The 55,407-nt window shown below is 70.0% G+C and carries 53 protein-coding genes (1 of these 53 only partly in view); 16 read left to right on the top strand and 37 right to left on the bottom strand.

Going from position 1 to position 55,407, the window contains the following annotated elements; all coding sequences use genetic code 11:
• The 5 genes from IM787_RS19865 to IM787_RS19845 form a co-directional block, all read left to right on the top strand.
• On the top strand, positions 1-905 hold the 3' portion of the coding sequence (locus tag IM787_RS19865; RefSeq protein ID WP_193678463.1) for an alpha-ketoacid dehydrogenase subunit beta. The gene continues 52 nt to the left of window position 1, outside the view; 905 of the gene's 957 nt are visible here — the last part of the coding sequence; the start codon falls outside the window, past its left edge; it ends in the stop codon at positions 903-905.
• A gap of 4 nt (positions 906-909) precedes the next feature.
• Positions 910-1,431 carry a TRAP transporter small permease gene (locus IM787_RS19860; RefSeq protein WP_193678462.1) on the top strand — a complete coding sequence of 174 codons (522 nt, stop codon included), beginning with the start codon at positions 910-912 and terminating at the stop codon, positions 1,429-1,431.
• On the top strand, positions 1,428-2,726 hold the full coding sequence (locus IM787_RS19855; protein ID WP_193678461.1) for a TRAP transporter large permease: 1,299 nt from the start codon (positions 1,428-1,430) through the stop codon (positions 2,724-2,726). Before IM787_RS19860 ends, IM787_RS19855 begins: the two co-directional genes overlap by 4 nt.
• A 40-nt stretch (positions 2,727-2,766) precedes the next feature.
• Positions 2,767-3,801, top strand: a complete 1,035-nt coding sequence (locus IM787_RS19850) for a DctP family TRAP transporter solute-binding subunit (protein WP_193678460.1) — start codon at positions 2,767-2,769, stop codon at positions 3,799-3,801.
• A 148-nt stretch (positions 3,802-3,949) separates the two neighbouring features.
• Positions 3,950-4,156 carry a DUF3606 domain-containing protein gene (locus IM787_RS19845; RefSeq protein WP_193678459.1) on the top strand — a complete coding sequence of 69 codons (207 nt, stop codon included), beginning with the start codon at positions 3,950-3,952 and terminating at the stop codon, positions 4,154-4,156.
• Positions 4,157-4,186: 30 nt separating this feature from the next.
• Here the strand turns inward: IM787_RS19845 and pncB are convergent, their stop codons facing one another.
• Both pncB and IM787_RS19835 read right to left on the bottom strand, forming a co-directional pair.
• Positions 4,187-5,377 carry a nicotinate phosphoribosyltransferase gene (pncB, locus tag IM787_RS19840; RefSeq protein ID WP_193678458.1) on the bottom strand — a complete coding sequence of 397 codons (1,191 nt, stop codon included), beginning with the start codon at positions 5,375-5,377 and terminating at the stop codon, positions 4,187-4,189.
• A 64-nt stretch (positions 5,378-5,441) separates the two neighbouring features.
• Positions 5,442-6,299 carry a mechanosensitive ion channel family protein gene (locus IM787_RS19835; RefSeq protein ID WP_193678457.1) on the bottom strand — a complete coding sequence of 286 codons (858 nt, stop codon included), beginning with the start codon at positions 6,297-6,299 and terminating at the stop codon, positions 5,442-5,444.
• Positions 6,300-6,503: 204 nt separating this feature from the next.
• On the opposite strand from IM787_RS19835, the gene alaS reads away from it, so the two are divergent.
• The 3 genes from alaS to IM787_RS19820 are packed head-to-tail and all read left to right on the top strand — an operon-like array spanning position 6,504 to position 10,770.
• Positions 6,504-9,128: an alanine--tRNA ligase gene (alaS, locus tag IM787_RS19830; protein WP_193678456.1), complete on the top strand. Its 2,625-nt coding sequence runs from the start codon at positions 6,504-6,506 to the stop codon at positions 9,126-9,128.
• The gene (locus IM787_RS19825; RefSeq protein WP_193678455.1) at positions 9,125-9,652 is read left to right on the top strand and encodes a TlpA family protein disulfide reductase; all 528 of its coding nucleotides are present in this window, start codon (positions 9,125-9,127) and stop codon (positions 9,650-9,652) included. Before alaS ends, IM787_RS19825 begins: the two co-directional genes overlap by 4 nt.
• A gap of 17 nt (positions 9,653-9,669) precedes the next feature.
• Positions 9,670-10,770 carry a transglutaminase-like domain-containing protein gene (locus IM787_RS19820; protein WP_193678454.1) on the top strand — a complete coding sequence of 367 codons (1,101 nt, stop codon included), beginning with the start codon at positions 9,670-9,672 and terminating at the stop codon, positions 10,768-10,770.
• Here the strand turns inward: IM787_RS19820 and trmB are convergent.
• From trmB to IM787_RS19805, 3 genes are read right to left on the bottom strand one after another with little or no spacing between them, the layout of a single operon-like run.
• A complete protein-coding gene (trmB, locus tag IM787_RS19815) occupies positions 10,757-11,458 on the bottom strand; it encodes a tRNA (guanosine(46)-N7)-methyltransferase TrmB (protein WP_227494530.1) in 702 nt (233 codons plus the stop codon). The genes IM787_RS19820 and trmB overlap by 14 nt on opposite strands.
• Positions 11,455-12,327, bottom strand: a complete 873-nt coding sequence (gene gluQRS / locus IM787_RS19810; protein ID WP_193678750.1) for a tRNA glutamyl-Q(34) synthetase GluQRS — start codon at positions 12,325-12,327, stop codon at positions 11,455-11,457. The genes trmB and gluQRS overlap by 4 nt, the downstream gene beginning before the upstream one ends.
• The gene (locus tag IM787_RS19805) at positions 12,327-13,274 is read right to left on the bottom strand and encodes a LysR family transcriptional regulator (protein WP_193678452.1); all 948 of its coding nucleotides are present in this window, start codon (positions 13,272-13,274) and stop codon (positions 12,327-12,329) included. Before IM787_RS19805 ends, gluQRS begins: the two co-directional genes overlap by 1 nt.
• Positions 13,275-13,377: 103 nt before the next feature.
• Here IM787_RS19805 and IM787_RS19800 point away from each other — a divergent pair, with 103 nt between their 5' ends.
• From IM787_RS19800 to IM787_RS19780, 5 genes are all read left to right on the top strand, one after another.
• The gene (locus IM787_RS19800) at positions 13,378-14,082 is read left to right on the top strand and encodes a pirin family protein (protein ID WP_193678451.1); all 705 of its coding nucleotides are present in this window, start codon (positions 13,378-13,380) and stop codon (positions 14,080-14,082) included.
• Positions 14,083-14,117: 35 nt separating this feature from the next.
• The gene (locus tag IM787_RS19795) at positions 14,118-14,561 is read left to right on the top strand and encodes a DoxX family protein (RefSeq protein WP_193678450.1); all 444 of its coding nucleotides are present in this window, start codon (positions 14,118-14,120) and stop codon (positions 14,559-14,561) included.
• A gap of 13 nt (positions 14,562-14,574) precedes the next feature.
• Complete coding sequence (locus IM787_RS19790) at positions 14,575-15,129, top strand: flavodoxin family protein (RefSeq protein ID WP_193678449.1); 555 nt, start codon at positions 14,575-14,577, stop codon at positions 15,127-15,129.
• Between the two features lie 62 nt (positions 15,130-15,191).
• Positions 15,192-15,794, top strand: a complete 603-nt coding sequence (gene wrbA / locus IM787_RS19785; RefSeq protein ID WP_193678448.1) for an NAD(P)H:quinone oxidoreductase — start codon at positions 15,192-15,194, stop codon at positions 15,792-15,794.
• A gap of 47 nt (positions 15,795-15,841) precedes the next feature.
• Entirely contained in the window at positions 15,842-16,738 is an 897-nt protein-coding gene (locus tag IM787_RS19780; RefSeq protein WP_193678447.1) for a pirin family protein, read from the top strand.
• 7 nt (positions 16,739-16,745) lie between these two features.
• Here IM787_RS19780 and IM787_RS19775 read toward each other — a convergent pair whose 3' ends face one another.
• A complete protein-coding gene (locus tag IM787_RS19775; RefSeq protein WP_193678446.1) occupies positions 16,746-19,808 on the bottom strand; it encodes a spermine/spermidine synthase domain-containing protein in 3,063 nt (1,020 codons plus the stop codon).
• A gap of 9 nt (positions 19,809-19,817) precedes the next feature.
• Entirely contained in the window at positions 19,818-20,576 is a 759-nt protein-coding gene (locus tag IM787_RS19770; RefSeq protein WP_435531176.1) for a sulfurtransferase, read from the bottom strand.
• A 64-nt stretch (positions 20,577-20,640) separates the two neighbouring features.
• Between IM787_RS19770 and dnaE the strand changes: the two genes are divergently transcribed.
• Positions 20,641-24,105: a DNA polymerase III subunit alpha gene (dnaE, locus tag IM787_RS19765; RefSeq protein WP_193678444.1), complete on the top strand. Its 3,465-nt coding sequence runs from the start codon at positions 20,641-20,643 to the stop codon at positions 24,103-24,105.
• A gap of 5 nt (positions 24,106-24,110) precedes the next feature.
• Here dnaE and IM787_RS19760 read toward each other — a convergent pair whose 3' ends face one another.
• The 21 genes from IM787_RS19760 to pilV all read right to left on the bottom strand — a co-directional run bounded on the left by IM787_RS19760 (position 24,111) and on the right by pilV (position 43,810).
• A complete protein-coding gene (locus IM787_RS19760; protein ID WP_193678443.1) occupies positions 24,111-24,413 on the bottom strand; it encodes a WYL domain-containing protein in 303 nt (100 codons plus the stop codon).
• 2 nt (positions 24,414-24,415) lie between these two features.
• Positions 24,416-25,624, bottom strand: a complete 1,209-nt coding sequence (locus tag IM787_RS19755; RefSeq protein WP_193678442.1) for a rhodanese-like domain-containing protein — start codon at positions 25,622-25,624, stop codon at positions 24,416-24,418.
• A 153-nt stretch (positions 25,625-25,777) separates the two neighbouring features.
• Positions 25,778-26,785, bottom strand: coding sequence for a Bug family tripartite tricarboxylate transporter substrate binding protein (locus tag IM787_RS19750; RefSeq protein ID WP_193678441.1), 1,008 nt, complete (start codon positions 26,783-26,785; stop codon positions 25,778-25,780).
• Entirely contained in the window at positions 26,782-27,660 is an 879-nt protein-coding gene (locus IM787_RS19745) for a TauD/TfdA dioxygenase family protein (RefSeq protein ID WP_193678440.1), read from the bottom strand. Before IM787_RS19745 ends, IM787_RS19750 begins: the two co-directional genes overlap by 4 nt.
• Before the next feature lie 9 nt (positions 27,661-27,669).
• Entirely contained in the window at positions 27,670-28,797 is a 1,128-nt protein-coding gene (locus tag IM787_RS19740; protein ID WP_193678439.1) for an ABC transporter substrate-binding protein, read from the bottom strand.
• A 269-nt stretch (positions 28,798-29,066) separates the two neighbouring features.
• Positions 29,067-29,951 carry a cell envelope integrity protein TolA gene (gene tolA, locus IM787_RS19735; RefSeq protein ID WP_193678438.1) on the bottom strand — a complete coding sequence of 295 codons (885 nt, stop codon included), beginning with the start codon at positions 29,949-29,951 and terminating at the stop codon, positions 29,067-29,069.
• Positions 29,952-29,953: 2 nt separating this feature from the next.
• Positions 29,954-30,379, bottom strand: coding sequence for an ExbD/TolR family protein (locus tag IM787_RS19730; RefSeq protein WP_193678437.1), 426 nt, complete (start codon positions 30,377-30,379; stop codon positions 29,954-29,956).
• Between the two features lie 2 nt (positions 30,380-30,381).
• Positions 30,382-31,074, bottom strand: coding sequence for a protein TolQ (gene tolQ / locus IM787_RS19725; RefSeq protein ID WP_193678436.1), 693 nt, complete (start codon positions 31,072-31,074; stop codon positions 30,382-30,384).
• Positions 31,071-31,490, bottom strand: a complete 420-nt coding sequence (gene ybgC / locus IM787_RS19720; protein ID WP_193678435.1) for a tol-pal system-associated acyl-CoA thioesterase — start codon at positions 31,488-31,490, stop codon at positions 31,071-31,073. Before ybgC ends, tolQ begins: the two co-directional genes overlap by 4 nt.
• Complete coding sequence (locus IM787_RS19715) at positions 31,487-32,671, bottom strand: pyridoxal phosphate-dependent aminotransferase (protein WP_193678434.1); 1,185 nt, start codon at positions 32,669-32,671, stop codon at positions 31,487-31,489. The genes ybgC and IM787_RS19715 overlap by 4 nt, the downstream gene beginning before the upstream one ends.
• Positions 32,668-33,147, bottom strand: coding sequence for a transcription antitermination factor NusB (gene nusB / locus IM787_RS19710; protein WP_193678433.1), 480 nt, complete (start codon positions 33,145-33,147; stop codon positions 32,668-32,670). The genes IM787_RS19715 and nusB overlap by 4 nt, the downstream gene beginning before the upstream one ends.
• Positions 33,144-33,608, bottom strand: a complete 465-nt coding sequence (gene ribH / locus IM787_RS19705; protein ID WP_193678432.1) for a 6,7-dimethyl-8-ribityllumazine synthase — start codon at positions 33,606-33,608, stop codon at positions 33,144-33,146. Before ribH ends, nusB begins: the two co-directional genes overlap by 4 nt.
• 9 nt (positions 33,609-33,617) lie before the next feature.
• Positions 33,618-34,760, bottom strand: a complete 1,143-nt coding sequence (gene ribBA / locus IM787_RS19700; protein ID WP_193678431.1) for a bifunctional 3,4-dihydroxy-2-butanone-4-phosphate synthase/GTP cyclohydrolase II — start codon at positions 34,758-34,760, stop codon at positions 33,618-33,620.
• Positions 34,757-35,386 carry a riboflavin synthase gene (locus tag IM787_RS19695; RefSeq protein WP_193678430.1) on the bottom strand — a complete coding sequence of 210 codons (630 nt, stop codon included), beginning with the start codon at positions 35,384-35,386 and terminating at the stop codon, positions 34,757-34,759. The genes ribBA and IM787_RS19695 overlap by 4 nt, the downstream gene beginning before the upstream one ends.
• Positions 35,387-35,439: 53 nt before the next feature.
• Entirely contained in the window at positions 35,440-36,528 is a 1,089-nt protein-coding gene (gene ribD / locus IM787_RS19690; RefSeq protein WP_193678429.1) for a bifunctional diaminohydroxyphosphoribosylaminopyrimidine deaminase/5-amino-6-(5-phosphoribosylamino)uracil reductase RibD, read from the bottom strand.
• 2 nt (positions 36,529-36,530) lie between these two features.
• On the bottom strand, positions 36,531-37,064 hold the full coding sequence (locus IM787_RS19685; RefSeq protein WP_193678428.1) for a GspH/FimT family pseudopilin: 534 nt from the start codon (positions 37,062-37,064) through the stop codon (positions 36,531-36,533).
• A 14-nt stretch (positions 37,065-37,078) separates the two neighbouring features.
• Positions 37,079-37,531 (bottom strand): type IV pilin protein, encoded by a 453-nt coding sequence (locus tag IM787_RS19680; protein WP_193678427.1) that lies wholly within the window; start codon positions 37,529-37,531, stop codon positions 37,079-37,081.
• A 14-nt stretch (positions 37,532-37,545) separates the two neighbouring features.
• The gene (locus IM787_RS19675; protein WP_193678426.1) at positions 37,546-41,583 is read right to left on the bottom strand and encodes a pilus assembly protein; all 4,038 of its coding nucleotides are present in this window, start codon (positions 41,581-41,583) and stop codon (positions 37,546-37,548) included.
• A gap of 6 nt (positions 41,584-41,589) precedes the next feature.
• Positions 41,590-42,198, bottom strand: a complete 609-nt coding sequence (locus tag IM787_RS19670; protein WP_193678425.1) for a pilus assembly PilX family protein — start codon at positions 42,196-42,198, stop codon at positions 41,590-41,592.
• Positions 42,195-43,199, bottom strand: coding sequence for a PilW family protein (locus IM787_RS19665; protein ID WP_193678424.1), 1,005 nt, complete (start codon positions 43,197-43,199; stop codon positions 42,195-42,197). Before IM787_RS19665 ends, IM787_RS19670 begins: the two co-directional genes overlap by 4 nt.
• Entirely contained in the window at positions 43,196-43,810 is a 615-nt protein-coding gene (gene pilV / locus IM787_RS19660) for a type IV pilus modification protein PilV (RefSeq protein ID WP_193678423.1), read from the bottom strand. The genes IM787_RS19665 and pilV overlap by 4 nt, the downstream gene beginning before the upstream one ends.
• Before the next feature lie 244 nt (positions 43,811-44,054).
• Here pilV and IM787_RS19655 point away from each other — a divergent pair, with 244 nt between their 5' ends.
• Positions 44,055-44,597, top strand: a complete 543-nt coding sequence (locus tag IM787_RS19655; RefSeq protein ID WP_193678749.1) for a GspH/FimT family protein — start codon at positions 44,055-44,057, stop codon at positions 44,595-44,597.
• 18 nt (positions 44,598-44,615) lie between these two features.
• On the opposite strand, the gene nrdR is transcribed toward IM787_RS19655, so the two are convergent.
• From nrdR to IM787_RS19640, 3 genes are all read right to left on the bottom strand, one after another.
• Positions 44,616-45,065: a transcriptional regulator NrdR gene (gene nrdR / locus IM787_RS19650; RefSeq protein WP_193678422.1), complete on the bottom strand. Its 450-nt coding sequence runs from the start codon at positions 45,063-45,065 to the stop codon at positions 44,616-44,618.
• 4 nt (positions 45,066-45,069) lie between these two features.
• Positions 45,070-46,314, bottom strand: a complete 1,245-nt coding sequence (glyA, locus tag IM787_RS19645) for a serine hydroxymethyltransferase (RefSeq protein ID WP_193678421.1) — start codon at positions 46,312-46,314, stop codon at positions 45,070-45,072.
• Between the two features lie 173 nt (positions 46,315-46,487).
• A complete protein-coding gene (locus IM787_RS19640) occupies positions 46,488-47,312 on the bottom strand; it encodes a lytic transglycosylase domain-containing protein (RefSeq protein ID WP_193678420.1) in 825 nt (274 codons plus the stop codon).
• A gap of 860 nt (positions 47,313-48,172) precedes the next feature.
• On the opposite strand from IM787_RS19640, the gene IM787_RS19635 reads away from it, so the two are divergent.
• Positions 48,173-51,022 (top strand): DUF349 domain-containing protein, encoded by a 2,850-nt coding sequence (locus IM787_RS19635; RefSeq protein ID WP_354004453.1) that lies wholly within the window; start codon positions 48,173-48,175, stop codon positions 51,020-51,022.
• 30 nt (positions 51,023-51,052) lie between these two features.
• Here IM787_RS19635 and IM787_RS19630 read toward each other — a convergent pair whose 3' ends face one another.
• From IM787_RS19630 to IM787_RS19605, 6 genes are all read right to left on the bottom strand, one after another.
• Positions 51,053-51,805 (bottom strand): M90 family metallopeptidase, encoded by a 753-nt coding sequence (locus IM787_RS19630; protein WP_193678418.1) that lies wholly within the window; start codon positions 51,803-51,805, stop codon positions 51,053-51,055.
• On the bottom strand, positions 51,805-52,572 hold the full coding sequence (locus tag IM787_RS19625) for a UDP-2,3-diacylglucosamine diphosphatase (protein WP_193678417.1): 768 nt from the start codon (positions 52,570-52,572) through the stop codon (positions 51,805-51,807). Before IM787_RS19625 ends, IM787_RS19630 begins: the two co-directional genes overlap by 1 nt.
• Positions 52,573-52,577: 5 nt before the next feature.
• Positions 52,578-53,084, bottom strand: a complete 507-nt coding sequence (locus IM787_RS19620) for a peptidylprolyl isomerase (protein WP_193678416.1) — start codon at positions 53,082-53,084, stop codon at positions 52,578-52,580.
• Positions 53,085-53,101: 17 nt separating this feature from the next.
• Positions 53,102-53,689 carry a peptidylprolyl isomerase gene (locus IM787_RS19615; protein ID WP_193678415.1) on the bottom strand — a complete coding sequence of 196 codons (588 nt, stop codon included), beginning with the start codon at positions 53,687-53,689 and terminating at the stop codon, positions 53,102-53,104.
• The gene (locus IM787_RS19610) at positions 53,689-54,939 is read right to left on the bottom strand and encodes a L,D-transpeptidase family protein (protein ID WP_435531175.1); all 1,251 of its coding nucleotides are present in this window, start codon (positions 54,937-54,939) and stop codon (positions 53,689-53,691) included. The genes IM787_RS19615 and IM787_RS19610 overlap by 1 nt, the downstream gene beginning before the upstream one ends.
• 34 nt (positions 54,940-54,973) lie before the next feature.
• Positions 54,974-55,407, bottom strand: a 434-nt coding sequence (locus tag IM787_RS19605; RefSeq protein ID WP_193678413.1) for a YybH family protein, incomplete at its 5' end; no start/stop codon positions are given.

Here is a 55,407-nt window from a genome sequence, read left to right as displayed (position 1 = left end):
TGGAAGCCGACCCGCGCGTCGTCGTGATCGGCGAGGACGTCGGGCGCGGCGGCATCTTCGGCCAGTACAAGGGCTTGCAGGCGCGCTTCGGCGCCCAGCGCGTGATCGACACGCCGATCAGCGAAGCCGCGATCGTCGGCGCGGGCGTCGGCATGGCGCTCGCCGGCATGCGCCCCGTCGCCGAGATGCGCGTGGTCGATTTCGCGCTGTGCGGCATGGACGAGATCGTCAACCAGGCCGCCAAGAACCGCTTCATGTTCGGCGGCCAGGGCCGCGTTCCGCTGGTGCTGCGCATGCCCATCGGCATCTGGGACGCGTCCGCCGCGCAGCACTCGCAGTCGCTGGAAAGCTGGTTCGCGCACCTGCCGGGCCTGGTGGTCGCGTGTCCGGCGACGCCGCAGGACAACTACTCGCTGCTGCGCGCGGCGCTCGCCAGCGGCGACCCCGTCGTCTACATGGAGCACAAGACCCTGTGGGGCATGACGGGCGAGGTGGACCCGTCGCTCGCTACGCAACTCGGTTCCGCCCGCATCGTGCGCCCCGGCCAGGACCTCACCGTCGTCAGCTGGAGCCGCCAGCTGCAGGCCTGCGAACAGGCGTGCGACGCGCTGGCCGCGCAAGGCATCGCCGCCGAACTGGTCGACCTGCGCAGCATCTGGCCCTGGGACCGCGCGACGGTGCTCGGCTCCTGCGCGCGCACGCGCCACCTGCTCGTGGTGCACGAAGCCGTGCAGGCCGGCGGTTTCGGAGCGGAGATCGCGGCCACCGTGGCGGAGACCGTCGGGTGCAAGGTGCGCCGGCTGGGCGCGCCGCGCATCCCGGTGGGCTACGCGCCGGTGCTGGAGGCGCAGTCGCGCATCGACGCAGAAGACATCGCCGCCGCCGCCCGCGGCCTGCTGGCCTGACGCCATGTCGCTGCCCGAACTGCCCGATCCCATCCCCGGCGAACCCGAAGTGCATCCCGACGAGGTCACGCGCGTGCCGCTGGCCATCGAGGACTGGCTGACGGTCGTCGTCATGGCGCTGCTGGCGCTGATCACCTTCGCGAACGTGCTGGTGCGCTACTTCACCAGCCAGTCCTTCGCCTGGACGGAAGAGATATCGGTCTTCCTGATGATCGTGCTGGCACTGGTGGCCGGGTCGGCGGCGGTCGCCCGCAACCGGCACATCCGCATCGAGTTCTTCGCCGACAACGGGCCGGAAGCACGGCAGCGTGCGCTGGCGCGCTTCGGCGCGTTCATGATGTTCCTGTTCTTCGCGGTGCTGGCCGTGCTGAGCGCGCGCGTGGTCTACGACGACATCCGCTTCGGCGAGACCTCGCCCGGCATCGGCGTGCCGGTCTGGTGGTACACGATGTGGATGCCGGTGATGTCGGTGGCGATCGCCGGCCGCGCGCTGGGACTCTTCATCCGCAGGGGCCGCCGGCCATGATCGCCACGCTGCTGTTCGTCGCCTTCCTGGCGCTGCTCATGGTCGGCGTGCCGATCGGCGCGGCCCTGGGCCTGGCGGGCGCCGTCTGCATCGCACTGGCCAACCAGGACGTGCAGTGGTTCGGCCTGCTGGCCGTGCCGCAGAACTTCTATGCCGGCCTCGCCAAGTACCCGCTGCTGGCCGTGCCCATGTTCGTGCTGGTCGGGTCGATCTTCGACCGCTCGGGTGTCGCGCTGCGCCTGGTGAACTTCGCCGTGGCGATCGTGGGCCGCGGCCCGGGCATGCTGCCGCTGGTCGCGATCGCGGTGGCGATGTTCCTGGGCGGCATCTCCGGATCGGGCCCGGCCAACGCCGCCGCGGTGGGCGCGGTGATGATCGCCGCGATGAGCCGCGCCGGTTATCCGCCGGCCTTCTCGGCCAGCGTGGTCGGCGCGGCTGCCGCCACCGACATCCTGATCCCGCCCTCGGTCGCCTTCATCATCTATTCGGTGCTCGTCACCGGCGCGTCCGTGCCCGCGCTGTTCGCGGCCGGGATGATCCCCGGCGTGCTGGCGGGCCTGGCGCTGATGATCCCCGCCGTGTGGATGGCGCGGCACCACAAGATGGGACAGCTGGAGGCGCAGCTGCCGCGGCCGCCCTTCTGGCGCAGCCTGCGCGAGGCGCTGTGGGGCCTGGCGGCGCCGGTGCTGATCCTCGGCGGCATGCGTGCCGGCTGGTTCACGCCGACCGAGGCGGCCGTGGTCGCCGTGTTCTACGGCCTGTTCGTCGGCATGGTGGTCCACCGCACGATCAAGGTGCGCGACCTGTTCACGATCCTGCGCGAATCGGGCGAGCTGTCCGCCGTGATCCTGCTGGTGGTGTCGCTGGCCGGCATCTTCGCGTACTCGCTCTCCACGCTGGGCGTGATCGACCCCGTGACGCGCGCGATCGTGAACTCGGGGCTGGGCGAGTACGGCGTGCTGGGCCTGCTGATCGTGCTGCTCGTCACCGTCGGCATGTTCCTCGACGGCGTGTCCATCTTCCTGATCTTCGTGCCGCTGCTGGTGCCGATCATGCGGCACTACAACTGGGACCCGGTGTGGTTCGGCGTGATCCTCACGCTGAAGGTGGCGCTGGGCCAGTTCACGCCGCCGCTCGCGGTCAACCTGATGGTGTCGTGCCGCATCGCCAAGGTGCCGATGGAGAGCACCATCCGCTGGGTCGGGTGGATGCTGCTGTCGATGGCCCTGGTGATGGTGCTCGTCATCGCCTTCCCGCAACTCGCCCTGTGGCTGCCGCGCAAGCTCGGCTACTGATCCCGTTCCTTCCCGTCGAACCATCCCTAGGAGACAAACCATGAACTTCCGCCGCACCCTCGTCGGCCTCGCCATGGCCGCCACCGCGCTGGCCTTCACGCAGGGCGCCGTCGCCCAGTCGAACTACAAGGCCGAATACAAGATGTCGCTGGTGCTGGGCCCGCCGACCCCCTGGGGCATGGCCGGCCAGATCTGGGCCGACCTGGTGAAGGAGCGCACGCAGGGCCGCATCAACATCAAGCTCTATCCCGGCGTGTCGCTGGTGCAGGGCGACCAGACGCGCGAGTTCAGCTCGCTGCGCCAGGGCGTGATCGACATGGCGGTGGGCTCCACCATCAACTGGTCGCCGCAGATCAAGGAACTGAACCTGTTCTCGCTGCCCTTCCTGATGCCCGACTACGCCGCGGTCGACGCGCTGACCCAAGGCGAGGTCGGCAAGCGCATCTTCGCCACGGTGGACCGTGCGGGCGCCGTGCCGCTGGCCTGGGGCGAGAACGGCTTCCGCGAGCTGACCAACAGCAAGAAGCCGATCAAGTCCCCCGAGGACCTCAAGGGCATGAAGATCCGCGTGGTCGGCTCGCCGCTGTTCTCCGACACCTTCAACGCGCTGGGCGCGAACCCGACGCAGATGAGCTGGGCCGACGCCCAGCCGGCGCTCTCCAGCGGCGCGGTGGACGGCCAGGAGAACCCGATGTTCCTGTTCACGGTGCTGAAGATGCACACCGTGGGCCAGAAGTTCGTGACGACCTGGGGCTACGTCGCCGACCCGCTGATCTTCGTCGTGAACAAGGACGTCTGGAACAGCTGGAGCCCGGCCGACCGCGAGATCGTGCGCCAGGCCGCCATCGAGGCCGGCAAGCAGGAGATCGCGCTGGCGCGCAAGGGCCTGGTGGAAGCCGACAAGCCGCTGCTGAAGGACGTGGCCGGCATGGGCGTGACCGTCACCACGCTGTCGCCCGCCGAACGCGACGCCTTCGTGAAGGCCACCCGTCCGGTGTACGAGAAGTGGAAGGCCACCATCGGCGCCGACCTGGTGAATCAGGCCGAGAAGGACATCGCCGCGCGCAAGAAGTAAGTTCGCACCGGCGAACGGAGAGGCCTCCCGCGGGAGGCCTTTTCCTTTCCGGAGGACGCGCGCCCCACGGTCCGGCAGGCGGCATCCGCGCCGTCCTACACCGCGTTGCCGCGGGGCTGCCTAGCATCCGGGTTTTCGGAGACAACCCATGGTCCAGACCAGCGCAAAGCAGCCAGCGGCCCGCAAGGAGCGGATCGACGTCAGCTACGACTACGCCGTCTGCGCCTGGGCGCGGCACTTCAACGTGAGCGAGAAGCGCGTGAAGGAAGCCGTCGCCGCGGTGGGCGACGAGGCGGACAGGGTGCGCGAGCACCTGCAGCGCAGCCGCTCCCCGGAGCGCCCTTCCAGCCATTGAGGGCCGGAAGGCGCGGCGCAGCCGCGCACCCTAGGTGACCTCGAACACCTGGCGCAGGTAAGCGAGGAAGGTCGGATCGGTCGCCAGGGTCTTGCCGGGCGCATCCGAGAGCTTGGCCACCGGCTGGCCATTGGCTTCCACCAGCTTCATCACGATGTTCAGCGGCACCAGGCCGACGTCGTTGGTGAGGTTCGTGCCGATGCCGAACCCCAGCTGCACGCGGTCGGCGAAGTGGCGGTACAGCGCGATCGCCTTCGGGACGTCGAGGCCGTCCGAGAACACGAGCCGCTTGGCATGCGCGTCGATCCGCAGCCGGGCGTAGTGCGCCAGTGCCTTCTCGCCCCAGGCCACCGGATCGCCGGAGTCGTGGCGCAGGCCGTCGAACAGCTTGGCGAAGTACAGGTCGAAGTCGCGCAGGAACGCGTCCATGCCCACCGTGTCCGTGAGCGCGATGCCCAGGTCGCCGCGGTACTCCTGCACCCACTGCTCCAGCGCGGCGCGCTGGAAGTCGCGCAGCCGCACGCCCAGCCCCTGGAAGGTCTGCAGGTACTCGTGGCCCATGGTGCCGATCGGCGTGATCCCGAGATCGCGCGCCAGCAGCACATTGGAACTGCCCTTGAAGCCTTGCGGCAGCTCGCGCGCCAGCGTGGTGACCACCTCCCGCTGCCAGGCGCGGCCGTAGCGCCGCCGCACGCCGAAGTCGAAGAACTCGAAAGGGTGCGCCAGCGCCGGCTCGGCGAGGAAGGCGCGCACCTGGTCCATCTTGGCGGCCAGGCGCCGGCGGCCTTCCGCCCGTGCCGCTTCTCCGTCGAAGCGACGGAAGTACAGCTCGTTCACCGTGGCCAGCACGAAGATCTCGAAGCCCATCACGTGCACCTGCGGCCCGCGCGCCTCGATGCACAGCGCGTCGCCCTCGGCCCATGCACGGATGAACTCGCGCTGGAAGCGGAAGATGCGCAGGAAGTCGACGAAGTCCGGCTTGATGAAGCGCAGGCCTGCCAGGTAGTCCAGCTCGTCGCGACGGAAGCAGAGCGTGCACAGGTGGTCCAGCTGCGCATCCACCTCCTGCAGCAACTCGGCCAGCGGGTAGTGCGGCGCGTTGCGGCAGATGAAGCGATAGACCGCCTGCGTCTGCGTCTGCCGGTGCAGCATCGGCTGCCACATGGTGAACTTGTACAGGTCGGTGTCCAGCAGGCTCTGGATGACGGGGTCGAACGGCATGCGCGCAGTCTGCCCCAAAAAAAACGGGGCCCAGAGGGCCCCGAAGAAAGGGATCGGTTGCGTCTCAGCCGCCCTCGGCATCGTGGCGCCGGTCGGCGGGCATCGGGGTGCCGCCACCCTGCGTGCCGCCGCCCTGCGGATAACCTCCCGTGGGCCATTGGCCCGGACCGTGCGCGGGATCCTCGCGCCGCGCCGCGTCGCCCAGGTTCTCGGCGAGCTGCTTCATCTCGCCCGACTTCTCCTGTGCCTTCGCGTACCACTTGCGCAGGATCTCGGCCGCCGTCTCGCGCCCGCCCAGGCCGAATGCCAGGCCCAGGCCCAGCGCCAGGGCGCCGACGATCGCCATGAACAGCGTGTTGACCAGCTCCGTGGCGATGCCCAGCTGGTTGACGGCCACCACGATCGCGAAGGCCCACACCACCACGGTGGCGGCCTTGGCCAGGAAGTTGGCATTGGTCAGGCCGGCCTCGCTGGCCGCGCCGCGCACGACGTTGCTGAGCGCCCGGGCCGCCAGTCCGCCGATCACCAGCACCACCAGCGCGACCACCACGTTCGGCAGCCACAGCAGCAGCTGGCGCAGCACCTCGGACACCGCCGGCAGGCCGAGCGCGTCGAAGGCCACCACCAGCGCGATCAGCCGCACGAACCACTTGACGACCAGGCCGATCATCCCGGCCGCGTCGGTGTTCATCCCCATCTTGCGGATGAAGTCGCTCAGCCCGGCCCGTTCGGCGAGGTCGTTGAAGCGGATGGAACGCAGCACGGCGGCGAGGCCCCGCTCGATCAGCGAGGCGATGAACCAGCCGGCGACGATGATCAGCACGAAACCGATGATCTTGGGGATGGCGGAGAAGAACAGCGCCAGCGCGGCGGCGAGCGAGGTGAACATCGCGTCGCTCCATTCGGTGACTTGGGTGGGCATGGGGTCTCCAGGGGGGAAGTCGTCAACTTCCTCACACTCTCCGCCTGCGCCAAGCACGGCCGCGTCGTCCCCTTGGGGTGCCGTCTGTAGGAAGCGGCTTTGGTCGGGCTGGGGCTGCCTCATGTGCAAGGCGGTGAATCGCCGGCCCTGCGGAAGGGCGGGCATGCCCCGAAACCTATAATCAAAGGTTCAGTTGGACACACCATGAGCACCCCCCAATTCACCGTTGCCGACATCCGCCAGACCTTCCTGGATTTCTTCAAGGAGCGCGGGCACTCGGTGGTCGCCTCCAGCCCGCTGGTGCCGGGCAACGACCCGACGCTGATGTTCACCAACTCGGGCATGGTGCAGTTCAAGGACGTGTTCCTCGGCACCGACAAGCGCCCCTACGTGCGCGCGGCCTCGGTGCAGGCTTGCCTGCGCGCCGGCGGCAAGCACAACGACCTGGAGAACGTGGGGTACACGGCCCGCCACCACACCTTCTTCGAGATGCTGGGCAACTGGAGCTTCGGCGACTACTTCAAGCGCGATTCGCTCAAGTGGGGCTGGGAACTGCTGACGCAGGTCTACCGGCTGCCGGCGGAGAAGCTCTGGGCCACGGTCTACATCGACGACGACGAGGCCTACGACATCTGGACCAAGGACATCGGCCTGCCGCCCGAGCGCGTGGTGCGCATCGGCGACAACAAGGGCGCGAAGTACGCCTCCGACAACTTCTGGATGATGGCCGACACCGGCCCCTGCGGCCCGTGCTCGGAGATCTTCTACGACCACGGCCCGCACATCCCCGGCGGCCCCCCGGGCAGCCCGGAGGCGGACGGCGACCGCTACATCGAGATCTGGAACCACGTGTTCATGCAGTTCGACATGCAGCCGGACGGGTCGGTCAAGCCGCTGCCGGCGCCCTGCGTGGACACCGGCATGGGGCTGGAGCGCCTGGCCGCGATCCTGCAGCACGTGCACAGCAACTACGAGATCGACATCTTCCAGGCGCTCATCGCCGCCGCCGGCCGCGAGACGGGCGTGCAGGACCTGTCGAACCCGTCGCTGCGCGTGATCGCCGACCACGTGCGCGCCACCTCCTTCCTGGTGGCCGACGGCGTGATCCCGTCGAACGAAGGCCGCGGCTACGTGCAGCGCCGCATCATCCGCCGCGCCATCCGCCACGGCTACAAGCTCGGTCGCAAGACGCCGTTCTTCCACAAGCTGGTGCCCGACCTGGTGCGGTTGATGGGCGACGCCTACCCGAACCTCAAGGCGAGCGAGACGCGCGTGATGGAGGTGCTGAAGGCCGAGGAAGAGCGTTTCTACGAGACGCTCGCCAACGGCATGGAGATCCTCGATGCCGCCCTGGGCGGCGGCCAGAAGGTGCTGCCGGGCGACGTCGCCTTCAAGCTGCACGACACCTACGGCTTCCCGCTGGACCTGTCGGCCGACGTCTGCCGCGAGCGCGGCGTCACCGTGGACGAAGCCGGCTTCAACGCCGCGATGGAAAAGCAGAAGGCCGCGGGCCGCGCCGCGGGCAAGTTCAAGATGGACCGCGCGCTGGAATACGGCGGTGCCTCCAACAAGTTCACCGGCTACGAACGCCTGGAGGAGCAGGCGCGCGTGGTCGCCGTGTACAAGGACGGCACGCCGGTGCAGCAGCTCGCCGAAGGCGAGGCCGGCGTCGTGGTGCTGGACACCACGCCTTTCTATGCCGAGAGCGGCGGCCAGGTCGGCGACAGCGGCGTGCTGGTCGCCGAGGGCGTGCAGTTCGGCGTGGAGGACACGCAGAAGATCAAGGCGGACGTGTTCGGCCACCACGGCACGCAGACGCAGGGCACGTTGAAGGTCGGCGACACCGTGAAGGCGCAGGTCGACATGGCCCGCCGCCAGGCGACGGTGCGCAACCACAGCGCCACCCATCTGATGCACAAGGCCCTGCGCGAGGTGCTGGGCGCGCACGTGCAGCAGAAGGGATCGCTGGTCGACGCCGACAAGACGCGCTTCGACTTCACGCACAACGCGCCGCTCACGGACGACCAAGTGCGCGAGATCGAAAAGCGCGTGAACGCCGAGATCCTGGACAACCACGCCACGCAGGCGCGCGTGATGGAGATCGAGGCCGCCAAGGCCACCGGCGCCGTCATGCTGTTCGGCGAGAAGTACGGCGATTCGGTGCGCGTGCTGGACATCGGATCGAGCCGCGAGCTGTGCGGCGGCACGCATGTGCAGCGCACGGGCGACATCGGCCTGTTCAAGATCGTCGGCGAAAGCGGCGTGGCCGCGGGCGTGCGCCGCGTCGAAGCCGTGACCGGCGCCCATGCGCTGGCCTACCTGCAGGACCTGGAAAGCACGGTGCAGAGCGCGGCCGGTGCGCTGAAGGCGCCGGTGCCCGAGCTGCAGTCGCGCATCGGCCAGGTGCTGGAGCAGGTGCGCACGCTGGAAAAGGAACTCGCCCAGCTCAAGGGCAAGCTGGCTTCCTCGCAGGGCGACGAGCTGGTGGCGCAGGCCATCGACGTCAAGGGCATCAAGGTGCTGGCCGCCCGCCTGGACGGCGCGGACGCCAAGGGCTTGCGCGACACGATGGACAAGTTGAAGGGCAAGCTGAAGTCGGCGGCCATCGTGCTCGCCACCGTGGACGGCGCCAAGGTGCAGCTGGCCGCGGGCGTGACCGCCGACAGCATGGGCAAGGTCAAGGCCGGCGACCTGGTGAACTTCGTCGCGCAGCAGGTCGGCGGCAAGGGCGGCGGCAAGCCGGACATGGCCATGGCCGGCGGCACCGACGCGAGCAAGCTGTCCGGCGCCCTCCAGTCCGTGCAGGGCTGGGTCTCGGAACGGCTGTGAACGCGCCGCGCGCCCACGGCGGCCGCCGCGGCACGCTGAAGCTGATCGCCGCCGGCGGCCTCGCGCTCGCCTTGCCGCAGGCACGCGCCGCCCAGGTGCTGCCGCTTCCGGCCGGGGCGCGCGTGCCGGCCTTCACGGCGCCAGACCTGCAGGGGCAACCGATGCCGGTCCCGGCGCGTGGCCGCGCCACCATCGTCAACTTCTGGGCCACGTGGTGCCCGCCCTGCCGCGCGGAGATGCCGCTGCTGCTGCAGCTCTCCGAGCTGTACGGCGAACGGCTCGCGCTGCAGCTGGTGAACTTCAAGGAACGCGCCGCCACCGTGCAGCGCTACATGCAGGCCTCCTCCTGGAACCACCCGGTGCTGCTGGACGCGGCCGGGGAAGGCGCCGCCGCCTGGGAGGTGAAGACCTTCCCCACCACCTTCGGCTTCGACCCGCAGGGCCGTGCGCGCTGGCGCGTGCGCGGCGAATACGACTGGAGCACGGCCGAAGCCGGCAAGCTGGTCGACAGCCTCTGGACCTGAGAACGAGAAAGCCAGCCATGCAAGACCGCCGCCGTTTCCTGACCACCGCCGCCGCTGCCGCCGGTGCCTTCTCCCTGCCGGCGCTCGCCGCCGTGCCCGAGCGCCGCTTCGCGCCGCAGCCCGCCGGCTGGCGCACCTTCGAGCTCACCACGCGGGTCACGCCGGCGCTGGCGCAGGGTGCGAGCCAGGTGTGGGTGCCGCTGCCTTCGCTGGACACGGACTGGCAGCGTTCGCTGGAGACGGGGTACACCAGCAACGGTGCCGCGGTGCGGACCGCCGACGGCGTGGAAGGCGCGCGCATGCTGCATGTCACCTTCGACCCGGCCGTCCGCGACCCCTTCGTGGAGGTCGTCACGCGCGTGCAGACCCGCGACCGTGCCGTGGACTGGGCGCGGCCGGCCGCGGCGCGCCAGGACGCGGCCACGCTGGCGCACGCCCTGCGCCCCACCGCGCTGATCCCCACCGACGGCATCGTGCGCGACACCGCGCTGAAGGCGGTCGGCGACGCGCGCACGGACGCCGACAAGGTGCGGCGCATCTACGATTGGGTGGTCGGCAACGCCTGGCGCGAACCCAAGGTGCGCGGCTGCGGCGAGGGCGACATCAGGACGATGCTGGAGACGGGCGACCTCGGCGGCAAGTGCGCGGACATCAACGCGCTGTTCGTCGGCCTGTGCCGCGCGGTCGGCGTGCCGGCCCGCGACGTGTACGGCCTGCGCCTGGCGCCGTCGGCGTTCGGCTACCGCGAACTGGGCAGCAACTCGGCCAGCCTCAAGGGCGCGCAGCACTGCCGCGCCGAGGTGTTCCTGAAGGCGCACGGCTGGGTGGCCATGGACCCGGCCGACGTCGCCAAGGTGATGCGGCAGGAGACCGGCGAGTGGATCAAGTCGGTCCAGCACCCGCTGGTCGCGCCGGTGTACCGCGGCCTGTACGGCGGCTGGGAGGGCAACTGGGTCGGCTACAACACGGCGCACGACGTGTCCCTGCCCGGATCGAAGCTGGGCAAGCTCGGCTTCCTGATGTACCCGGTGGCCGAAGACGCGCAAGGGCGTTTCGACTCCTACGCGCCGGACGATTTCCGCTACACGATCGCGGCCCGCGAGTTCAAGTCTTCCTGAACACCACGTCCCACACGCCGTGCCCGAGCCGCAGCCCGCGGTTCTCGAACTTGGTGAGCGGCCGGTAATCCGGCCGCGGCGCGAAGCCTTCGGCGGTGTTGCGCAACGCGGGCTCGGCGGACAGCACCTCCAGCATCTGCTGCGCATACGGCTCCCAGTCCGTGGCGCAGTGGATGTAGCCACCCGGCTGCAGCCTCGGCAGCAGCTTGGCCACGAAGTGCGGCTGCACCAGGCGCCGCTTGTTGTGCCGCAGCTTGTGCCAGGGGTCGGGGAAGAAGATGTGCGCGCCGGCGAGCGCGCCTTCGGGCAGCATGTGGTCCAGCACTTCCACGGCGTCGTGTTCGACGATGCGGATGTTGGCGAGCTCCTGTTCGCCGATGCGCTTGAGGAGCGCGCCGACGCCGGGCGGGTGCACCTCGCAGCACAGGAAGTTGGTGTCCGGCAGGAGCGCGGCGATGTGCGCCGTGGCCTCGCCCATGCCGAAGCCGATCTCCAGCACCGCGGGCGCGGCGCGGCCGAAGACCTGCGCCAGGTCGACGGGCGAGGACTGGTAGGGGAGCAGGAAGCGCGGCCCCAGCGATTCCAGCGCCTTGGCCTGGCCCACGGTGGTGCGGCCGGCGCGGCGCACGTAGCTGCGGATGCCGCGCGGATGGGGCACGCTCTCGGGCGTGTTCGGCTTGTCGGTCATGCCGGGATTGTCGCCCGCCACGCGTCCACCGCCTGCGCGAGCCATTCGCCGACGCCCGCACTTGCCGGCACGCGGAGGCCGAGCACGCGCCCGGCCTGCTCCAGCATCGCGGCCGGTTCCCGCAGTTCCAGCGCCGCCGCGCCGTTCTGCTTCGACAGCTTTTCGCCGTTGGCGCCCCGCACCAGCGGCGTGTGCAGGTACGCCGGCCGCGGCAAGCGCAGGGCCTGCTGCAGGAGCAGTTGCCGCGGCGTGTTGTCCGCGAGGTCCTCGCCGCGCACCACGTGGGTGATGCCCTGGTCCGCATCGTCGACCACGACCGCAAGCTGGTAGGCGAAGAGCCCGTCGGCGCGCTTCAGGACGAAGTCACCGACTTCCACCGCGACGTCCTGCGCTTGCGCGCCGAGGCGCCGGTCGGTCCAGCGCACCACGCCCGGCGGCACGCGGAAGCGCCAGGCGCGCGCGGGCTTGCCGTGCAGGCCTGCGCGGCAAGTGCCGGGATAGACCAGTTCGCCGTGCCTGGGCCTTTCCTGTCCCTGCGCACGCAGCGCTTCCTCGATGTCCTTGCGCGAACAGCCGCACGGATAGGCGAGGCCGGCTGCCACCAGCCGCTGCAGCGCGCGTTCGTGGCTTTCCTCGCGGCGCGACTGCCACCACGGGTCTTCGTCCGGCCGCAGCCCGCAGGCGGCGAGCTGCGCCAGGATGTGCAGGTCGGCACCGGGCACGCAGCGCGGGCGGTCGACGTCTTCGATGCGCACCAGCCAGTCGCCGCCGTGCGCGCGCGCGTCGAGCCAGCTCGCGAGCGCGGCCACCAGCGACCCGGCGTGCAGCGGCCCGGTGGGGGAGGGCGCGAAGCGGCCGCGGTAGCGCATCACGCCGCCCGGTGCCGCTCCAGCAAGGCCAGGCGCGTGGCGGCGCTCTCCAGTTGCGCGAGCCACCATTTCAGGGCGCGGCCGGGCCCCAACGGCCCCACGTTGCGCCACGCATAGCTGAAGCGGATCGAGCGGCTGCTCAGGCGCTGGATCTCCTTGGCGACCAGGCGGCCGCTTTCGAGGTAAGGCCGTGCCAGCGGCTCGGGCAGGAACCCGCCGCCGATGCCGCGCAGCTGCGCATCGAGCTTGGAGCGCATGGTGGACACGGTGAACACGTCCTGGCCCGCGAGCACGCCGACCGTCATCGCGTTGTTGCGCACCGCCGTCGAGTCGGCGATGGCGACAGCGCGGTGCCGGATCAGCACTTCGTCCGGGATCGGTTCGGTCGCGGCGGCCAGCGGATGGTGCGGCGCGACGGCATAGACGAAGCGCAGGTCGCCGAGTTCGTGGCTGTGCACGCCGGGCGTGGTGCCCGGTTCCACCACGACGCCGAGCGCCAGGTCCGCTCGCCCGGAGATCAGCGCCTCCAGCGTCCCCGCCAGCGTCTCTTCGCGCAGCCGCAGCCGCGTGGTGGGCTCCAGCGCGTAGAAGGCCTCGGCCAGTTCCATCAGGGTGGATTGCGAAAGCACGCTGTCGCAGGCGATGGTGAGCTCCGCTTCCCAGCCGGTGGCGACCCGGCGCACGCGGTTGGCCATCGCGTCGATGTCCTGCAGCAGCTGCTGCCCGGCGCACAGCAGCTCGTCGCCCGCCGCCGTCAGGCGCGCCTGGCGGGAGCTGCGGTCGAACAACAGCACGTCGAGCGCGTCCTCGATCTGGCGGATGCGGTACGTGACGGCGCTGGGCACCAGGCCCAGCTCGCGCGCGGCGGCGGCGAAGCTGCCATGCTGGGCAACGGCCTGCACCAGGCCCAGGGCATCAGGGGTGAGGACGTCGCGGGGGGAGGGCACTGCCGGGCTGATCGTTCAAACGGTTTGAATGATGCCATCAAACGCGAGGGCATCCCGGAGGGCCTGCGGGCACCTACAGTAGGTCTCGTTCAAAGGAATCGACATGCTGACGCTTCGCAAGTCCCAGGATCGCGGCTACGCCGACCACGGCTGGCTGAAGTCCTTCCACAGCTTCTCCTTCGCCGGCTACTTCGACCCGCAGCACATGGGCTGGGGCAACCTGCGCGTGATCAACGAGGACCGCATCGCCCCCGGCACCGGCTTCGGCACGCACGGCCACCGCGACATGGAGATCATCAGCTACGTGCTGTCGGGCGAACTGGCGCACAAGGACACCCTGGGCAACGTCAAGGCGATCCCGCCCGGCGACGTGCAGCGCATGAGCGCGGGTCGCGGCGTGATGCACAGCGAGTTCAACCACGCGGAAGACCGCACCACGCACTTCCTGCAGATCTGGATCCAGCCCAACGTGACCGGCATCGAGCCGAGCTACGAGCAGAAGGGCTTCGCCGAGGCCGAGAAGCGCGGCAAGCTGCGCCTGGTCGCGTCGCCGGACGGGGCCGAAGGCTCCGTGACGATCCACGCCGATGCGCGCCTCTACGCCGGCCTCTTCGACGGCGCCGAGGCGGCGACGCTGGCGCTGGACGCCCATCGCCCGGCCTACGTCCACCTGGTGCGCGGCGAGCTGACGGTCAACGGTACCCGCCTCGTCGCCGGCGACGCCGCCAGGCTGCAAGGCGAGACGCGCCTCACGGTCGCCGACGGCAAGGATGCCGAGGTGCTCGTGTTCGACCTCGCGGAACACTGATCCGCTTTCCAAAGATTCTTCAACAAGGAGCCCCCATGGCCGTCACGACATCCACCCCTTCCTACGCGCCCAGCGCGCTGCACGACACCTTCGCGCTGGTCGGCCGCATCCTGCTGGCCTGGCTGTTCGTGCCCGCGGGGTGGAGCAAGATCGCCGGCTTCGCCGGCACCGCCGGCTACATCGCCTCCAAGGGGCTGCCGATGCCGGAGGTGCTGGCGGCCGCGGCGATCGTCGCCGAACTGGGCCTCGGGCTCCTGCTGCTGGTCGGCTGGCAGACGCGCTGGGCCGCGCTCGGCCTGGCGATCTTCGTCGCCGTGATCACGCCGATCTTCCACAACTACTGGGCCATGCCGGAAGCGCAGCAGATGATGCAGAAGCAGGCCTTCGGCAAGAACTTCGCCATCGTCGGCGGCTTCCTGGCGTTTGCCGCCTTCGGTGCCGGTCGATTCAGCATCGACGGCCGCCGCCGCGCGGTCTGACGGAGCGCCCCGCATGGCCGAGATCGTCGTCGTCTTCCATTCCGGCTACGGCCACACGCAGCGGATGGCGCAAGCCGTCGCTGCCGGGGCCGGCGCCAGCCTGCTCGCCATCGACCCCGAGGGCAACCTGCCCGCCGGCGGCTGGGAGCAGCTGGCCGCGGCCGACGCGATCGTCTTCGGCTCGCCCACCTACATGGGCAGCGTGAGCTGGCAGTTCAAGAAGTTCGCCGACGCCTCGTCGAAGCCCTGGTACGCGCAGCAGTGGAAGGACAAGATCGCGGCGGGCTTCACCAACAGCGCCGGCATGAGCGGGGACAAGCAGGGCACCCTGACCACCCTGTTCACCCTGGCGATGCAGCACGGGATGATCTGGGTGAGCCAGGGCTTGATGCCCAGCAACACCCGCGGCGCGCGCCGCGACGACACCAACTACCTCGTTTCCTACAGCGGCGCGATCGCGCAGTCGCCGTCCGACGCCGGCGCCGATGCGATGTCGCCGGGTGACCTCGAAACCGCGCGCCTGTTCGGCGAACGGGTCGCCGCGATCACCGCGCGCTTCCAGCGCTGACTTCCGCGCGGTGCCGACGCGCCGCGCCTTTCCCTTCCCTTCATTCTTCCAAGGAGTTCTCCATGGCACGCGTCCTCGTCCTCTATCACAGCTTCTACGGCCACGTCGAAGCGATGGCCAACGCCGTCGCGCAGGGTGCGCGCGAAGTCCCCGGCACGCAGGTGGACGTCAAGCGCGTCCCCGAGACGATGCCCGAAGACGCCTTCCGCGCCGCGGGCGGCAAGGCGGACCAGGCCGCCCCCGTGGCGCAGCCGGGCGAGCTGGTGAACTACGACGCCATCATCTTCGGCACCGGCACCCGCTTCGGCAACATGACCGGGCAGATGCGCACCTTCCTCGACCAGACCGGCGGCCTGTGGGCGTCCGGCGCGCTGGTGGGCAAGGTGGGCTCCGTGTTCGCCTCCAGTGCCACCCAGCACGGCGGCCAGGAAAGCACGATCCTGACCTTCCATCCCACGCTGCTGCACCACGGCATGGTCGTGGTCGGCCTGCCGTACTCGGAACAGCGCCAGATGGGCCTGGACGAGATCAAGGGCGGCAGTCCCTACGGCGCATCGACCATCGCCGGCGGCCGCGGCGAGCGCATGCCCAGCGAGCAGGAGCTGGGCATGGCGGCGTTCCAGGGCAAGCACGTCGCGGGCATCGCCGCGAAGCTGTTCGGCTGAAGGACGGGAGCGGCAGGGCGACCGCCGTGCCGCTCCTAGAATGCCCCATGGCGATCACCCAGCAGCTCACCGGACACGAGAAGGATCTCGGCGGCGGATTCGTCGTGCGGCGCCTGCTGCCCGACGCGCGCCAGCGCAGCGTCGGGCCCTTCATCTTCTTCGACCACTTCGGCCCGGCGCGGGAACTGCCCGGCGTCAACCACGACGTGCGGCCGCACCCGCACATCGGCCTGGCCACGGTGACCTACCTGTTCGAGGGCGCGATGATGCACCGCGACAGCCTTGGGACCGAGCAGCTCATCGAACCCGGCGCCATCAACTGGATGACGGCCGGACGCGGCATCGTGCACTCCGAACGCCGGCCGGCCCACCTGCGCGACGTGGCCTTCACGAACCACGGGCTGCAGCTCTGGACGGCACTGCCGCTGGCCCACGAGGAGGCCGAGGCCGCGTTCTCGCACACGCCCGCCGACGCCATCCCCGAGGTGAGCGTCGGTGCCGCGCGCGTGCGCGTGCTGGTGGGCGGTGCGTTCGGCGCGCGCTCGCCGGTGCCGGCGCTGTCGCCGACGCTCTACCTGGACATCTGGTTGCCCGAGGGCGGGCGCATGGAGCTGCCGCCGCTGGCGCCGGAGCAGGCGCTCTATGGGGTCGACGCACCCGTGGAGGTCGATGGACAGGCGATCGCGCCGCGACGGATGGCTGTCCTCGCACCGGAGCAGCCGGTGGAGCTGTTCGCGCCGGCCGGTGCGCGCCTCGTGGTGGTCGGCGGCGCGCCGCTCGATGCGCCCCGCCACATGTGGTGGAACTTCGTCTCCAGCCGCAAGGAGCGCATCCTCCAGGCCAGCGCGGACTGGAAGGAGATGCGCATGGCGATGGTGCCTGGCGACGACGAGTTCATCCCGTTGCCGCCGACGCCCGCCACGCCGCCCGAACCGCGGTCCTGACGCGCTTTCAGGGGTTCGGCTTGGCCGGGCCCTTGGCGAGCGTGGCGAAGTGGAGATAGCGGAACCATGGCGCCGCCACGTGGTGCGGCGGGAGCAAGGCGAGCTGCTCCTGCAGCAGCACGTCCGCGCGCGGACGCTGGTTGCTGAAGAGCCCGCCGGCCGCGGCCGCCAGCGCCGCATAGGCGCGTGTTTCGGGCACCAGCGCGTGGTCGAGCGCAAGCACCTGTTCTCCCTTGCGGTACATGTCCACGGCCTTGCGCGACCCCGTGGCGGCGAAGAGCTGCAGCCAGGCACGCTGCGCCGGGGCCAGGCCGGCGCCGCAGCGCTGCTCCGCTTCCCGCCAGTAGGCCGTCGCTGCTTCGGCCGGCAGCGCACGGTTGACGTCCGCCGCGACGCGCACCATGGCGGCCCACGCGTCGCCCGTGCCTTCCGGCAGCTTGCACTGCGACAGCCACTGGCGCACCAGCGCATAGTCCACCGCGCGGTGCGACAGGTAGGCCATCTCGCCCGCCTCGAGCCGTTCGCCCCGCAGGTAGCGGTGGCCGTGCCAGCCGGATGCGAGGCTCACGACGTGCGGCGGCATCCATTGGGTCGCGCTGCGGACCTCGCCGACGTGGGCAAGGGGCGGGCGCCCCACTTCGAGCAGCGGGACCGGCGCGTTGCGAAGGTCGAACAGCAGGGAAGCGATCTTGCCCTGGAAGCGGTCGGAGGCCGCATGGTTGTCGACGTAGGGCTGGTAGTCCGAGTTCGGCGGCACCGCGAACGAGTCCGCCAGCAGCTTGATCGCGCTGCCGCGGCCCGTTTCGTGCGCGGCGAGCATGGCCGTGGAGTCGATGCCGAGTTCCAGCAGGTTCTTCTGCAGGCCCGGCATGCCGTCGAGGGCGGCGCCCGACAACACCGGGAGCCGGCCGTCGCGGCGCGCGATCAGCACCATGTCGCCGGTGTTCGTGGCATAGGCGCTGAATTCCGGAAACACCAGCGTGAAGGCGCGCAGGATCGAGGCCGCCATCTCGGGCCCCGCCTCGTACAGCTGCAGCCATTGCACGAAATGGCCACCCTCCGCGAGGTGATTCGCCACGTGCGCGTAGAACTCCACCGTGAACAGGCTGGCGACGCCGCTCACCCAGGGGTTGGAAGGCTCCGAGACGATCAGGTCGTAGCGGGAGCGTGTCTTGGAAAAGTGCGCGCGGGCGTCGTCGATGACGATGCGGCTGCGCGGGTCGGTGAAGACGCGATCCACGCGTGGGCGGAACAGGTTCGCCGCTTCGACCATCATGGGCTCGATCTCGATCGTGTCCACGCGTTCGATGCTGGCGATGTCCAGCAGCACGGCGCTGGTGGTGCCGGTGCCGATGCCGACCACGGCGGCGGTCTTGGCCGCCGGATGGTGCGCGGGCCCCAGCGCCCCGGTGAGGATCATCGTGTGGTCGTCCTGCGTCCGCACGCGGCGCTGCGGGTGCGAGGAACCATCCGACTTGCCGTTGGTGAGCAGGCTGCGCACGCCGTCCGGGCGCTCGACCACCGTGACGCTGGCGGTCTTCCCGTCGCGGTGGAAGAGCACCGCGCGCTGGTCCGGGATCCGGGCCTTGCCGTGCCGGAAGACGCCCGAGGCGACGCGTTCGGGGCCCAGCGGGGCGGCCGTGGTGATGGCGGCCACGAGGGCGACGCCGAGCGTGCCGGCGAGCACGGGCCCGCCGATGCCCGCCCAGCGGCGCTTGCCGGCGGCCTGGGGCGGGTGCCGCTCGCGCACCCACAGCCAGAGCGCGACGCCCAGCGCGATGTCGATCAACGCGCCCGCCGCCAGCGCCCACTTGAGTCCCAGGCCGGGAATCAGGAGGTGGACGGCCAGCAACACGCCGGCGATGGCGCCGAAGGTGTTGATGCCGTAGACCTGGCCGACCTGGCGCTCGCCGTAGCCCCGCCGCAGCAGCAGGGCGGTGATCAGGGGCAAGGTCATGCCGGCGCACACGGTGGCCGGCAGCATCACGGCGGCGGCGGTGAGCCCGCTGACCACGTTGTACAGCTCGTAGCCCTGCGGGCTGCGTTGCAGGGCCGACAGCACCCAGGCCATGGCGTCGTAGCTGCCCGCATAGAGCGGCAGCGTCGCCACCGCCAGCAGGCCCATCAGCAGCTGGATGCGCGCCAGCAGCAGCACCGCGTCGCGCGCGCCGTCGATGCGGTTGCGGATCCACCAGGCCCCCAGCGCAAGGCCGAGGATGAAGGGGGCGAGCATCAGTTCGAATGCATGGGTCGCGGCGCCGAGCACCAGCGTGAGCAGCCGGATCCACACCACTTCGTAGATGAAGGACGACAGGCCCGTGAGCGCGGCGACGAGCAGCAGCAGGCGCAGCTCGCGCGTGCCGCCTCCACCCTCGGCTGCGCTGGCCGCCGGCGCGGGAGCGGCCGCGGGACGGCCAACGCGCGCCGCGGTGTACGCGGCGATCGCCACGAAGGCGTTGCAGGCGCCGACGAGCATCATCGTGCCGGGCAGCCCCAATGCGGGGATCAGGACGAAGCCCGATGCCACCACGCCGAGCGCGGCACCGGCGCTGTTCAGGAAGTACAGCAGGCTCAGCCCTCGCCCGGGCAGGGCACCCAGGCGGATCACCCCCGTCGTCATGAGCGGGAAGGTGGTCCCCAGCAGGATCGACGCGGGCAGGATGAGGGCTGCGGCCAGCACCCAGGTGGCCGCGCAGGCGCCGGCTTCGCTGCAGGCGGCGGGGAGGAACACGCTGGTGGCCCAGGCCGATGCGGTTTCGAAGACGCCCTGGAACAGGAAGGCCATCAACGCGACGGCCGCCTCCATCGCCGCGTACCACACGATCGGTTCGCGGATGCGGTGCGCGAAGCGGCCGGCCAGCCACGCGCCGAGCGCCAGGCCCCCGACGAAGACCACGAGGACCACCGCCTGCGCGTAAGCGGCGTGCCCCAGGAGCAGCTTCAGGTAATGGGACCAGATCGATTCGTAGATCAGCCCGCAGAAGCCTGACAGGAAGAAGATCGCGTAGAGGGCGGTGCGCTGGTGTCGGCGCAGGGTCTCCCCCGCGTGCACCTGGATAGGGGGCTGCATCCGCCGATTCTAGGAACCGGCGGCGGGTTCACCAATGCGGACGGGCTGCAGTCCGGCGTTCACGGCACGCCTTTCGTCGAAAACGAAACACGTTCCCCGGAAATGCACGCCGCCGGCTTCCTCGAAGTACTTCAGGATGCCGCCTTCGAGCTGCCACACGTGGTCCAGGCCGGCTTCCCGCATGACGAGGGCGGCCTTCTCGCAACGGATGCCTCCGGTGCAGAAGCTCACCACCGTCTTGCCGCGCAGGGCGTCGCGGTTCGCCGCCAGCGCCGCGGGGAATTCGCTGAACTTGCCCAGGCGCCAGTCGATCGCGCCTTCGAAGGTGCCATGGTCGACTTCGAAGGCGTTGCGCGTGTCGAGCGTGACCACGGGCCGCCCCGCGTCGTCGTGGCCCTGGTCCAGCCAGCGCTTGAGCGTGGGCGCGTCCACCGCGGGCGCCCTGCCGTCCGCCGGCTGGATGGCGGGATGGTCCATCCGGATGATCTCGCGCTTGACCTTCACCCGCATGCGGCCGAAAGGCACGTCCGGCGACCAGCTTTCCTTGGCTTCCAGCCCCGCCAGGCGCGGTTCTTCCCGCAGGTGGTCCAGCAGCGAGCGCACGGCGCCGGCCTCGCCGGCGAGGAACAGGTTGATGCCTTCCGGGGCGAGCAGGATCGTCCCCTTCAGCGCCAGCGACAGGCAGCGGGCCAGCAGCGGTTCGCGCAGCTGCGCGGCGTCCGGCAGGGGCACGAAACGGTAGGCGGAGACGTTCAGGACATTGTTCACGAGCAGGCATTCTAGGAACCTGTCAAGCGGGGATCGGTTCCCTGGCTTTCCTACAATCGGGCGCATGTTCGTCCACCTGCGCCTGCACACCGAGTTTTCCGTCGTCGACGGCACCAACCGCATCGACGAGATCGTGAAGGCCGCGGCGGCCGACCAGCAGCCGGCGCTGGGGATCAGCGACCTCAACAACCTGTTCGGCGCGATCAAGTTCTACAAGGAAGCGCGCGGCAAGGGCCTGAAGCCGGTGGTCGGCTGCGAGGTGATGCTGCAGGGGCTGCCGCCGGACGCCGCCGCCGTCTCGCGCGTGGTGCTGCTGGTGCAGAACCACAGGGGCTACCTCAACCTGTGCGAGCTGCTCGCGCGCGGCTGGACCCGCAACGTGGTGCGCGCGCAGGCCGTGGTGAAGCTGGAGTGGGTGCAGGAGCTCTCGGAAGGCCTGATCCTGCTGGCGGGCGCGCAGGCGGGTGCCATCGGGCAGGCCTTGCTGCAGGCCGACGAAGGGCGCGCTTCCGAAGTGGCGCTGCTGCTGGCCGGCATGTTCCCGCACCGCTTCTACATCGAGCTGCAGCGCGCCGGCCGCAACGACGACGAAGTGCACGTCGCCGCTGCGGTGCAGCTGGCGGCGCGGCTGAACCTGCCGGTGGTCGCCACCCACCCGGTGCAGTTCACGAAGGACGACGATTACGAGGCGCACGAGGCGCGCGTGTGCATCTCGGAGGGCGAGATCCTGGGCAACCAGCGGCGCGTGCGCAAGTTCACCCGCGAGCAGTACTTCAAGTCCGCCGCGCAGATGGTGGAGCTGTTCGCCGACCTGCCCTCCGCCGTCGCCAACACGCTGGAGATCGCCCGCCGCTGCAACCTGGTGCTGGAGTTGGGCAAGCCGCGGCTGCCGAACTTCCCCACGCCCAACGGCATGCCGATCGAGGAGTACTTCCGCTACGCCTCGCACGAGGGCCTGAAGGAGCGGCTGGTGCAGCTGTATCCGAACGAGGCGCAGCGCGAGAAGGAGCGCCCGCGCTACGTCGAGCGGCTGGAGTTCGAGATCGGCACCATCCTGAAGATGGGGTTCCCGGGGTACTTCCTGATCGTGGGCGACTTCATCAACTGGGCCAAGAACAACGGCTGTCCCGTGGGCCCGGGCCGTGGTTCCGGCGCCGGCTCGCTGGTGGCCTACGCGCTGAAGATCACCGACCTCGACCCGCTGCAGTACAACCTGCTGTTCGAGCGTTTCCTGAACCCCGAGCGGGTGTCGATGCCCGACTTCGACATCGACTTCTGCCAGGGCAACCGCGACCGCGTCATCGAGTACGTGAAGGAGAAGTACGGACGCGACGCGGTGAGCCAGATCGCCACCTTCGGCACGATGGCCGCGCGCGCCGCGGTGCGCGACGTCGGCCGCGTGCTCGACATGAGCTACACCTTCTGCGACGGCATCAGCAAGCTGATCCCGAACAAGCCCGGCACGCACATCACGATCGCCGACGCGCTGGAGCAGGAGCCCATCCTGAAGGAACGCTACCAGCGCGAGGACGAGGTCCGCACGCTGCTGGACCTGGCGCAGAAGCTCGAGGGCATGACGCGCAACGTCGGCATGCACGCGGGCGGCGTGCTGATCGCGCCCGGCAAGCTCACCGACTTCACGCCCCTGTACCAGCAGCCGGGCAGCGACTCCGCGGTCAGCCAGTACGACAAGGACGATGTGGAGGCCGCCGGCCTGGTGAAGTTCGACTTCCTGGGCCTCGCCACGCTGACGATCCTGGAGCTCGCGCGCGAGTTCATCGTCAAGCGCCACCCGGGCCAGGAGAACTTCTCCTTCGAGACCATCCCGCTCGACGACGCGCACACCTACCGCCTGTTCACCGACGGCAAGACCGAAGCGGTGTTCCAGTTCGAATCCCGCGGCATGCAGGGCATGCTGCGCGACGCCAAGCCCTCGCGCCTGGAAGACCTGATCGCGCTGAACGCGCTGTACCGGCCGGGCCCGATGGACCTGATCCCCAGCTTCGTGGCCCGCAAGCACGGCCGCGAGGAAGTGGAGTACCCGCACCCGGCGGTGGCCCAGATGCTCGGCGAGACCTACGGGATCATGGTCTACCAGGAGCAGGTGATGCAGACCGCGCAGATCCTGGGCGGCTACTCGCTCGGCGGCGCCGACCTGCTGCGCCGCGCCATGGGCAAGAAGAAGGCCGAGGAGATGGCGGAGCACCGCGAGCGCTTCCGCGCCGGCGCCGCCAAGACGCACGGCATCCCGCAGGAGAAGGCCGACGAGATCTTCGACCTGATGGAGAAGTTCGCGGGCTACGGCTTCAACAAGTCGCACGCCGCCGCCTATTCGCTGCTGGCGTACCACACGGCGTGGCTGAAGGTCCATTACACGGCGGAATTCTTCTGCGCCAACATGACCATCGAAATGGACAACACCGACAAGCTCAAGGTGCTGTTCGAGGATGCGCAGAACAAGTTCGGCCTCACCTTCGAGCCGCCGGACGTGAACCGCGGCACGTACCGCTTCGAGCCGATCTCCGACAAGGTGATCCGCTACGGCCTCGGCGCGGTGAAGGGCACCGGGCAGTCCGCCATCGAGGCCATCGTCGCGGCGCGGGAAGAGGGCGGTCCGTTCCAGAGCCTGTACGACTTCTGCTGCCGCGTGGACCGCACGCGCATCAACAAGCGCAGCGTGGAAGCGCTGATCAAGGCCGGCGCCTTCGATTCCCTGCAGATGAACCGCGCCGCGATGGTCGCTTCCATCGACCGCGCCTTCGACTTCGCCAATGCGCAGGATGCGAACGCCAACCAGGGCGGCCTCTTCGACATGGGCGACACGCACGGCGCCAGCACCGAGGAACCGGACCTGGTCGAAGCCACGCCCTGGGGTGTGAAGGAGCGCCTGTCGCAGGAGAAGACGGCGATCGGCTTCTACCTTTCGGGCCACCTGTTCGACGAGGTCGAGCGCGAAGTGCGGCGCTTCTGCAAGCGGCGCATCGAGGAACTGGTGGACACGCGCGAGCCGCTGATGCTGGCCGGCATCGTGACGGACATGCGCGTCATCAACGGCCAGCGCGGCAAGCTGGCCCTGTTCAAGCTGGACGACAAGACCGACGTGATCGAGGCCGCCGCCGACGAATCGGTGTTCGGGCCGCACCGCGCCTGGTTCAAGGACGACGAGCTGGTGGTGGTGCAGGCCAAGCTGCAGCCCGACCGCTTCTCGGGCGGCTTCCGCCTGAACGTGCAGCAGATCTGGGACCTGGCGACGGCGCGCTGCCGTTTCGGCAAGTACCTCAAGGTCGCGGTGAACGGGCAGGCGCCGGACATCCAGCGCCTGCTGCGCGACTTCCCGCCCAAGCGCGAGATGTCGGAGCAAGGCGAGCTGGTGCGTGGGCTGGGCGTGCGGCTGCTGGTGCAGCGCGAGAGCGCCGTCGCCGAGCTGCAGCTGGGCGAGCAGGTGCGCTTCTACCCGACCGATGCGGCGCTGGCCAGCTGGATGGCGCAGGCCCACGGCGGGCAGGCGCAGATCGTGTACGAAGGCTGACGCGGCTACAGCTGCGCGAAGATCTTGCGCATCGCCGAGTCGTCCTTCCGGTAGTGCGGCCCGGGCCGCTCGAACACCTCGTCGAGCACCTGCAGCTGCTCGATCTGCGCCACGTCGAACAGCGGCTCGCGCTGGGCCCCGCCCCGCAGCTGGTGCACGCGCAGCAGCTGCGTGCCCTGCGTGCCGATGCCGTAGCACTGGGGTTCCACGAGCCGCGGCTTGCCGTGGTAGACGAACCGCAGCCGGTGCCTCTGGTGGATGGCCCGAACGAGCGCCGCGTGCGTCGCCGTGGCGGTCGCACTGTCCATCCCTACTGCGCGGCGGCCCCGTCGAATTTCATGCCGGAGCTTCGCCACTCCGGAAAGCCGCCGCGGAACCAGTAGACCTTGCGGTAACCCGCCTTCAGCGCGGCCTGCGTGGCCTTGAAGCTCTTCCAGCATTCCGCCCCGTTGCAGGCGAAGACCAGTTCGGCGTTCTTGTCGGTCCCGAGCTTCGCCAGGTCGAACTTGTCCAGCGTCGCGTCGAAGTCGGCGTCCTTCGCGCTCTTCTCCACGTAGGGGACCAGGACGGCCCCCGGCACGTGGCCGGCCTTGAATTCGGCGTCCGTGCGCGTGTCGACGTAGGTCGCGCCGGATTGCAGGAGCTGGGCGACGGACTTGGCATCGACGACGGTGGCGCCGGGCAGGGTGCGCGGCGTGAAGTAGCCGAGCGTCGCCACGTACTTGAAGTCGTCCGCCTTGTGCGCGACGGGTTGGGCGTTCTCGCCGCGCAGCAGGGCAGCGAACTGCGGCGCATCGGCCAGCGCGGCCTGCAGGGGCTCGACACCCGGCTTCGCCCCGTCCTTGATGGCGAGGCTGAGGCCCGGCACCGGCCGCGACTGCATGATGGCCTTGACCGGCTCGCCGGCCGCTACCCAGCGGTCGAAGACGCCCTTCTCCACGGCGACCACGTCGCAGCGGCGCACCTGCAGGCAGGGCAGCAGCGCGTCCTGGTAGCGCGTGTCGTACACCGAAGCGAAGTGGCGCTTGATCGTGGTGTTGGCCGCGTTCACCTCGCCGCGGACCAGGTAGGTGACCACGCTGTCCTGCAGCGGCAGGCCCAGTCGCTTGCCCTTCGCCTGCTCGAGGCTGCCGATCTCGCTGTCCTTCGGCGCGACCAGCACGGCCTGCACGGGCTTGCCGATGCCGAGCACCGGCTTGTAGCCGTAGCGCACGGCGCTGCCCACCACGTGGGCCGGGCCCACGAACGCGTCGTGCATGCCGGCGCGCGTGGAGCCCAGGTCCGCGGTCGCGTCATTGGAAAGCGAGACATGGACGTTCGGCACATGCTTGCGCAGCGCCTGCTCGACCGCCGCCTTCCACGCGGAGTAGAGGGCGTAGCGCGATTGTTCGCTGCTGTCGCCGGGGTTCACCAGCACGCGCAGCGCACCCGGCGGCGGTGCCGACTGGGCGAGGGCGGGCGCGGCCAGCGCCGATGCCAGCAATGCGATGAAGGGGACTGCGGTCTTCCACGACGCCATGGCTTGCTCCCAGCGCGCGGGCCCGGTACTCCCAGCACCTTCACGGCCGCGCTCGTGGCGAGTGTCGCCAGTGCCCGCGGCTGCGTGTTAGGCCAGTTGCCTAGCGGCGGTGGGCGAATGCCCTCGATCCATTGCCACCAATGGATCGAGCGGTCAGGCTTCGAGGCGCAGGCGGGAGTCGGCGATGACGCGTTTCCACTGGCCGAAGTCGGCGGAGATCTGCTTCGCGAAGATCTCCGGCGAGCTCTTGACGGGGACCGAGCCGGTATGGAGCAGGCGCGTGCTCACGTCGTCGCTGGCGAGCGTCTGGCGCAGGGCCGCATCGAGCCGCGCCACCACCGCGGCCGGCGTGCGGGCAGGGGCGACCAGGCCGACCCAGGAGTTGACGTCCAGGTCCTTCAGTTCGGCGTAGCCCAGTTCCGCCAGCGTCGGCACGTTCGGCAGCACGGGCGAACGCTTCGCGCTGGTCACGGCCAGGCCCTTCAGCGTGCCGGTGCGGATGTCGCCCGAAGTGGTGGGCACCGCCGCGAGCATCAGAGGGATCTGGCGGCCCAGGACCTGGCCGCGGGCGTCGCCGCCGCCGCGGTACGGGATGTGCACGGCGTAGAAGCCCAGGCGCAGCTTGAGCAGCTCCATCGTGAGGTGGCCGGTGCTGCCGACCCCCGCCGTCCCGTAGTCGATCACGCGTGCCGCCTCGCTCGAGCCGATCAGCTTGCGCGACAGGCGCACGAATTCGCCGAAGTCGTTGGCGGGGAAGCTCGGGTGGGCGGTGATCAGCACGGGCGAATCGACGGCCTTGCCGATCGGCGTGAAGTCCGCGGTCGGGTCGAAGCCGATGCCGGGATTCGCCGCCGGGATGGTGACGTGCGTGCCGTCGAAGGCGATCAGCAGCGTGTAGCCGTCGGGGGCGCTGGCCGCCACGGCCTTGGTCGCAATGGCGCCGCCCGCGCCCGTGCGGTTCTCCACCACGACGTTCTGTCCCAGGATCTCCGCCATGCGCGGCGCGATGATCCGCGCCGTCTGGTCCGCAATGCCTCCCGGGGCAAGGCCGACCACCAGCCGGATCGGCTTGTTCGGATAGCGCTCCTGCGCGTGCAGCGCGGTCGTCACGCCCAGGCTGGAGGCGAGCGCGCCCTGGGTGAACTGGCGGCGGGTGATCATGCGGCTTCCTTCTGGATGGGGGACGAGAGGATGTACTTGCCCTTGATCTGCGAACGGTGCAGCGTGCGAATCTCGTCGGCGGGGAACGCGTCGCGCCGGTGCATGGTGGTGAGGTTGTTCCACAGCACCACGTCGCCGAGCCGCCACTGGTGGCGCAACGTGACGGCCTCGGCGGTGGCGTAGCTCCAGATGATGTTCAACAGCCGCTCGGACTCCTCCAGCGGCATCCCCACGATCCAGGCGTTGCGCCGCCGGCCCAGGTAGAGCGTGTGCTCGCCGCTTTCCGGTTGCACGATCACCATCGGGTGCACCGTGCCCACGGACTGCGTGGGATCGTCGTTGGCCGTCATGCCCTGGCGCACGTTGCCGCCGCTGTCGTAGGTGCCGTCGTGCTTGATGGCGAGGGTGCGCAGCCGGCTCACCAGCTCCGCCGGCATCGATCGCAGGGCGGCCGGCATGCTGGCGAACCAGGTGTCACCGCCGGTGCGCGGCAGCTCCACGGACCACAGCATCGAGGCGAAGGGCGGCCGCTCCAGGTACGACATGTCGGTGTGCCACTGCGCCTCGCCGTCGCCCAGCGCGCCGATCGGCTGGCCGCTGGCGTTCTTGCGGTTGGAAACGACGTAGAGGTTCGGATGGCCGGGCACGCTCTTGCGGCCGGCACCCTGGTTCGGCGGCGGGTCCAGCTCGCCCAGCATCGCGGAGAAGCGCTCGAACTGGGGGTTGGTCAGCTGCTGGTTCCGCAGCACGATGACGTGGTGCCGCTTCCAGATGTCGTAGACCTGCCGGAACTCCTGCGCGGAAATGTCCGCCAGGTCCACGCCCTCGATCAAGGCGCCCAGTGCGGGGGTGATGGGGGTGTGGACGATCGCCATGGAGATCCCTCAGACCAGGCCGGACGAGCGCGACGCGAGCGACAGGTCGACGAAGCGCGAGCCGGTGCGCTCGCTGCGGCTGAAACGGATGTTGGTGTAGCCTAGATCCAGCGCGCCCACGCGGCCCATGCCCTCGATCAGGGCGGCGCGCGATTCGGTGCGCGATTGCTTCAGGCCTTCGAGCAGCGCGAGGCCGGTGACGAAGCCTTCCAGCGACACGGGCGTGACGGGGATCTTCATCTCCTTCGCCAGCGCGACGAACTCGCGCACCACCCAGTACTTCTCGCGCGTGTACTCCGGCACCACGACGCTGAAGCCGACGCCCGCGGCGTCCTTGCCCAGGTCGGCGAGCAGCTTCTCGCGGTCCACGAACGAGATCACCATCTTCGGCAGCACCAGGGTCTTCGGCGCGTACTCGCGCAGGAAGCCGGTGAGCGGCGCGTTGTTGGCCAGGATGATCAGCACCTCGGGCTGGCTCGCCGTGAGCGTCTTGATCGCGCTGTCGTTCAGGTTCGGGCCCTTGCGGTCGACCCCCGCGGTCACCGTGAGCTGGCCGCCATGCTGCGCCAGGATCTTCTCCAGCAGCGGCACGTTGGTGCTGCGCGCGTCCTCGAGGTGCACGAAGCCGAACTTCGTGAGGCCGAGCAGGCGGTAGTGCCGCACGATGGCGTCGAGTTCGCGCTCGTAGCTGGCGCGCGTGGTGAAGGTCGTCGAGGCCTTGTCGCCGTACAGCAGCGGCGTGCCGGAGAACGCGCCGACCAGGGCGATGCCTTCCTTGGCGGCGAGCACCGCGCCGGCTTCCGAGCAGGGGCGCGTGGTGAATCCGGTGAGGCCCAGCACGCGGCTGTCGCCGGTGAGCAGCGCCACGTTCGCCTCGGTCTTGGCCTTGTCGCCCTGGTCGTCCAGCGAGAGCAGGTTGACCTCGCGGCCGTTGACGCCGCCCTTGCGGTTGGCCCCGCGAATGGCGGCCAGGATGCCGTCGCGCATCGCGGTGCCGAAGCCCGCCTGCGGCCCGGACAGCGCGGCCGACTGCGCGACCAGGATGGGGGCCGCGTTGGCGGCGCCGATGGTGATGGGGGCGACGGCCGCGGCGATGCCGAGACCGGTGCCGTGGACCAGGAACTGGCGACGTTTCATTGTTTTCTCCCTCCGCGCTGCTCCGCTGCTCCCAGCACCGGACTGCCGCGCTACGCGAGTGTCGCGAGCGCGCGCACGCGCTGGAAAGAGGGATTTGCCTCCCGCCGCGCGCTCTTACACGCGGTTTCAGTCGATGCTCTCAAAGAAGGAGCACGGGATGCCCGTTTGGCGCCGCATCCGCGGCCAGCCTAGGCGCGAAGCCTAGGCCCCATTGCGCAACTGGCGCGTTGCAGCTGCGACAAAGTGACACGTCCGTCCGCGACGGCCGGTCAGTCCTGGGGGCGGAACCCGATGATGACCGGCGACGGCACGCGCCCGTCGACGTCGCGCGGCAGGGAGTCGGTCTTGTCCAGCGCGCGGAGCACCGCGTCGTCCCATGCCTTGTTGCCGCTGGAGCGCACCAGGCGCTTGGCGACGATGGTGCCGTCGGGCGAGGTCCGGACTTCGACGTCCGCCTTCGGGTTGCCCGCGGTGTTCTCCGTGAAGACGATGTGGGGCCGGACCCGGGCCTGCACCTTGGCGCCCCAGCTGGCGGACGGCCCGGAGGACTGCGCCGCGCTGCCCGTGGAGGAGGGCGCGCCCGTGCCCGCCATGCTCTGGATGCGCCGCAGGTTTTCTTCCCGTTGCTGCGCCAGCCGCCGGGTGTCGCGGGCTTCCTGCTCCTGCAGCTTGCGCTTGCGCTCGTCTTCCCTGCGCTTCGCTTCGGCGAGCTTCTCCGCCTGTTCTTCCTTGCGCCGCGCGAGTTCCTCCTCGCGCTTCTTCTGCGCTTCGAGCTTGCGCTTCTGGTCCCGCTCGCGCTCCAGCTGGGCCTGCCGGCGTTCCGCGGCCTCGCGCTTTTCCCGCTCGCGTTCCAGCGCGATCTCGGCGTCGCGCTGCACCTGCGGGTCGGGCAGCGGCGGGGCCTTCACGACCGGCGGCGTCGGGGCGGGCGGCGTCGGGACCGGAGCGGGTTCTTCCCGTGGCGCGGCCTGCTGCGGCACGGCCGACCACAGCTCCGCCTCGGCGACCACGTTCTCCGACTCGCGTTGCCACTGCAGGCCCTGCGTGAGCGCGATGGCGAGCAGCACGTGCGCGATCACCGCGAGCGCGAAGCCGCGCAGCAGCCCCGGCTGCGGCGGCGGCGCGAAGTCCAGGCGGTCGGTGGAGGCGTGCATGCTCAGGGCTGGACCTTGACCGCGAGGCCGACCCGCTGCACCTGCGCGCGCTGCAGCGTGTCCATTACCTTCACCACGGCTTCGTAGCGCACGCTCTTGTCGGCGCTGATCACCACGGCGCTCTGGCCGGCGGGCTGCGTGCCCTGCGCCTGCCGCACCAGCGCCGGCAGCTCCCGCAAGGTGACGGCGCTGGTCTTGTCGCCGATCTTGAGCTCCAGCGCCTCGTCCTTGCCGACCGAGACCTGGATCAGCTGCTGCGGCAGGTCCTTGCCTTTGCCGACGCTCGGCAGGTCGATGACGCTGGGCGTGATCAGCGGCGCGGTCACCATGAAGATGATCAGCAGCACCAGCATCACGTCGATGAACGGGACCATGTTGATCTCGTTCATCGTGCGGCGGCCGCGGCCGCGGTGGGCGACGGACGGCATGGTTAGTGGCCCGAGGCGCTGTGGGCGCCGAGGTTGCGCTGGAGGATGTTGGAGAACTCCTCGATGAAGGTCTCCAGCTTGATCGCCACGCGATCGATGTCGCGGGCGAAGCGGTTGAAGGCGACCACGGCGGGAATCGCGGCAAAAAGTCCGAGCGCGGTGGCCACGAGCGCCTCCGCGATCCCCGGCGCGACGGTGGCCAGCGTCACCTGCTGCAGCGCGCCGAGCCCGGTGAAGGCATGCATGATCCCCCAGACGGTGCCGAAGAGGCCGACGTAAGGCGACACGGACCCGACGGAGGCCAGGAAGGACAGGTTCGTCTCCACGGCATCCAGTTCGCGCTGGTAGCTCGCACGCATGGCCCGGCGGGCGCCATCGAGCAGGGTGCCGGCGTCGGTGATGCGCCGCTCGCGCAGCTTCTGGTACTCGCGCATGCCCGAGGCGAAGATGCGCTCCATCGGGCCGGCCGTCTTGGCGTTCTGCGCGGCGGCGGAGAACAGGTCGTTCAGGCTGGTGCCGGACCAGAACTCGCGTTCGAAGTCGTCGTTGAGCGCATTCACGCGCCGCAGCGCGAACAGTTTGCGGAAGATCGCGGCCCAGCTGGTGATGGACACCAGCAGCAGGAGCAGCATCACCAGCTGCACGACCCAGCTGGCCCCCAGCACGAGTTGCAGGATGGAGAGGTCTTGGTTCATTCGGTTGCTAGGACGTCGAGGATGGCGGCCGGGATGCGCCCGGGCCGCAGGGTCCGGTCGGCGACCCACCCGATGCGGATGGTGCCTTCGCAGAGTAAAGCGCCGGTGTCTGCCCGGGTCGCCTGCTGCGCGATTATCAAAGACGCGCGGCCCGCCGCCTGCAGCCGGGCCGTAACAAGAAGTTGGTCGTCGAGCCGGGCGGGCGCCAGGTAGCGCACCGCGGTCTCGCTCACCACGAACATGCCGCCGACGCGCTCGCGCAGCTCGCCCTGCATCACGCCGAGCGAGCGCAGCCATTCGGTGCGGGCGCGCTCGAAGAACTTGAGGTAGTTGGCGTAGAAGACGATGCCGCCGGCGTCGGTGTCTTCCCAGTACACCCGCACCGGCCACGCGAAAGTGCCGGCCGGCACCGTCATCCGATCAGGCCCTTCAGGCGGGCCGCCGCTTCCTGCAGCTGCGCCATGGAGTTCGCCGTGGAAAAGCGGACGAAGCGGCTGGTCTCCGCGTGCCCGAAGTCCCGCCCCGGCGTGACGGCAACGTGCGCGCCGCGCATGACCTCGAAGGCGAAGTCCCAGCTGCCCTCGACGCCCAGCCGGCGCGCCGCCTCGCCGCAGTCGGCCCAGGCGTAGAAGGCGCCGTCCGGCAGCACCGGAACCGCCAGGCCCATGGCCTGCAGCTGCGGGATGAACCAGTCGCGCCGCGCCTTGAACTCGCCGCGCCGGCGCTCGTACTCGGCGATGCTCTCCGGCTCGAAGCAGGCCAGCGCCGCGTGCTGCGCCACCGTGCTCGGGCAGATGAAGAGGTTCTGCGCCAGCCTTTCGACCGCGGGCACGATCGCGTCCGGCACGACCATCCAGCCGAGGCGCCAGCCGGTCATGTTGAAGTACTTGGAGAAGCTGTTGATGCTGACCACCTGGTCGTCGATCGCCAGCGCGGTGTGGCCGAAGGTGTCGTCGTACGAGAGGCCGAGGTAGATTTCGTCCAGCAGCGTGATGCCGCCCCGTTCCTGCACCAGGGCGTGGATGCGGCGCAGTTCCTCGGGGTGGATCGAGGTGCCGGTGGGGTTCGACGGCGAGGCCAGCAGCACGCCGCGCGTCTTCGGCCCCCAGTGCTCGCGCACTTTCGCCGCGCTCAGCTGGTAGCGTTCGGCGGCGGTGGTCGGCACCAGCACCGCGTCGCCCTCGGCGGCGCTCACGAAATGCCGGTTGCACGGGTAGCTGGGGTCCGGCATCAGGATCTCGTCGCCGGCCTCGATCAGCGCCAGGCAGGCGAGCTGCAGCGCGGCGGAGGCGCCGGCGGTCACCACGATGCGGCGCGCCGGGACGTCGGCGCCGAAGCGCTGCGCATACCAGCCGCTGATGCGTTCGCGCAGGGCCCCCAGGCCCATGGCGTCGGTGTACTGCGTGCGGCCGTCGTGGATGGCCCGTGCGGCCGCTTCCTGCACCAGCGGCGGCGCGGTGAAGTCCGGTTCGCCGATGTTCAGGAAGATCATGGGCCGGCTGGTGCCCGCGACCTCGCGCGCCAGCTGCGAGGCGGCCTTCGCCACCTCCATCACGTAGAACGGCTCGATCCGTTCGGCACGACGGGAGATCCTCACGGACGCGCCTTCCCGGCGGCCCGGTCGGCCTCGACTTCGGGCGCGCGCAGCTTCGGCGCGAGTCCGTTCAGCACGCCGTTGACGTACTTGTGGCCGTCGGTGCCGCCGAACTCCTTGGCGAGCTCGATGCATTCGTTGAGCACCACCCGCCAGGGCACGTCCGGCGCGTGCAGGAATTCGTAGGTGCCGATCCACATCACGGCGCGCTCGATCGGGGAGATCTCCTCCAGCTTGCGATCGAGCAGCGGCACGATCAGCGCGTCGAGCTGCGCCGCTTCGCGGATGCAGCCGTGCAGCAGCGCGTCGTAGTGCACCGCATCGGCCTTGTGGAAGCCGGACAGGCCGCGCGTGAACTGGTCGATCGATTCGGCATCCTGCCGGCCCACGAGGTGCTGGTACAGGGCCTGCACGGCGAACTCGCGCGCCCGGCTGCGGGGCGGCTTGGCCGCGGTCTTGCGGGGGGCGGCCGCCGTCATCCGAGCCGTTCCAGCAGGTTGGCCATCTCGATGGCGACCCGCGCCGCGTCGACGCCCTTTTCCTCCTGCCGGGCGATCGCCTGGTCCATGTCCTCGGTGGTGAGGATGGCGTTGGCGATCGGCAGCTGGTAGTCCAGCGAAACGCGCGTGACGCCGGCCGCCGATTCGTTGGCCACCAGCTCGAAGTGGTAGGTCTCGCCGCGGATAATGCAGCCCAGCGCGATCAGCGCGTCGTAGCCGCCCTTTTCGGCCATCGCCTGCAGCGCCACCGGCACTTCGAGCGCGCCCGGCACCTGCACGTGGTCGATGTGCTTCTCCTCCACGCCGTGCGCCAGCAGGGTGTCCCAGCACGCCTTCGCCAGCACGTTGGTCACGCCCTGGTTGAAGCGCGCCTGCACGATGCCGATCACCAGCTCCTTGCCATCCAGCCGGTCGGCCGTGCCCTTGTCTGCTCCGAACATTCTTTTCCTTCAGCTCTTGCCGCGCGGCGTGTAGCCGGCGACTTCCAGGCCGTAGCCGGCCATGCTGGGCATGCGCCGCGGCGCGCCCATGAGGTTCATCCTGCGCACGCCGCACTCGCGCAGGATCTGCGCGCCGATGCCATAGCTGCGCAGGTCCATGCGGCCGCGTTCCGGCGCATGCGAGGCGCGCGCCGTGCCTTCGAACTGCGCCAGCAGCTGCTCCGCGCTCTCGCCGCAATTGAGCAGCACCGCGACGCCGCGGCCGGCCTGCGCGATGTGCTTGAGGCTGGCGTCGAGGCTCCAGGAGTGCATGGAGCGGTCCAGCTCCAGCGCGTCCAGCACCGACAGCGGCTCGTGCACGCGCACCGGGACTTCGTCGTCCGGCTGCCAGCGGCCCTTGACGAGCGCCAAGTGCAGGCCGGCGCTCGGCTTGTCGCGCCAGGCGTGGGCGACGAACTCGCCGTACGCGGTGGCCAGCGGGCGCGTGCCCAGCTTCTCGACCAGGCTCTCGTTCTGGCTGCGGTAGGCGATGAGGTCGGCGATGGTGCCGATCTTCAGGCCGTGCTCGGCGGCGAACAGCTGCAGGTCCGGCAGCCGCGCCATGGTGCCGTCGTCCTTCATCACCTCGCAGATGACGGCCGCGGGCGTGAAGCCGGCGATCGCCGCGAGGTCGCAACCCGCCTCCGTGTGCCCGGCGCGCATCAGCACGCCGCCGTCCACCGCCTGCAGCGGGAAGATGTGGCCGGGCTGCACCAGGTCCTGCGCCTTCGCGTGGCGCGCGACCGCCGCCTGCACCGTGCGGGCGCGGTCCGCCGCGGAGATGCCGGTGGTCACGCCTTCGGCGGCCTCGATGGACACGGTGAACGCGGTCCCCATCTTCGTGCCGTTGCGCGCCACCATGGGCGGCAGCTGCAGCCGTTCGCAGCGTTCGCGGGTGAGCGTGAGGCAGATGAGGCCGCGGCCGAACCGGGCCATGAAGTTGATGGCTTCGGGCGTGACGTGGTCGGCCGCCAGCACGAGGTCGCCCTCGTTCTCGCGGTCTTCCTCGTCGACGAGGATGACCATGCGGCCCGCCCTGATCTCGGCGACGATCTCCTCGACCGGCGACACCGGGACGGGAGTGAGCTGCCCCACCGGGGCCCTTGCGTTCATGGCGTGACCTTTCCGGCGCCCAGCATGCGCTCGACGTAGCGCGCGATGAGGTCGATCTCGAGGTTGACCCGGCTGCCCGCCGCGAGGGCATGCAGCGCCGTGTTCTCCACGGTGTGCGGGATCAGGTTGATGGAAAGCGCGGTGCCGTCCGCGCGGTCTTCGATGCGGTTGACGGTCAGGCTCACGCCGTTGACGGTGATGGAGCCCTTGTACGCAAGGTACTTGCCCAGGGAGGAGGGCGCCAGGATGCGCAGCTCCACGCTTTCGCCCACCGGCTGCAGGGCCAGCACCGTGCCGACGCCGTCGACGTGGCCCGAGACGAGGTGTCCGCCCAGGCGGTCCTGCGGCCGCAGCGCCTTTTCGAGGTTCACCGGTCCCGGCTCGGCCAGGCCGGCGGTCTTGTCCAGCGATTCGGCGGAGATGTCGATGGTGAACCGGCCGGCGGCCGCGTCGAGCGACGTGACCGTCATGCAGGCGCCGTTGAGGGCGATGCTGTCCCCCAGCCCCACGTCCTCCAGGTAACCCGCCGGCGTGCTGATGGTCAGCCGCTTGCCGTGCTGCTGGGAAGATCCGAGGTCGTCGATGGCGGCGATACGCCCGACGCCGGTGATGATGCCGGTGAACATCCGGCCATTTTCGCAGACTCGGGGGCCGGGCCCCGGCGCGGCGGACGATGGGCCTAGAAGGCGGCGCGGCCGGGGATCCGCGCCAGCACGCGCAGGTCCGCGCCCACCCGGTCCACCGAGACGAATTCCAGCGCGACGGCTGCGTCGAGCTCCTGCAGCGGCCCGATGTTCACCATGCCCTGGCCCGGTCCCAGCAGCTTCGGCGCGAGGTACACCAGGAACTCGTCGACGAGGCCTTCGCGCAGCAGCGAACCGTTGAGCTTGAAGCCGGCCTCGACGTGCAGTTCGTTGACGCCGCGGCCGGCGAGGTCCCTGAGCATGGCCGCCAGGTCGACCTTGCCGCCGTCGCCGGGCAGGTGGACCACGGTCGCGCCGCGCGACTGCAGGGCCGCTTCGGCGGCCGCGTCGTGCCGGGCGGCATAGATCCAGACCGGCCGGTCGGGCACCTGGAAAAGGGCGGCGGAGCCGGGCGTCTGCAGCCGGCTGTCGACCACGACCAGGGGCGGCTGCCGCGCCACGCGGGCCTCGCGCACGTCCAGCCGCGGGTCGTCTTCCAAGACCGTGCCGATGCCGGTGAGGATCGCCCCCGCCCGTGCGCGCCACGCGTGCCCGTCGGCACGGGCCGCGTCGCCGGTGATCCACTGGCTGCGGCCGTTCGCCAGCGCCGTCTGCCCGTCCAGCGATGCGGCCACCTTCAGCCGCACCCAGGGTGTGCCCCGGATCATCCGGCTGAAGAACCCGATGTTCATCTCGCGCGACTCCTGCGCGCCGGGGCCGACTTCCACCTGGACGCCGGCGGCCTGCAGCCGCGCGAAGCCCTGGCCCGCGACCAAAGGATTGGGATCGCGCAGCGAGGCGACCACGCGGGCGATGCCGGCCGCGACGAGCGCGTCGCAACAGGGGCCGGTACGGCCGTGGTGGGAGCAGGGTTCCAGCGTCACGTACGCCGTCGCGCCGCGGACATCGGCACCGCGCGCCGCCGCATCGCGCAGCGCCATGACCTCGGCATGCGGGCCGCCCGGCTGCTGGGTGAAGCCTTCCCCCAGCACCCGGCCGTCGGCGTCCGCGAGGACGCACCCGACGCGCGGATTGGGGTCCGAAAGCGGGAAGGCTTGTCGCGCGAGCTCCAGGGCCCGGCGCATGCTCAGAGCGCCGAGCACCCCGTGGTGCCGACCTTGCAGGAGCGCGTGCGCCCCGAGGTGTCGACGATCACCATGCTGGAGCGGCCCTTCGTCGACAGCACCAGGCTGCCGTTCCCGTTGCCGCCGCCGGTCAGCCGCGGAAAGCCGGCACCGTTGAACATGAGGTAGTTGGAGGCCAGCGAACCGGCGGAAGTGCCCACCGTGACGTCGGACGACAGGGCGGCGTGCTCCATCACCAGTTCGTCCGTGCCCGCGTCATAGTCGTTGTCCCAGTTCGTGTCGACGTACACGAACCAGCCGGAGCCCCAGCCCGTGGCGGCCTTCGTCTGCACGAACGCATTGCGGCCCGACTTCAGCGCCGCGGTCTTGGCGGTGCTCGCGGCCAGCATCAGGTTGCTGACGCTGTCGGAAAGCTCCGCATTGCGCCGGAACTCGACGAAGCTCGGCACCGCGACCAGTCCGAGCACCCCGATGATGGCCAGGGTGACCAGGACCTCGATCAGCGTGAAACCGGCGAGGCGACGGCGCGTGCGCATGGCGGCCCCCTTCTTCACTTCCAGCATTTCGTGCTGGTGGCCGGGACGCAGCGGCGGCGCCCCTGGGTATCGATGGCGATCAGCGTGGCCTGCGGATCGGAGTAGCCGGCGATCGGCTGCGCGAAGACCTCGATGCAGTCCGTCTTGGCCGGAGTGACCGCCCCGATCGGCTGGCACAGCTGGGCCCCCAGCACGTGCTTGCTCTCGGCCAGGGTGTTCCCGCTGAAGGCCCTGAAGGGAAGCGTCGCCGGGTTCCCGGCGGCGAAAGTCTCGTAGGTATTGCGCTGGGTCATGTAGCGCTCCTGTTGCTGCAGGAGGCTCAGGACGGCGGTCCGCGCCTCCGCCCGGCGGCCCTTGCGGACCTGGTCGGTGTAGGCCGGGTAGGCCACCGCCCCGAGGATCCCGATGATCGCCACGGTGATCATCAGCTCGATCAGGGAGAAGCCCCGGCTGTCGGCTTTCGTCATGTTCCGCTCCTGCTTCACGGTGCGGCCTTGTTGGCCTGGAAGTTGTTCAGCTGGCGCCAGCTGAGTCGGCCCACCTGCATGCTGTAGGTGCTGGTCAGAGAGCTGGGCTTCAGGCCCTTGGCGCCCTGCGTGATCACCCCGAGCTTCTCCGTGGCCGTGCGCTGGCCGGCCGTGTCGCTGATGGTCAGGCTGGTGCCGCCGAGCGTGATCACCAGCGGCGCGGCCAGCACGCCCACTTGCGATTCCTCGGAGACGCCGCCGCCGGTCAGCGAATTCAGGATGTACAGCCGTCCGCCACCTTCGCCGCAGGAGCCCTTGGTCGGGTAGATGGAGCCGAACAGGATGCTTCCGCCCATGGCCGTGATGTCGCTGATCTGCCGTTCCGCGATGCTCGGGTCGAAGTCGAGGTACCACCCGGCCTTCTCCCCGGCGCCCGTTCCCCAGACGAAGCCCGGGACCGTGACCGTGTTGCCGCTGATCGTGCCGCCCTGCAGGGCCGACCGGTCGGCAATGACCGCGGTCTTGGTGTCCAGCACGGTGTAGAAGCTGGCCGAAGGCGCCAGCGGCACGGTGGTGTCGCTCACTTCGAGGAACTTGCCCGTTCCGAAGGCGATCATCCGGTTGCCCATGAATCCGTTGATGACGGTGGGCTCGCCCGTGATCGGCTGCACGTTGCCGGCGGAATTCTTCGCGATGAACATCGGCGCGTTGCCGCTGATCATGTTGAAGGTGGAGAAATTGGTCGCCGCGGTGGTCACCAGGCTCCCCGTGCCCTTCGTGCTGAAGTCGAACTTCCAGAGGTTGCCCTGCATGTCGCCGCCGTAGATCTGGTCGACAGCGCCGGTGACCGCGTTGCGGGTGGCCGTGAAGCCCACCAGCCCCTTGGCGATCGAGTTGTCGCTCTGCGGCAGTTCGATGCGCCAGAAGTTGGTGCCCTCGACCCACTTGTCCGTGAGGGAGGGAACGAAGCCCAGGTCCAGGAAGAACAGCGAGGCGTTGCCCGAGGTCAGGGCGTTGCCGTCCGTGGCGTTGTTGTTCACCCCGCTCGCGACCACCGCGAACCACTTGTACGTGTGGGTGGTCGCCGTGCTGTCGGTCACGCGGAACTTCAGGATCTGCGGGGCGCCGAGCACGTTGCCCATCGCCGGGTGGTCGCGGTCCGTGAACTCCCACAGGACCTTGTCCTTGCTGAAGGTGGCGGGATTGGTGACGTCCAGGGCGTACACGCCCTGCGCGCCGCCACCGACGCCGGACACCAGCGTGGTGCGCCATGCGCCGCGGTAGAAGGCGTCCGCCACCGCCGGGGTCGCGTCGGCCAGGCTGGCGTGCATGTAGTCCAGGTCGGGGAGCTGCGAGAGCTTCGACGAGAGGAAGCCCGGCACATAGGCGAAGGCCTCGGCGCCGGTGTCGTCGTAGAAGGCGTGCAGCATGCCGTCGTTCGCATTGACGTACAGCGCCGACTTGCGGGACTTGTTGGCGTCGTAGAAGTCGCGGAACTCCTTGCCGGCCTGGGACAGGGACGGCTTGCCGACGTAGACGATGCCGGAGTTCACGACGTCGCCCAGCACGACGTCGCGTGGGCGGAACGGCCCCGTCTTGTTGGTGGCGGACTGTTCCTTGCGGCGGTCGCCGCGCAGGTAGTCGAGGCGATCGCTGCCGAACGCATCCACCACGCCGTCGAGGGTGTTCAGGGCCGTCTGGTGCGCCGTCGGGAGGTTGGCCCACTTGAAGGGCGCCGCCGCGTCCACGCCCTGCCGCCCGAGCGGCGGTCCGATGACGATGTTGCGGTCCGCGCCGTGGTCGACCTTGGTGCGGTTGGTCAGGATCTGTCCCGCCTCCCAGGTGGGCGTGGAACCGAGTTCGATCGTGTTGTCCGCGGCCAGGGAGATCGGGTACTTCAGCAGGCGCCCGCTCCAGTAGTTGGCCACGGGGTTGAAGCGCGCCTGGTACACCGAGGCCGATTCGGAGGAAGTCAGACGCGTGGTGGAGATCGCGCCACCCGCGATGGAGCCGGTTTCCTCGACGACCCGGGCGAACACTTCGGCCAGCGCATCCAGGAACTTCTGCGCGTCGCTCGCCAGGAAGTAGTTCTTGGCGTCGCCGTCGGCGCCGATCCACAGCACGTTGCTGCCGGGCTGGTACGGGTTGCCGGTCTGCGCGGCGGCGCGGTCGTTGAAGCCACCGTACTTGGCAGCCAGGTACAGCTGGCGCGTGCGGCGGAACGTGGTCGAGGCCGTGCTCTTGGAGTTCTCGTTCACGTCGATGGCGAACGTCTGCACCCGGGCCTTCGGATAGGTGATGTTGAACGTCTGCGTGTTCGCCCAGTACGCCATGCCGGCCATGTGGTACGAACCGGTGCCGGCGCCGGTGGTCTGCGAGTCCAGCGTGCTGAAGTCCACCGCGTCGTTGCCGCTCAGGCCGCCCGTGTTGATCACGGTGTTCGGGTTGCTGGTGGTCTGGTTGCGGCCCTTGCTGTCCTTGTAGGCGACGCCCAGGTTGCCTTCGAAGCCGCCCACGACCTTCGACCAGTAGGGGGCGTCCAGGTCCGGCCAGGCGGCCTTGGCCCGGGCGGAGTCGTCGGTCGCATTGCGGGTGCTTCCCGGCACTTCGTGGTCGCTGTGCGTGAACACGTCGGCGATGGTCAGGATGCTGTTGCGCAGGCAGCTCGCCGCGTCGCCGGTCGTGTCCTGGAAGCCGTCGAACGGATCGGTCCAGGTGTCGTAGACGGGGAAGTTCTCCTTCAGCCGCTTGATCTGGGTCGCGGTCCCGGTCAGGGACACGGCCTTGCTCGTGGGCTGCTTGCCCTGCAGGTAGCGCAGCGCCTCGTAGTACATCTCCGTCACGGGGTCGTACGTCTTGTAGTCGCCCTTGATGTCCAGCGTGCCGAACTTGTTGATGTACATGATCGCGCCGCTGCGGGGATGGCCCTGGTCGCCGTACGTCGCATGGCCGGCCTGCGGGTTCTCCTTGAGGACGCCGGTCAGCGGATCCCATTCGGCGTGCGGGTTCGCGGCCGCCTTCAGGTTGAAGTTGGCGTCATAGTCGTTGGGGCCCAGGTACTTCATGGGCGAGCGCATCACGCCGCCGTAGCGGGTGCGCTGGTCGTCGTTGAGGTAGCCGAACACGGAGACGCGCAGGCTGTCGGAGTTCACCTGGAACTGGCCCACCGGCTTGTAGAAGGACTTGTTGCCCTTCTCGTACTTCTTGCACAGACCGCGCCAGAGCTTGGTCTGCGGGTCGTAGGTCATCAGGCGGTTCGTGGCGGTGTTCGGGTCGCACACCATGTTCCGCACTTCGTAGTACTTCGCGTTCGACGGACCGATCAGGTACGGATGTTTCTTGTCGTCCGCGCTGGTGCCGTGCGGGCTGGCGCAATCCCCGGACGTGTCGTTCGCGATCGAGAAGTAGACGCGCTCGCGGCAGTTGTAGATGTAGAGGTTTCCGCCCGCCGGGATCTGGTTGGCCACGCTCGTCTCGATCATCTTGGCGGCAACCGCCTTGGAGATCGACTTCGTGGGGAAGTAAGAGCCGTTGCGGTAGAAGTCGTCCGGCAGCCAGGCGCGTTCCACGACGGTCACGCCGTTGCCCGTGTCCTCATCCATCACGCGGTTGCCGCCCGTGAGGCCGTAGCGCAGGATGTCGATGGCCGACGAAGTGGCCCAGTTCATGAAGTTGCCGTTGAAGCCGCCGCCGCCGCAGTCGTTGTCGGCAGGCATCGCCTTCTGCCAGTCGAAATAGGCACCCTTGCCTCCGCTCGCCGGCACGTGCTTGTAGCAGGCGTTCGGGTCGAAGTAGCCGACGTATTCCGTGTTCGGGTCGAAACCGGCGCGGTAGGTGGCGCCCACGGTGGGGAATTCCACCGACAGCGCGATGGTGAGGTTGCCCTTGGCCTTGGCGCCGTTCATGTACAACGGCTCGGTGGCCAGCTGCACCAGCGGCGGGCTGGACTGTCCGATCACCAGGCTGGCGGCCGCGACCAGGCTGCCCAGCAGCGTGACCTGCAGGACGCGTTTCGCTCGGGCGGGCAGCGGCGGAATGGGAAGTGCGAACATGGCGGGTTACTCTTTCCTGAAGAACATTTGCAGGACAGCCTGCGTGTCCTCACGTGGGCCGAATCCGATGGCCGTGACGCGATAGATGTTGCGTTGCACCGTCGCACTGCCGCCGGGGGTGAGGTCCGGCAGCACTTCGATGATGTAACGCGGCCTGCGGGCCGGACGGACGCCGTTGCCGGTGTCCAGCGTCCTGCCGGTGAATTCGCCGAACTCCACCGTCCTGGCGTTGGCCGAGCCGTCGAGGAAGTTCACCGTGTACCAGATGGGCTTGCCCGCCAGCGCAGGCAGGCACAGGCCGCGGTCGGTCCCCGTGCCGCACCCGTCGGTGAAGCCGAGCAGGCTCGTGGGGCTGAACACCGCCACGCGGCTCGCGCCGCTGGTGTTCGGCCCCCGGATGTCGAATTCCGCGTCGAGCAGGGCGGCCTCCGCGGCCTGCCAGGCGATCTGCCAGTCGCGGTCGTAGCGGGTGGAGCGCTCGCTGAGGAGGGTCATCTGCGTGACCGCCACGCCCATCAGGCTCAGCACCGACAGGATGATCAGCACGACGATCATGCTGAAGCCGCTGGCGCGGCGCGGGGCCGTGCTCGGGCAGGGGGTTTTCCGGGCGTTCATCGTGTGCTCAGGTCGTTGCGCAGGTGGACGGTGAAGTTGACGACGCGGCGCAGGCGTCCGTCGGCCGCCGTCGCCAGCGTGCTCCCGACGTCGTTCGTGTGGGCGTAGGCCACCCCCAGCGGGTTGAAGCTGCCGGTGACCCTTTCCTGGGCCGAACCCGGGGCGCCGCGCAGCAGCAGGCCGACGCGGATGGCGCGGACGCGGCGCCAGTTCTCACGGGTGGCGGCCGCATTCCCCGCGACCTTGAGCTGGTCCGCGCGCAGCCAGCGGTCGACGATCGTGTCCCCCAGGGCCGCGGGCGGCGTCGACAGGGGCGTCACCCGGTCCGTGCCGTAGAGGACCTGCATGGCCTCGACGCCTTCCACCAGCGGCTGGCCGGCGACCCACGCGGCGGTGGCGCGGTTGTAGTAGGCGCAGTAGAGGCCCGGCTCGCCGGCGGCGTCGCGGTCCACGTAGAAGATGTTGGCGGCGCGTTCGTCGAGGCTGCCGGTGGCGAGGCCCGGTTCGGACTCGCCGCGGCAGTTCACCATCGCGCCGTCGGCGGTGGGGTTGCCGGAGCCCTGGAACCGGACGACGAGCACGTCGCTGCCGTTGGCGCAGCTGGTGTCCGTGACCGCGCCGCAACCGCTGGTCCGGCTGCTGTCGGTCATCGTCGTCGATCCGCTGATGGCCAGGGTGCCGGGCGATGCGTACAGCGCGTTGTTCCAGCCGAACAGGTCGGGCTCCGGATCGCCGCCCATGCGCTTGACGATGGCCCGCGTGACGAGCGGGTCGGCGCCCTGGTCCTCGAAGCCGGCCTGCGCGATGACGCGCGCGACCGTGTCGGCGGCGAACCGCTCGCGGTCGATGAGCTGGGTCGTGGCGTCGACGGAGTTGAAGCCGGTGCGGCCGACCACGAGGGTCACCATGGCGGCGATCGCCACGAGCAGGCCCAGCGTCAGGGCAACCAGCATTTCGACCAGCGTCACGCCGCGCTGGCGGCCCAGGTGCAGTGTCTTCATTCGTTGCTCCCCGCGGTCAGCGGCAGCACCAGCATCGGAAGGGTCGCGTCGCCGACGGAGGTGAATTCGGTGACGCCCAGGGTGTTGGAGCGGTTCCAGGCCAGCTTGAGCACGGCCACGTTGCCGGTGTTGGTGCAGTCCCACTTCGGCAGGCCGCCGGCGTCGAACGGGTCGGCGTCCATGCAGACGCGCACGCGGGGGTTCGGCAGCGTGTCGCGCAGCCGGATCCGCCATTCGTACGCGTCCCAGGCGGCGATCTGGAGGCCCGTGGCGCAGGCGTTCTGGTAGCAGTTCGGCGTCGGCGAGGTGAGGGTCGTGGGCGGGCTGGTCACCAGCGTCTGGTCCAGCAGGTAGGGGTTGGCGGCCGCGGTCGTCTGGATGGCGACGAGGTGGTTGCCGCGCATCTTCTCCGCCAGCTCGCGGGCCAGCGCACCGGCCAGGGCCTGCGAGCGGACCTCGCGGCTGTTGCGCATCCCCGCGGCCTGCATGCCCACCGCACCGAGGACGCCGATGCTGAGGATCACGATCGAGACGAGCACTTCCACCATGCTGAAGCCCCGGGAGGAGCGCATGGCGGCGGGCCGGATGGAATGCGGGCGGAGCGAGCTCATGCCGCGAGTTTAGGCAGCCCGGCCGTGGTTCGCGACCCGCGCATCGGGCGTGTTCCACCGTCCGTCAACACTCACATCCGCCCCTCGGCGCAGGGCTACCGCACGAGCGAAATCGCCCTCTGGCGAGGGCTTCGGCAAGTGCCGCCGCGCACCGCGCGCGGCTCCACTTTCGCACGGCCCGCAGGCCTCCTGTTCACACGCCGGAAAGGGGTCGCCGGCCTACCTTTGCGGCCTGGAGGTGCCCATGCCGAAGTCCCGCGGATTCAACCTGGTCGAGCTCCTGGTGGTGCTGGCCGTCGCAGCGGTCGCGCTCGCAGCGGGCGCTCCCTCCATCGCGGAAGCCATCCATGCGGCGCAGCTGCGATCTGCAGCGAGCACCTTCGTGTCGAGCCTGCACCTGGTGCGCACCCAGGCGCTCCTGCGGGGCAGCCCGGTCGCGATGTGCAAGTCGGCCGATGGCCAGTCCTGCAGCGCCGCCGGCGGCTGGGAGCAGGGCTGGCTCGTCTTCCACGACCCGAACGGCAACCGGTCGCCCGACCCGGGAGAGGCGCTGATCTACCGCGGCGAGGCGCTGGCCGCCGACCTGGTCGTGACCGGCAACGAGCCGGTGGCGCGCGTGATCGCGTTCTCCACGCTGGGTGGGCCGCGTGGCGCCGGCGGCGGCATGCTGGCCGGGACGGTCACGATCTGCCGGCGCTCGCCGCAGCAGGGTCCGGCGCGCACCATCGTGCTCGCTTCGGGCGGACGGGCCCGCGTGCAGGAGGGCTCGGTGGGGAGTTGCGGGTAACCGCGGAGGGCGCGGCGCTCAGCGCCGGATCTCGTCGACCACGCTCTTGAAGTCGTCGACGTCCTCGAAGCTGCGGTAGACGCTGGCGAAGCGGACGTAGGCCACCTTGTCGAGCTTCTTCAGCTCGCGCATGACGAGTTCGCCGATGCGCGAGCTGGGGATCTCGCGCACGCCCAGGTTCAGCAGCTTCTCCTCGATGCGCTCCACGGCGCCGTCCACCTGCTCGGTGCTGACCGGGCGCTTGCGCAGCGCCAGGTGGAAGGAGCCGAGCAGCTTGGCACGTTCGTACTCGATGCGGCGGCCGTCCTTCTTCACCACCGCCGGGAAGGTCACGTCGGGCCGCTCGTAGGTGGTGAAGCGCTTCTCGCAGTGGGCGCACTGCCGGCGCCGGCGGATGAAGTCGCCGTCCTCCGCCATGCGGGTCTCCACCACCTGGGTGTCGGCATGGCTGCAGAACGGGCATTTCATGGCGCTACCTGTAGACCGGGAAGCGGCGGGTGAGGGCGTGGACCTTTTCGCGAACGGCCGCGATATTGGCGGCATCGCGCGGCTTCTCCAGCACATCGGCGACGAGATTGGCCGTCATGCGGGCTTCCTCTTCCTTGAAGCCGCGGGTCGTCATGGCCGGCGTGCCCACCCGCACCCCGCTGGTGACCATCGGCTTCTCCGGGTCGTTCGGGATCGCATTCTTGTTGATGGTCATGTGGGCTTCGCCCAGCACGGCCTCGGCTTCCTTGCCGGTGATGCCCTTGGAACGCAGGTCCACCAGCATCACGTGGCTTTCGGTGCGGCCGCTCACGATGCGCAGGCCACGCTGCACCAGCGTCTCGGCCACCACCTGGGCGTTCTTGACGACCTGCTGCTGGTAGGCCTTGAACTCGGGCGACAGCGCTTCCTTGAAGGCCACCGCCTTGGCGGCGATGACGTGCATCAGCGGACCGCCCTGCAGGCCGGGGAAGATGGCGCTGTTGATCGCCTTCTCGTGCTCCGGCTTCATCAGGATGAAGCCGCCGCGCGGCCCGCGCAGGCTCTTGTGGGTGGTGGAGGTCACCACGTCGGCGTGCGGAACCGGGTTGGGGTAGACGCCGGCGGCGATCAGGCCGGCGTAGTGGGCCATGTCGACCATGAAGATCGCGCCGACGTCCTTGGCCACCCGGGCGAAGCGCTCGAAGTCGATCCGCAGCGAATAGGCTGATGCGCCGGCGATGATCAGCTTGGGCTTGCTCTCGTGCGCCTTGCGCTCCATCGCGTCGTAGTCGATGGCTTCTTCCTTGTTCAGGCCGTAGCTCACCACGTTGAACCACTTGCCGGACATGTTCAGCGGCATGCCGTGCGTGAGGTGGCCGCCTTCGGCCAGGCTCATGCCCATGATGGTGTCGCCCGGCTTCAGGAAGGCCAGGAACACGGCCTCGTTGGCCTGGGCGCCCGAATGGGGCTGCACGTTCGCCGCCGGGGCGCCGAACAGCTGCTTGATGCGGTCGATGGCCAGTTGCTCGGCGACGTCGACGTTCTCGCAGCCGCCGTAGTAGCGCTTGCCGGGATAGCCTTCGGCGTACTTGTTGGTCAGCTGGGTGCCCTGGGCGGCCATGACGGCGGGCGAGGCGTAGTTCTCGCTCGCGATCAGCTCGATGTGCTCTTCCTGGCGGCGGTTCTCGGCCTGGATGGCGGCCCAGATCTCGGGGTCGGTCTGTTCGATGAGGGTCTTGCGGTCGTACATGGCGGTCCTATGGCGTGGCCCCCGTGCGGAGACGGAGGGTGCCCAGGCGAACGGCTGGATCACGGGGCCGGAAGGTGCTTCCGGTGCCCGCGGCACGCTCCCCAGTGGTAGACCACGTCAACGGCCCGCTGCGGGGCCGCCTATCGCCAGTCGCGTACGGGCGCTAGTTTAGCCTAGGAGACGACGTGGGCCGGCGCCGGCGCGGCCTGTTCCGGCTCGACCTGCGGGGGAATGGCCGGGGCCATCGTGCGCAGCGGCACGGGCGGCGTCACCAGCGGCACCACGCGGCCGTTGGCCACCTGCTGCAGGCGCTCGTGCTCGGCCATCACCTTGGCCGCATAGCCGTCGTCGTGCGGCAGCAGGGCGGCGCCGACGTAGTGCTTCAGGCCCCCCTGCACCGAGCCGGCGCGCTGGATGCACTCCTGCAGGACCTTGGCGCCCACGCGCAGGTTGGTCACGGGGTCGAAAGCCGCCAGCTTGCCGCCGAAATTCTCGTACTTGTCGCTGTGGATGCCGGTCATCACCTGCATCAGGCCCTGGGCGCCGACCGGGCTCTGGGCGAAGGGGTTGAAGCTGGACTCGACCGCCATCACGGACAGCAGCAGCAGGGGATCGATCTTGTTGCGGGCGCCGATCTCGTAGGCCTCGGCCACCAGCGCGCTGAGCGGCTCGGGCGCGACGCGATACTTCTTGCTGAGCCAGTAGGCCACGGCGGCCTGCTGCTTCGGGAGCTCCTTCGGATTCAGCGCGGTGGCGCGGTCGATCGCGTCGAGTTCGGGCACGAGGCCCATGGCCTGCACGTGGCGGGCCTGCAGCCAGGTCATGAGGCGGGACTCGCCGGCCTGCTGCAGGTCCGGACGCGCCAGCAGGGTGAGGACGGTGAACACGGTGGCAAGGCCCACGACGGCAAAGCCGTTGTGGGTGATCTCGAAGAAGCCTTGGGCGACGTCCGCGACGAACGTCTGCACGCCCTTGGCCAGTTTTCCTAGCGCTGTCATAGCACTTCCTTTCTGCGCGCGGATCCGCGTCTTCGTGCCGCTGCAAGCGGCACTCTCACCGTCGGCTCCTCGCTTGGATTGGTACGCCATCGGGAAAACGGAGGGCTCGCTGGAGCACCTGTCACGTCTTCACCGACTTCGCCGGGTTCGGCAGCGGGTGGGTCGTTCCCGGTCAGGGGCGGGAACGGGGCGGATTCTAGGAGGCTGCTTCATACCCGGTCAAGGATCATTGCCTGCTTCTTTATGCTTCCTGAAACATATGGAGTCGATAATTTAGGGCTGAGCCAGCCGGAAGTTCCGTAGTCGGAGCCCGCGGACCGCTGTCAGCCATGCCTGACAGGCGGCCGGATGCTCCTTTTTCAGGAGCGAACGGCGAGCCGGAGCGTCCTCCGTGCCGCTCGTCGGTCCCTTGGGCGGCGGTCGCCATCCGTCAGGAATGGCCGGGGGAAACGGCTGAGCGACCCGCAATCGCGCCTTGGAGCACCATTGAAAAGTCGATTTGCAATCCCCGGGGGCGTCGCCTAAGTTGGAAGGGCCCGAGCGATCGGGCATCAGCCGGTAGGGCCACACCCGTGGCAGCCCCGGCCCCACTTGGAAGCAATCTTTGCTTCCGGCGCGACGCGGACGTCCCGTTCGAGTCGCGAACCCAGACGGCACCGACTCGGGTCGGACCGTCAAGCCCGGCAGGCGGCTTCAGGCTCCTGGCCGGGCTTCCTCTTTGGGGCCGCCATCGCGCATCCTCCATATATGCACGGCGCGTGCGGGCACGCGCGGCGCCCGCACCCCCTGCGCCCGTTCGCGGCGAGAATACGCACCTTGCCCCCTGCCAGGGGGCTTTCCTTTCCCACCGAACAAGACTTGTGAGCAGCTTGAAATCCCACGACACCCAGGCACTGGACACGCTGACCGGGGGCGCCTTTTCCGCCCCGACGTCCGGCGAACGGGCGGCCCGCCTGCGCGACTGGCTGGCCGGCGAGCCCAGCGCCGAACAGATGCAGGAGGTGTTCCGCGAGCTGAGCGCCCGCGACAAGGGCGCCGCCCGCCTGCTGCGCGAGAAGCTGGACGAGATCAAGCGCGCCAAGGGCCAGGAGGCCATCGCGGCCGAATGGGCCGAGAAGGCCCGTGGCCTGCTCGGCCAGCCGCGCCTGAACATCGCCGACGCGATGGCGTGGCAGCGCGACGCCGCCAAGGCCGGCGCACCCTTGAGCCGCGAGCCGCTCGCCTCCGTGAAGGCTGAACTCGCCGACCGCATCCGAGGCATCGAGGACCTGCAGAACCGCGTGCAGATCCAGCGCGAGGCGGCCGTGCTGCTCGCGCAGCGCATCGAGGTGCTGTCCACCAAGTCCTGGCAAGACGCGCAGGCGGCCGCCGACGCGCTGCGCAACGACGTGCCGGCGTGGCAGGCCCAGGCGCAGGCCCTGCTCGACGACGCGAACTGGGTGAGTGTCGACCCGAAATTCCCGCCGTTGCTGGAAGCTTCGCGCGCGCAGCTGCAGGTCGTCTGGGATGCGTTCCAGAGCGCGCTGGCGCAGGCGGTCGCCGCGGCCGCCGACGCGAATGCCGCGCTGCCGCCCGTGCCGGTCTGGGCCGATGAACTGCGCCAGGCGCGCGGCGGTCCGGCCGAGGCCGCGCCGCCGAAAGCCGCGCGGCCGAAGGCCGACCCGGAGCAGCGGGCCCATGCCGGCAAGGTGGTCGGCGATGCGCTGGCGAAGCTGGAACAGGAAGTCGCGCAAGGCCATGGCAAGGCCACGGTGGGCGCGGCGAACGCGTTGCGCAACGCACTGAAGGAACACGGCAAGCTGGTGGACGACAAGCTCGAGGCGCAGGCGCATGCCGCGCTGGGCGCCGCCACCGAACTGGAAGGCTGGCAGCGCTGGCGCGCCGACCAGCTGCGGCAGGAGCTCGTGGCCAAGGCCGAGGCGCTGTTCGAGACGGTGCCCGCCAAGCCGCGCAAGCCGGCGCGGGTGAAGCCCGGAGACGGCGAGGCCGCTCCTGTCGCCACCGGCGAGGCCGTGGAAGCCGCGCCCGCGGAAGCCGCCGCGCAGGACCTGCCGGCGACGGCGGAAGCGGTCCCGGCCGCGGCCGAACCGGACGACCGGCCGGCGCCCGAGGCGGTGGCGGAAGCCGCCACTCCCTCCGGCCCCGCCGTGCGCAAGCCCCGCTATGGCGGCCGCAAGATGCAGGAGACCCTGCGCAGCCTGCGCGAGCAGTGGAAGCAGGTCGACCAGGGCGGCCCGCCGAACCATGCCCTGTGGAAGCGCTTCGACGAAGCCTGCAACGAAGCCTACAAGGTGGTGCAGGAGTGGCTGGACAAGGTCAAGTCGGAAGCCGCGGAACACCGCACGGCGCGCCTGGCGCTCATCGAGGAAGTGAAGGCCTGGGCCGCGGCCCATCCCGACGCGCCCAACGGCGACTGGAAGGGGTTCAACCGCGCGCTGCACCAGTTCTCGGACCGCTGGCGCGAGGCCGGCCACCTGAGCGAGAAGGCGTTCGCCGAACTGCAGCCGCAATGGAAGGAAGCGATCGGCCTGGCCGCAGCCCCGCTGGACCGGGCCCAGAAACAGAGCATCGAGCGGCGCAACGCGATGATCGAGGAGGCCAGGGCGCTCGGCGACGCGCCCATGCTGCGCATCGATGCCGTCAAGGCGCTGCAGCAGCGCTGGCAGGCGGAGGCGCAGACCGTGCCCCTGGACCGCAAGCAGGAGCAGAAGCTGTGGGACACCTTCCGCAAGCCGATCGACGACGCCTTCAACCGCAAGACCGCGGAGCGTGAGAAGGCGAGCGCCGCCATGAGCGGCCGCGACCGTGCCGTGCTGGAAGCGTCGAAGGCCGTCGAGCAGGCCACCGCCAGCGGCGACGCCCAGAAGATCCGCGCGGCGCTCGCCGCGCTGGAGCAGGCCGTGCGCGCCCGCGACGACGCGAACGCCGCCGCCGCCCCCGTGGGCGCGAAGCCTGCCGCGTCGCCGGTCGATGCGGCAACCGCCGACGGCGGGGCGGAAAGCGCCACCGCCGAAGGCGCGCCCGCCGAAGGCCAGGAGGCCGCCGCACCCGCGGCCCCGCCGAAGCCGGCACCCAAGCCGGTCGTGGCGATGCGCGGCGACGACCGTCCTGGCGCCCGTCGGGCCGAACCCGCCATGGCGGCCCGCCCCGGCAAGTTCGACAGCCGCCGGCCCGGCCCCGGTGGCCGCGACATGCGCGACGAGCGCCGTCCCTTCGGCCGCGACCGCGACGATCGGGAGGACCGTGGCCCGCGCCTGGGCGACGCGGCCTTCCGCGCGCAGCGCGATGCGCTGGAGCACGCGCAGGCGGCGCTGCGCAAGCTGGCGGCGCAGGCGCACGGGGAGGCGCTGACGCAGCTGATGACCGCTTGGGAGCAGCGCTCCGCCGAGCAGGTGCCCAGCCACCAGGAACTCGGCAAGGCCGTGGGCCCGCAGGTGCGCCAGGGCTGGACGCAGGCGCTGGGCAAGCCCGCCGGTGGCGACGCTTCCGAAGCGCTGCTGCGCCTGGAGATCGCCGCCGACGTGCCCACGCCGGCCGACCAGATCACCGCCCGGCGCGCGCTGCAGCTGCAACTGCTGACGCGCCGCAACGATCCGTCGCCGCAGGAGACCTGGGGCACGGACGTGGCGAAGGTGCTGGCGACCGGCTACGACGCGAACGCGGCGCGCCGGCTGCAGAACGCCCTGAAGGCGCTGCTGCGCGGAAGGTGAGCGGTGGGCGGGCCGCCGTGCCCGCCGCCTTTACCCCCGGCGGTAGAAGCCGTCGAACAGCGCCGTGAGCTCGGGGAAGTCCTGCGTGAAGCGGGCGCGGTTCACGAAGTAGCCTTCGCACGCGACGGCGAAGAACTCGTCGATCGCGGTGGCGCCGTAGCCGTCCAGCCAGGGGTGTTCCTCGCCGAAGCGCTCGGCGCGGATCACCGCCTCGCGGAAGCGCTCGTAGTTCGCCTCCATCACCTGCAGCCACGCGCGCCGGGCCTGCACCGAGGCCAGCGGCGGGCAGCCGTCGGGCGCGCCGTCGCGCATGTCGATCTTGTGGACGAATTCGTGGATCACCACGTTGAACCCGGTCTCGGCGGAAGCGCCGGCCTGCGCCACGTCGCGCCAGTTCAGCATGACCGGCCCGCCTTCCATGGCCTCGCCGGCCAGCACTTCGTCCCAGTCGTGCACCACGCCGGTCGCGTCGACTTCCGTGCGCCGCGCCACCACCTCGTCGGGGTGGACCACGATGCCGACGAAGTCGTCGTACCAGCCCAGCCCGAGGTGCAGGACCGGCAGCACGGCCTGGGCCGCGATGGCCAGCGCGATCTCGTCCGTGATGACGAGGCCGCCGGCACCGTGGAACTCCTTGCGCGCGAGGAACTCGGCGGCGAGCGCCCGCAGGCGTGCGGCTTCAGCCGCCTCCCGCTCCGCGAGGAAGGGGTAACGCCGCAGGGTGGCTTCCCACAGCGCGTCGGGCAGCGCCGGGACGCGGCGGCGGCGCAGCCAGGACCACATCAGGCGAGCGCGATGCGCCGGACGTCGCCCTCGCGCGTGATGCGCAAGGCTTCCATGCGGGGCGGCTGCGCATGCGCGTCCCAGTCGCTGAGGACGATGCGCCGGTGCGTCGCGTCGAGCGCGTGTTCGGCCGGCCGGTGGGTGTGGCCATGCACCAGCACCGGGGCGCCGGCGGCCCGCAGCCAGGCCAGCGCGGTCTCGGTGTCGACGTCGGCGTAGAACCGGTCGGTCTGCTTCAGCTCCTCGCTCTCGTTGCGCAGCCCGCGCGCGACCTCCTGGCGCCTGGTCAGCGGTTGCGAGAGGAAGGCGTCCTGCCAGCCCGGCGCCCGCACCTTGGCGCGGAACGCGAGGTAGTCGGTGTCCGCCACGCACAGGGCGTCGCCGTGCGAGAGCAACCAGCGCTGCTCGCCGAAGAGGAAGAGGGTGGGGTCCGCCAGCAGCGCCAGGCCGGTCGCCCGCGCCAGGCGCTCGCCGACCAGGAAGTCGCGGTTGCCGCAGAGGAAGAAGAGCGGCAGGCGCCGCGCCGTGTCGCGCAGCACCTGCGCGCACTCCGCCTCGAAGCCGGGCGCCTCGGCGGCGTCGTCGCCGACCCAGGCCTCGAACAGGTCACCCAGGATGAAGAGCGCGTCCGCCTGCGTCGCCGCCATGTAGCGCCGCCACGCTTGCACCGTGGCGGGCTGCGACGCCTGCAGGTGCAGGTCGGAGATGCACTCGACGGTGCGCCAGCCGGGCGCGGCGCGCAGTTCCTGCGCCGGCGGCGGCTGCATCGCGTTCAGACGACGACGGCCTTCTCGATCACGACGTCCGCCTTGGGGACGTCGCCGTGGCCGCCGCGGTTGCCCGTGGCCACGCCCTCGATGGCGTCGACGACTTCCTGGCCGGAAACGACCTTGCCGAACACCGCGTAGCCCCAGCCTTGCGGCGTGGGCGACTTGTGGTTCAGGAACTCGTTGTCCGCCACGTTGATGAAGAACTGCGCCGAGGCCGAGTGCGGCTGGTTGGTGCGCGCCATCGCCACCGTGTAGCGGTCGTTCTTCAGGCCGTTGTTGGCTTCGTTCTCGACCGGTGCGTCGGTCGGCTTCTGGGACATGCCGGGCGCGAAGCCGCCGCCCTGCACCATGAAGCCGCTGATCACGCGGTGGAAGATGGTGCCGTCATAGTGGCCCTTCTTCACGTAGTTCAGGAAGTTGGCGACGGTCTTGGGCGCCTTCTGCTCGTCGAGCTCCAGCGTGACGACGCCGTGGCCGGCGATGTGGAGTTCCACCTTGGGATTGCTCATGGGAAAACCTTTGTCTCTTACTTGACGAGCGTGGCCGACTGGATGACCACCGGCGTCACGGGGACGTCGCCGTGCATGCCGGCATTGGCCGTGGCCACGCCCTTGATCTTGTTGACGACGTCCATGCCTTCGACGACCTTGCCGAAGACCGTGTAGCCGGGCGCGTTGGGGCCGGGCGGGTCGAGCGTGCGCTTGTTGTCGGCGACGTTGATGAAGAACTGCGACGTGGCCGAGTCGGGGTCGGACGTGCGCGCCATGGCGATGGTGCCGATCTCGTTCTTCAGCCCCTTCGCGTAGGCCTCGCGGCCTTCGTGGGCCACCGGCGCGCGCGTCGGCTTCTCGGACATGTTGCGGTCGAAGCCGCCGCCCTGGATCATGAAGCGGTCGATGACGCGGTGGAAGATGGTGCCGTCGTAGTGCTTGTCGCGCACGTACTGCAGGAAGTTGGCCGCCGTCTTGGGGGCCTTGTCGGGATACACCTCGACGACGATGTCGCCGGCGCTGGTGGCGAACCTGACGCGGGGCGCCTGCTGGGCGGAGACGCCGCCGGCCATGCAGCCGATCACCAGGGCGGCCGTGGCGGCCCGGCGGGTGAGGGAAAACATCAGCCGATCACTCCTTCGTAGAAGATCTTCCATTGCGGCCCCTGGCGCACCCAGTACTGCCGCTTGACCGGGCCGCTGCGGGCGCCCGCGGCCACTTCGCCGAAGGTTACCACCATGGTGTCGGCCGAGTCGGTCCAGCGCAGCACCGACAGGTCCTTCATCTCGATCTCGCGGCCACGCGCGCGGCTGAGTTCGACCTGCAGCAGCGGCGTCCATTGCGCGAGCGTCTTGCCGTTGACGGCGAAGTCGGGCGTGTAGAAGGAAAGCAGCCGGCCGACGTCGCCGCTGGCCTTGGCATCGCGCCAGGCCTGCAGCACGTCCTTGAAGTGGCGGTGGTCGGTCTGCACGTGCGCCGGGTTCACCCAGCGCAGCGACTGCGCGATCACCACCGGCGTGGTGCGGACCTCCACGGTGCGGATGATGCGCTCGAGGTCGGGGTTGGCGAGCACCACGCAGCCGTCGGTGGCCTTGGGCGCGCGGGCGAACTGCTCCGGCGGCGTGCCGTGCAGCCAGATGCCGCGGCCCGTCTTGCCGCGCCGGGCGTCGTACGGGTTCGGGTAGTTGATCGGCAGGGCGCCCGCGCCGTAGAAGTCCTTGAGCGTCTTCGGGTCGAGGTTGCTGGTGATGTAGTAGACGCCCAGCGGCGTGCGCGCATCGCCCTCGACCACCTTCTCGATGCCGGCCTTGCCGACCGAGATGTAGTAGTCGGCCACCAGCTTCACGCCCTGCGGGCCGTTCTCGAACAGGTAGAGGCGGGCACGCGAGCTGTCGATGGCGATCGCATGCCTGTTCTTCGCCGACAGCTGCACGAACTGCGCGGGGACGGCACCGGCGGGCGGGCGCTCGCGCAGGGCGCGGATGCGCAACTGCGACTCCTCGCGCAGTTCCGCCAGTTGCTGGCCCGCGCTGCGCACCGCGGTGTCGGGCACGTCACCGAAGGCACGGACGGGCCGCTGCTGGGCCGTCAGCAGGTCGCCGTAGACGAGCTGGGCCAGGCTGAAGTTGGGATGGTCCTGGACCAGGCGCTCGGCCTTGGCGAGCGCATCGCGGGTGCGGGCCTGGCCGATCAGGCGGTAGATCTCGATCAGCCGCGCCTCGGCTTCGCCGTCGCGGGGCGCCGGCTTGCGGGCCGGGGACTGGGCCGCGGCCTTGCGCTGCGGCGGCGCGGCGGCCGCGGGCAGCAGCACCGCGAAGGCGCACAGCGCCAGCAGCAGCTGGCCGAACGCGGCCGGGGCGGTGGGGAGGTTCAACTGCACAACCTTCGCCGGGGGACGCAGCAGCGCCTCAGGCGCCGGTGCTCTCCCGGACGATCGTCCAGCGCCCGCCGCTGTTGACGAACTCCAGCGTCTTGCGGCTGGTGACGTTCAGCGAGTCGGCGCTGTACGCCTGGCGGAACTTCGCGACCGCCTTGCTGCCGGTCACGGTGACGTCCAGGTCGCTGACCTGCACGGTGATCTTGTTCTTGCCGACGATGCGGGCGCGGCGCTCCTGCTCCCAGGCCGCGCGCGACAGCTTGCCGGGCGGGTCGAACTCCTTGCCGTAGGCGCCCAGGTAGGCCGACATGTCCTTGCTCGCCCAGGCATTGGCCCAGGCCCGGACGGCGGCTTCGACGTCGCGCGAGGCCGTGGCGCCGGCGGCGGGTGCGGGTGCGGGTGCGGGTGCGGCGGCAGGGGCTGGCGCGGGAGCCGCCGCCGGCGCCGCTGCCGGCGCGGGTGCGG

The organism is Ramlibacter pallidus, assembly GCF_015070875.1.
GTDB classification, from domain to species: Bacteria; Pseudomonadota; Gammaproteobacteria; order Burkholderiales; family Burkholderiaceae_C; genus Ramlibacter; species Ramlibacter pallidus.
Note: the sequence above shows the minus strand (reverse complement) of the source record. Positions and strands in the feature narration are given on the sequence as shown.

Bases quoted from the DNA above. Each gene is read 5' to 3' on its own strand.
- trmB (WP_227494530.1), bottom strand. From the start codon at position 11,458: ATGACCGACAAGCCGAACACGCCCGAGAGCGTGCCCCATCCGCGCGGC.
- IM787_RS19780 (WP_193678447.1), top strand. From the start codon at position 15,842: ATGGCGATCACCCAGCAGCTCACCGGACACGAGAAGGATCTCGGCGGC.
- IM787_RS19630 (WP_193678418.1), bottom strand. From the start codon at position 51,805: ATGTGGTCCTGGCTGCGCCGCCGCCGCGTCCCGGCGCTGCCCGACGCG.
- IM787_RS19860 (WP_193678462.1), top strand. From the start codon at position 910: ATGTCGCTGCCCGAACTGCCCGATCCCATCCCCGGCGAACCCGAAGTG.
- IM787_RS19750 (WP_193678441.1), bottom strand. From the start codon at position 26,785: ATGATCACCCGCCGCCAGTTCACCCAGGGCGCGCTCGCCTCCAGCCTG.
- dnaE (WP_193678444.1), top strand. From the start codon at position 20,641: ATGTTCGTCCACCTGCGCCTGCACACCGAGTTTTCCGTCGTCGACGGC.
- tolA (WP_193678438.1), bottom strand. From the start codon at position 29,951: ATGCACGCCTCCACCGACCGCCTGGACTTCGCGCCGCCGCCGCAGCCG.
- IM787_RS19745 (WP_193678440.1), bottom strand. From the start codon at position 27,660: ATGGCGATCGTCCACACCCCCATCACCCCCGCACTGGGCGCCTTGATC.
- IM787_RS19625 (WP_193678417.1), bottom strand. From the start codon at position 52,572: ATGCAGCCGCCGCCGGCGCAGGAACTGCGCGCCGCGCCCGGCTGGCGC.
- IM787_RS19655 (WP_193678749.1), top strand. From the start codon at position 44,055: ATGCCGAAGTCCCGCGGATTCAACCTGGTCGAGCTCCTGGTGGTGCTG.
- ybgC (WP_193678435.1), bottom strand. From the start codon at position 31,490: ATGACGGTGCCGGCCGGCACTTTCGCGTGGCCGGTGCGGGTGTACTGG.
- IM787_RS19855 (WP_193678461.1), top strand. From the start codon at position 1,428: ATGATCGCCACGCTGCTGTTCGTCGCCTTCCTGGCGCTGCTCATGGTC.
- alaS (WP_193678456.1), top strand. From the start codon at position 6,504: ATGAGCACCCCCCAATTCACCGTTGCCGACATCCGCCAGACCTTCCTG.
- IM787_RS19680 (WP_193678427.1), bottom strand. From the start codon at position 37,531: ATGACGAAAGCCGACAGCCGGGGCTTCTCCCTGATCGAGCTGATGATC.
- pilV (WP_193678423.1), bottom strand. From the start codon at position 43,810: ATGAGCTCGCTCCGCCCGCATTCCATCCGGCCCGCCGCCATGCGCTCC.
- IM787_RS19835 (WP_193678457.1), bottom strand. From the start codon at position 6,299: ATGCCCACCCAAGTCACCGAATGGAGCGACGCGATGTTCACCTCGCTC.
- IM787_RS19790 (WP_193678449.1), top strand. From the start codon at position 14,575: ATGGCCGAGATCGTCGTCGTCTTCCATTCCGGCTACGGCCACACGCAG.
- IM787_RS19685 (WP_193678428.1), bottom strand. From the start codon at position 37,064: ATGCGCACGCGCCGTCGCCTCGCCGGTTTCACGCTGATCGAGGTCCTG.
- wrbA (WP_193678448.1), top strand. From the start codon at position 15,192: ATGGCACGCGTCCTCGTCCTCTATCACAGCTTCTACGGCCACGTCGAA.
- IM787_RS19695 (WP_193678430.1), bottom strand. From the start codon at position 35,386: ATGTTCACCGGCATCATCACCGGCGTCGGGCGTATCGCCGCCATCGAC.
- IM787_RS19615 (WP_193678415.1), bottom strand. From the start codon at position 53,689: ATGTTTTCCCTCACCCGCCGGGCCGCCACGGCCGCCCTGGTGATCGGC.
- nrdR (WP_193678422.1), bottom strand. From the start codon at position 45,065: ATGAAATGCCCGTTCTGCAGCCATGCCGACACCCAGGTGGTGGAGACC.
- IM787_RS19775 (WP_193678446.1), bottom strand. From the start codon at position 19,808: ATGCAGCCCCCTATCCAGGTGCACGCGGGGGAGACCCTGCGCCGACAC.
- IM787_RS19795 (WP_193678450.1), top strand. From the start codon at position 14,118: ATGGCCGTCACGACATCCACCCCTTCCTACGCGCCCAGCGCGCTGCAC.
- gluQRS (WP_193678750.1), bottom strand. From the start codon at position 12,327: ATGCGCTACCGCGGCCGCTTCGCGCCCTCCCCCACCGGGCCGCTGCAC.
- IM787_RS19665 (WP_193678424.1), bottom strand. From the start codon at position 43,199: ATGAAGACACTGCACCTGGGCCGCCAGCGCGGCGTGACGCTGGTCGAA.
- IM787_RS19670 (WP_193678425.1), bottom strand. From the start codon at position 42,198: ATGAACGCCCGGAAAACCCCCTGCCCGAGCACGGCCCCGCGCCGCGCC.
- glyA (WP_193678421.1), bottom strand. From the start codon at position 46,314: ATGTACGACCGCAAGACCCTCATCGAACAGACCGACCCCGAGATCTGG.
- tolQ (WP_193678436.1), bottom strand. From the start codon at position 31,074: ATGAACCAAGACCTCTCCATCCTGCAACTCGTGCTGGGGGCCAGCTGG.
- IM787_RS19845 (WP_193678459.1), top strand. From the start codon at position 3,950: ATGGTCCAGACCAGCGCAAAGCAGCCAGCGGCCCGCAAGGAGCGGATC.
- pncB (WP_193678458.1), bottom strand. From the start codon at position 5,377: ATGCCGTTCGACCCCGTCATCCAGAGCCTGCTGGACACCGACCTGTAC.
- IM787_RS19760 (WP_193678443.1), bottom strand. From the start codon at position 24,413: ATGGACAGTGCGACCGCCACGGCGACGCACGCGGCGCTCGTTCGGGCC.
- ribBA (WP_193678431.1), bottom strand. From the start codon at position 34,760: ATGAACGCAAGGGCCCCGGTGGGGCAGCTCACTCCCGTCCCGGTGTCG.
- ribD (WP_193678429.1), bottom strand. From the start codon at position 36,528: ATGCGCCGGGCCCTGGAGCTCGCGCGACAAGCCTTCCCGCTTTCGGAC.
- nusB (WP_193678433.1), bottom strand. From the start codon at position 33,147: ATGACGGCGGCCGCCCCCCGCAAGACCGCGGCCAAGCCGCCCCGCAGC.
- IM787_RS19675 (WP_193678426.1), bottom strand. From the start codon at position 41,583: ATGTTCGCACTTCCCATTCCGCCGCTGCCCGCCCGAGCGAAACGCGTC.
- IM787_RS19640 (WP_193678420.1), bottom strand. From the start codon at position 47,312: ATGACAGCGCTAGGAAAACTGGCCAAGGGCGTGCAGACGTTCGTCGCG.
- IM787_RS19740 (WP_193678439.1), bottom strand. From the start codon at position 28,797: ATGAAACGTCGCCAGTTCCTGGTCCACGGCACCGGTCTCGGCATCGCC.
- IM787_RS19730 (WP_193678437.1), bottom strand. From the start codon at position 30,379: ATGCCGTCCGTCGCCCACCGCGGCCGCGGCCGCCGCACGATGAACGAG.
- IM787_RS19820 (WP_193678454.1), top strand. From the start codon at position 9,670: ATGCAAGACCGCCGCCGTTTCCTGACCACCGCCGCCGCTGCCGCCGGT.
- IM787_RS19800 (WP_193678451.1), top strand. From the start codon at position 13,378: ATGCTGACGCTTCGCAAGTCCCAGGATCGCGGCTACGCCGACCACGGC.
- IM787_RS19755 (WP_193678442.1), bottom strand. From the start codon at position 25,624: ATGGCGTCGTGGAAGACCGCAGTCCCCTTCATCGCATTGCTGGCATCG.
- IM787_RS19620 (WP_193678416.1), bottom strand. From the start codon at position 53,084: ATGAGCAATCCCAAGGTGGAACTCCACATCGCCGGCCACGGCGTCGTC.
- ribH (WP_193678432.1), bottom strand. From the start codon at position 33,608: ATGTTCGGAGCAGACAAGGGCACGGCCGACCGGCTGGATGGCAAGGAG.
- IM787_RS19850 (WP_193678460.1), top strand. From the start codon at position 2,767: ATGAACTTCCGCCGCACCCTCGTCGGCCTCGCCATGGCCGCCACCGCG.